This window comes from Novosphingobium sp. (assembly GCF_019748365.1).
Classification (GTDB): Bacteria; Pseudomonadota; Alphaproteobacteria; order Sphingomonadales; family Sphingomonadaceae; genus Novosphingobium.
This window is the reverse complement of record NZ_JAIEPN010000180.1, coordinates 1-41,755: the sequence shown is the minus strand read 5'-3', so window position 1 is coordinate 41,755 and position 41,755 is coordinate 1. Positions and strand designations below refer to the sequence as shown.

The 41,755-nt window shown below is 65.7% G+C and carries 40 protein-coding genes; 21 read left to right on the top strand and 19 right to left on the bottom strand.

Going from position 1 to position 41,755, the window contains the following annotated elements:
* A partial coding sequence (gene arsH / locus K5Q19_RS19680) for an arsenical resistance protein ArsH (protein ID WP_292948665.1) occupies positions 1 to 604 on the top strand: 604 nt, incomplete at its 5' end.
* Here arsH and K5Q19_RS19675 read toward each other — a convergent pair.
* From K5Q19_RS19675 to K5Q19_RS19660, 4 genes are read right to left on the bottom strand one after another with little or no spacing between them, the layout of a single operon-like run.
* A complete protein-coding gene (locus K5Q19_RS19675) occupies positions 588 to 1,469 on the bottom strand; it encodes a LysR substrate-binding domain-containing protein (protein WP_292948664.1) in 882 nt (293 codons plus the stop codon). The two genes, arsH and K5Q19_RS19675, sit on opposite strands and share 17 nt — an antisense overlap.
* Before the next feature lie 12 nt (positions 1,470 to 1,481).
* A complete protein-coding gene (locus K5Q19_RS19670; RefSeq protein WP_292948663.1) occupies positions 1,482 to 2,420 on the bottom strand; it encodes a hemolysin family protein in 939 nt (312 codons plus the stop codon).
* Between the two features lie 20 nt (positions 2,421 to 2,440).
* On the bottom strand, positions 2,441 to 2,941 hold the full coding sequence (gene ybeY, locus K5Q19_RS19665) for an rRNA maturation RNase YbeY (protein WP_292948662.1): 501 nt from the start codon (positions 2,939 to 2,941) through the stop codon (positions 2,441 to 2,443).
* Between the two features lie 49 nt (positions 2,942 to 2,990).
* Complete coding sequence (locus K5Q19_RS19660) at positions 2,991 to 4,067, bottom strand: PhoH family protein (RefSeq protein ID WP_292948661.1); 1,077 nt, start codon at positions 4,065 to 4,067, stop codon at positions 2,991 to 2,993.
* 233 nt (positions 4,068 to 4,300) lie between these two features.
* Between K5Q19_RS19660 and K5Q19_RS19655 the strand changes: the two genes are divergently transcribed.
* Entirely contained in the window at positions 4,301 to 4,570 is a 270-nt protein-coding gene (locus tag K5Q19_RS19655; protein WP_292948660.1) for a hypothetical protein, read from the top strand.
* Positions 4,571 to 4,591: 21 nt separating this feature from the next.
* Here K5Q19_RS19655 and miaB read toward each other — a convergent pair whose 3' ends face one another.
* Both miaB and K5Q19_RS19645 read right to left on the bottom strand, forming a co-directional pair.
* Positions 4,592 to 5,935 carry a tRNA (N6-isopentenyl adenosine(37)-C2)-methylthiotransferase MiaB gene (gene miaB / locus K5Q19_RS19650; RefSeq protein ID WP_292948659.1) on the bottom strand — a complete coding sequence of 448 codons (1,344 nt, stop codon included), beginning with the start codon at positions 5,933 to 5,935 and terminating at the stop codon, positions 4,592 to 4,594.
* A 49-nt stretch (positions 5,936 to 5,984) separates the two neighbouring features.
* Entirely contained in the window at positions 5,985 to 6,563 is a 579-nt protein-coding gene (locus K5Q19_RS19645) for a TetR/AcrR family transcriptional regulator (RefSeq protein WP_292948658.1), read from the bottom strand.
* Between the two features lie 52 nt (positions 6,564 to 6,615).
* On the opposite strand from K5Q19_RS19645, the gene K5Q19_RS19640 reads away from it, so the two are divergent.
* Together K5Q19_RS19640 and K5Q19_RS19635 are read left to right on the top strand one after the other, a co-directional pair.
* Positions 6,616 to 7,764 carry an L-dopachrome tautomerase-related protein gene (locus tag K5Q19_RS19640; protein ID WP_292948657.1) on the top strand — a complete coding sequence of 383 codons (1,149 nt, stop codon included), beginning with the start codon at positions 6,616 to 6,618 and terminating at the stop codon, positions 7,762 to 7,764.
* A 154-nt stretch (positions 7,765 to 7,918) separates the two neighbouring features.
* Complete coding sequence (locus tag K5Q19_RS19635) at positions 7,919 to 9,358, top strand: vWA domain-containing protein (protein ID WP_292948656.1); 1,440 nt, start codon at positions 7,919 to 7,921, stop codon at positions 9,356 to 9,358.
* 8 nt (positions 9,359 to 9,366) lie between these two features.
* Here K5Q19_RS19635 and K5Q19_RS19630 read toward each other — a convergent pair whose 3' ends face one another.
* The 9 genes from K5Q19_RS19630 to K5Q19_RS19590 all read right to left on the bottom strand — a co-directional run bounded on the left by K5Q19_RS19630 (position 9,367) and on the right by K5Q19_RS19590 (position 14,888).
* The gene (locus K5Q19_RS19630) at positions 9,367 to 10,056 is read right to left on the bottom strand and encodes an rRNA adenine N-6-methyltransferase family protein (RefSeq protein WP_292948655.1); all 690 of its coding nucleotides are present in this window, start codon (positions 10,054 to 10,056) and stop codon (positions 9,367 to 9,369) included.
* Positions 10,053 to 10,925 (bottom strand): lysophospholipid acyltransferase family protein, encoded by an 873-nt coding sequence (locus K5Q19_RS19625; protein WP_292948654.1) that lies wholly within the window; start codon positions 10,923 to 10,925, stop codon positions 10,053 to 10,055. Before K5Q19_RS19625 ends, K5Q19_RS19630 begins: the two co-directional genes overlap by 4 nt.
* A complete protein-coding gene (locus K5Q19_RS19620; protein WP_054122249.1) occupies positions 10,897 to 11,319 on the bottom strand; it encodes a Fur family transcriptional regulator in 423 nt (140 codons plus the stop codon). Before K5Q19_RS19620 ends, K5Q19_RS19625 begins: the two co-directional genes overlap by 29 nt.
* 211 nt (positions 11,320 to 11,530) lie before the next feature.
* The gene (locus tag K5Q19_RS19615) at positions 11,531 to 11,974 is read right to left on the bottom strand and encodes a MucR family transcriptional regulator (protein ID WP_292948653.1); all 444 of its coding nucleotides are present in this window, start codon (positions 11,972 to 11,974) and stop codon (positions 11,531 to 11,533) included.
* Positions 11,975 to 12,156: 182 nt separating this feature from the next.
* Positions 12,157 to 12,639 carry a GNAT family N-acetyltransferase gene (locus K5Q19_RS19610; RefSeq protein WP_292948652.1) on the bottom strand — a complete coding sequence of 161 codons (483 nt, stop codon included), beginning with the start codon at positions 12,637 to 12,639 and terminating at the stop codon, positions 12,157 to 12,159.
* A 27-nt stretch (positions 12,640 to 12,666) separates the two neighbouring features.
* The gene (tsaB, locus tag K5Q19_RS19605) at positions 12,667 to 13,284 is read right to left on the bottom strand and encodes a tRNA (adenosine(37)-N6)-threonylcarbamoyltransferase complex dimerization subunit type 1 TsaB (protein WP_292948651.1); all 618 of its coding nucleotides are present in this window, start codon (positions 13,282 to 13,284) and stop codon (positions 12,667 to 12,669) included.
* Between the two features lie 14 nt (positions 13,285 to 13,298).
* Positions 13,299 to 13,889: a malonic semialdehyde reductase gene (locus K5Q19_RS19600; protein WP_292948650.1), complete on the bottom strand. Its 591-nt coding sequence runs from the start codon at positions 13,887 to 13,889 to the stop codon at positions 13,299 to 13,301.
* Positions 13,890 to 13,915: 26 nt separating this feature from the next.
* Positions 13,916 to 14,497 (bottom strand): NifU family protein, encoded by a 582-nt coding sequence (locus K5Q19_RS19595; protein WP_292948649.1) that lies wholly within the window; start codon positions 14,495 to 14,497, stop codon positions 13,916 to 13,918.
* A 55-nt stretch (positions 14,498 to 14,552) separates the two neighbouring features.
* Positions 14,553 to 14,888, bottom strand: a complete 336-nt coding sequence (locus K5Q19_RS19590; RefSeq protein ID WP_292948648.1) for a hypothetical protein — start codon at positions 14,886 to 14,888, stop codon at positions 14,553 to 14,555.
* A 107-nt stretch (positions 14,889 to 14,995) separates the two neighbouring features.
* Here K5Q19_RS19590 and K5Q19_RS19585 point away from each other — a divergent pair, with 107 nt between their 5' ends.
* The 10 genes from K5Q19_RS19585 to K5Q19_RS19540 all read left to right on the top strand — a co-directional run bounded on the left by K5Q19_RS19585 (position 14,996) and on the right by K5Q19_RS19540 (position 31,245).
* Positions 14,996 to 15,598: an FKBP-type peptidyl-prolyl cis-trans isomerase gene (locus K5Q19_RS19585; RefSeq protein ID WP_292948647.1), complete on the top strand. Its 603-nt coding sequence runs from the start codon at positions 14,996 to 14,998 to the stop codon at positions 15,596 to 15,598.
* 70 nt (positions 15,599 to 15,668) lie between these two features.
* A complete protein-coding gene (locus K5Q19_RS19580; RefSeq protein ID WP_292948646.1) occupies positions 15,669 to 18,605 on the top strand; it encodes a M16 family metallopeptidase in 2,937 nt (978 codons plus the stop codon).
* A gap of 136 nt (positions 18,606 to 18,741) precedes the next feature.
* Complete coding sequence (locus K5Q19_RS19575; protein WP_292948645.1) at positions 18,742 to 20,841, top strand: prolyl oligopeptidase family serine peptidase; 2,100 nt, start codon at positions 18,742 to 18,744, stop codon at positions 20,839 to 20,841.
* Positions 20,842 to 20,914: 73 nt separating this feature from the next.
* Positions 20,915 to 22,288 carry a class II 3-deoxy-7-phosphoheptulonate synthase gene (locus K5Q19_RS19570; protein ID WP_292948644.1) on the top strand — a complete coding sequence of 458 codons (1,374 nt, stop codon included), beginning with the start codon at positions 20,915 to 20,917 and terminating at the stop codon, positions 22,286 to 22,288.
* 241 nt (positions 22,289 to 22,529) lie between these two features.
* Positions 22,530 to 24,548 carry a prolyl oligopeptidase family serine peptidase gene (locus K5Q19_RS19565; RefSeq protein ID WP_292948643.1) on the top strand — a complete coding sequence of 673 codons (2,019 nt, stop codon included), beginning with the start codon at positions 22,530 to 22,532 and terminating at the stop codon, positions 24,546 to 24,548.
* A gap of 39 nt (positions 24,549 to 24,587) precedes the next feature.
* Positions 24,588 to 25,862, top strand: coding sequence for an amidohydrolase family protein (locus K5Q19_RS19560; protein WP_292948642.1), 1,275 nt, complete (start codon positions 24,588 to 24,590; stop codon positions 25,860 to 25,862).
* 226 nt (positions 25,863 to 26,088) lie between these two features.
* Positions 26,089 to 27,579, top strand: coding sequence for a hypothetical protein (locus K5Q19_RS19555; protein WP_292948641.1), 1,491 nt, complete (start codon positions 26,089 to 26,091; stop codon positions 27,577 to 27,579).
* 156 nt (positions 27,580 to 27,735) lie between these two features.
* Positions 27,736 to 29,493, top strand: a complete 1,758-nt coding sequence (locus K5Q19_RS19550; RefSeq protein WP_292948639.1) for an amidohydrolase family protein — start codon at positions 27,736 to 27,738, stop codon at positions 29,491 to 29,493.
* Positions 29,494 to 30,132: 639 nt separating this feature from the next.
* The gene (locus tag K5Q19_RS19545) at positions 30,133 to 30,726 is read left to right on the top strand and encodes a TIGR02594 family protein (protein ID WP_292948637.1); all 594 of its coding nucleotides are present in this window, start codon (positions 30,133 to 30,135) and stop codon (positions 30,724 to 30,726) included.
* Between the two features lie 39 nt (positions 30,727 to 30,765).
* On the top strand, positions 30,766 to 31,245 hold the full coding sequence (locus tag K5Q19_RS19540; protein ID WP_292948635.1) for a DUF2314 domain-containing protein: 480 nt from the start codon (positions 30,766 to 30,768) through the stop codon (positions 31,243 to 31,245).
* Here the strand turns inward: K5Q19_RS19540 and K5Q19_RS19535 are convergent.
* Positions 31,242 to 32,132, bottom strand: a complete 891-nt coding sequence (locus K5Q19_RS19535; protein ID WP_292948633.1) for a DUF808 domain-containing protein — start codon at positions 32,130 to 32,132, stop codon at positions 31,242 to 31,244. The genes K5Q19_RS19540 and K5Q19_RS19535 overlap by 4 nt on opposite strands.
* 115 nt (positions 32,133 to 32,247) lie before the next feature.
* Here K5Q19_RS19535 and K5Q19_RS19530 point away from each other — a divergent pair, with 115 nt between their 5' ends.
* A complete protein-coding gene (locus K5Q19_RS19530; protein ID WP_292948631.1) occupies positions 32,248 to 33,774 on the top strand; it encodes an amidase in 1,527 nt (508 codons plus the stop codon).
* Here K5Q19_RS19530 and K5Q19_RS19525 read toward each other — a convergent pair whose 3' ends face one another.
* From K5Q19_RS19525 to ligK, 3 genes are all read right to left on the bottom strand, one after another.
* Positions 33,775 to 34,659 carry an amidohydrolase family protein gene (locus K5Q19_RS19525; protein ID WP_292948629.1) on the bottom strand — a complete coding sequence of 295 codons (885 nt, stop codon included), beginning with the start codon at positions 34,657 to 34,659 and terminating at the stop codon, positions 33,775 to 33,777.
* Positions 34,660 to 34,884: 225 nt separating this feature from the next.
* Positions 34,885 to 35,943: a 4-oxalomesaconate tautomerase gene (locus tag K5Q19_RS19520; protein WP_292948628.1), complete on the bottom strand. Its 1,059-nt coding sequence runs from the start codon at positions 35,941 to 35,943 to the stop codon at positions 34,885 to 34,887.
* On the bottom strand, positions 35,936 to 36,610 hold the full coding sequence (ligK, locus tag K5Q19_RS19515; protein ID WP_292948626.1) for a 4-carboxy-4-hydroxy-2-oxoadipate aldolase/oxaloacetate decarboxylase: 675 nt from the start codon (positions 36,608 to 36,610) through the stop codon (positions 35,936 to 35,938). Before ligK ends, K5Q19_RS19520 begins: the two co-directional genes overlap by 8 nt.
* 106 nt (positions 36,611 to 36,716) lie before the next feature.
* On the opposite strand from ligK, the gene K5Q19_RS19510 reads away from it, so the two are divergent.
* The 6 genes from K5Q19_RS19510 to K5Q19_RS19485 all read left to right on the top strand — a co-directional run.
* The gene (locus K5Q19_RS19510) at positions 36,717 to 37,871 is read left to right on the top strand and encodes a LysR family transcriptional regulator (RefSeq protein ID WP_292948624.1); all 1,155 of its coding nucleotides are present in this window, start codon (positions 36,717 to 36,719) and stop codon (positions 37,869 to 37,871) included.
* 62 nt (positions 37,872 to 37,933) lie between these two features.
* Positions 37,934 to 38,755 (top strand): NAD(P)-dependent oxidoreductase, encoded by an 822-nt coding sequence (locus tag K5Q19_RS19505; RefSeq protein ID WP_292948622.1) that lies wholly within the window; start codon positions 37,934 to 37,936, stop codon positions 38,753 to 38,755.
* Positions 38,752 to 39,777 (top strand): amidohydrolase family protein, encoded by a 1,026-nt coding sequence (locus K5Q19_RS19500; protein ID WP_292948620.1) that lies wholly within the window; start codon positions 38,752 to 38,754, stop codon positions 39,775 to 39,777. Before K5Q19_RS19505 ends, K5Q19_RS19500 begins: the two co-directional genes overlap by 4 nt.
* Positions 39,774 to 40,808, top strand: coding sequence for an aromatic ring-hydroxylating dioxygenase subunit alpha (locus K5Q19_RS19495; RefSeq protein WP_292948618.1), 1,035 nt, complete (start codon positions 39,774 to 39,776; stop codon positions 40,806 to 40,808). The genes K5Q19_RS19500 and K5Q19_RS19495 overlap by 4 nt, the downstream gene beginning before the upstream one ends.
* Positions 40,805 to 41,215 (top strand): protocatechuate 4,5-dioxygenase subunit alpha, encoded by a 411-nt coding sequence (gene ligA, locus K5Q19_RS19490; protein ID WP_292948616.1) that lies wholly within the window; start codon positions 40,805 to 40,807, stop codon positions 41,213 to 41,215. The genes K5Q19_RS19495 and ligA overlap by 4 nt, the downstream gene beginning before the upstream one ends.
* A gap of 1 nt (position 41,216) precedes the next feature.
* A partial coding sequence (locus K5Q19_RS19485; protein WP_292948614.1) for a class III extradiol dioxygenase subunit beta occupies positions 41,217 to 41,755 on the top strand: 539 nt, incomplete at its 3' end.

Below are 41,755 nucleotides of genomic sequence, written 5' to 3'. Positions count from 1 at the left end.
CATCCTGCTGCTCTATGGCAGCCTGCGCGAGCGCTCGTTCTCGCGCCATGCTGTGGAAGAAGCCGCGCGGCTACTGCAGTTCTTCGGCTGCGAGACGCGGATCTTTGATCCTTCCGATCTGCCGCTGCCCGATCAGGTGGCGGGCGATGATCATCCGGCGGTGCATGAGCTGCGCGAGCATGCGCTGTGGTCGGAAGGCCAGGTCTGGTGCAGCCCGGAGCGGCATGGCCAGATCACCGGGATCATGAAAACCCAGATCGATCACCTTCCGCTCGCCTATCAGGGCCTCAGGCCAACGCAAGGGCGCACGCTGGCGGTCATGCAAGTCAGCGCCGGATCGCAATCCTTCAACAGCGTCAACACCTTGCGTATCCTCGGGCGCTGGATGCGCATGTTCGTCATCCCCAACCAATCGAGCGTCGCCAAGGCTTATATGGAGTTCGACGCCGAGGGGCGGATGAAGCCCTCGAGCTACTACGATCGCATCGTCGATGTGATGGAAGAGCTCGTCCGCTTCACCGTCCTGCTGCGCCCGCATGCGGAGCAGCTGGTGGACCGGTACTCGGAGCGCGTTGAAGCCGGGCGCCCTACAAGCCCGCCTTGATCATCCAGTCGTGGAACAGCCGCACCGGGCGCGATTGCAGGGCGCGGGGGCGGCAGACGAACCAGTAGGAATAGGGGCTGTCGACCTCGATGTCGTAAAGCCGGGCCACGCGCGGATCGTGGCTGCGCTTGTAGTGGTCATCGTGCATGATCGCGATGCCGAGGCCCTGCGCGGCGGCCTCGAGGATCAGCTGGCCCGAATCGAAGTGGTCGATCGCCGCGGGCTGCAGCGCTTCCAGATGCAGCGTGCGCTTCCACGCCTCGAAGCTCATCGGCAGATCGTTGTGCACGAGGAACGTCTGCTTGTTGAGCTTGGCAAGATCGGGGCGAGGGCCAACCTCCGCCACGATCTCGGGCGTCGCGATGGCATAGACGCGGTTGTGATCGAGCCGCACCGAATGGAGCGAGCCATCCGGCCCTTCGGAGAGGATGATCGCGGCATCGATCGTGTCGCCCAGCTTGGTCTCGGCGGCGGCTGAACTGTCGATATCGATGTGGAGCTGCGGGTGCAGCTTGCGCAGTTCGCCAAGCCGCGGGAACAGGCGCTGGCTGCCGAACAGCGGCAACACGCCAAGCCTGAGGCGCAGGACCTGCCCGGTATCGATCAGGCGGTCGATCCGGTCGGCCATTTCATCGATCAGCGGCGCGACGGCATCGTAGAGCTGCTGGCCCTCCTCGGTCAGCTTCAAAAGCTGGTGCTTGCGCTCGAACACCGGCTTGCCGATGAACTCTTCCAGCGCGCCAAGCCGGCGCGAGAGCGCCGAGGGGCTGAGTGCAAGCTCCGCCGCTGCGGTCTTGGCCGAGCCCGCGCGCACAACGCGGATGAACGCTTCGAGCGAGCGCAAAGGGGGCAGTCGGCGGATCATAGGGCTCTAAACTCAGTCGTCCTCAGGCGTCGCGGATACAGGCGCGTGGAGCCGCAGCCGGGTAAGCCTGCGCTCGTCCCCTGCCGTCACCTCGATCCGCCACCCGCTGTCATGTTCCAGCACGCGGCCAACGGGCGGGACTTCCCCCGCCAGCACGACCGCGAGCCCACCCAGAGTATCCACGTCCTCGTCCACCAGCGCAAGCCGGGGATCGATACGTTCGCCCACATCATCAAGCTCGGCGCGCGCGTCCGCTTCCCAGGTCAGTTCGTCGATCTGCCGCATGAGCTCCTGCGGCGCATCGTCGTGCTCGTCCTCGATCTCTCCGACGATTTCCTCGACGAGGTCCTCAATGGTGATGATCCCGTCGGTGCCGGAATACTCGTCGATCACAATGGCAAGGTGCGTGCGGCTGGAGCGCATGTCGGCCAGCACATCGAGCGCGCCGCGCGCCTGCGGCACGAACAACGGCTGGCGCATCAGGCCGGTCCAGTCCTTGGGCGCGGCCTTGCCGGAGAGCGCCATGCCCGCGACGATCGGGAACAGGTCCTTCACGTGGAGCATGCCGACCACTTCGTCGAGCGAATCGCCATAGACCGGCAGGCGGCTGTGGCCATGCTCGGCAAAGGCGCTCACGACTTCATCGAACGTCGCGGCAGCGGGGATAGCCACGATCTCGCCGCGCGGGATGGCAACATCGTCCGCGTCGTTCTCGCTGAAATGGAGCAGGTTCTTGAGCATCTGGCGCTCAAGGGGCAAGAGATCGCCGTCCGCGCCGTTCCTGCCGCCGCTCTCGCCTTCGTGCTCCTCGATCGCTTCCTCGATCTGTGCACGCAAGGATTGGTCGTGTTCCGGTCCCCGGAAAAATGCCTTGAGCGCGCGCCACAGCGCGCCGCTACTGTCCCCGTCGCCCGAACGGCTCTCGCCGCCGGACCCATTGCCCTCAGGCACGGCCCATCACTCCTTTTACGCTAATGCGTCGCATATGGGTCGGCGAGGCCCATATGCGCAAGCGCCTTTGTTTCCAAAGCCTCCATTTCCGCAGCGTCATCCTCGCCCGTCTCGTGGTCGTAGCCGGCGAGATGGAGCAGGCCGTGGACGATGAGGTGCGCAGCATGAGCCTCGACCGCGATGCCCTTGTCCGCGGCCTCGCGCGTGCAGACGCCGTGGGCGAGGATCAGATCGCCGAGCATGCCCGGCGCTCCCGGTGCGGCGGCGGCGGCGAGCACTTCCTCGCGGCTGAGCATGGGGAAGGACAGCACGTTGGTCGGCTTGTCCTTGGCGCGCCACTGCCTGTTGAGCGCGTGGACTTCCTCGTCGTCCGCCATGACGAGGCTGACGAGCAGGTGTTCGTGCGCCAGTTCGGGCGCGACGACGCCCGCCGCCTCCGCCGCGCGCGCGGCAAGCTCTTCCCAGTCGGTCGAGCCGGGCCAGACGGGGTCGATATCGAGTTCGAGGGTGGGAGCGGTCATCTGATTGCTCCCTTCCTTTTCACAAGAGGGGGATAAGCGGTTGCAGCGCTCACCCGTCCTTGCCCTCATAAGCCTCGACAATCCGGCCGACGATCGGATGGCGCACCACATCGGCCACGCCGAACCTCACCATGCCGATGCCCTCCACGCCTGAAAGCCGGTTCACCGCGTCGTTCAGCCCGCTCGCCGCCGTGCCACCGGGCAAGTCGGTCTGCTTGGGATCGCCGCAGATCACCATGCGGCTGTTCTGGCCGAAGCGGGTGAGGAACATCTTCATCTGCATCGGCGTGGTGTTCTGCGCCTCGTCGAGGATGACGAAAGCGTCCGCCAGCGTCCGCCCGCGCATGAAAGCGATTGGCGCGATCTCGATCTCGCCCGAGGCCAGCCTGCGCTCGACCTGCTCGGGCGGCATGCAATCGTAGAGCGCGTCGTAAAGCGGACGGAGATAGGGATCGACCTTCTCCTTCATGTCGCCGGGGAGGAAGCCGAGCCGCTCGCCCGCCTCCACCGCCGGGCGCGAGAGGATCAGGCGCTGCACGCTGCCGCTGATCAGCTGCGCCACAGCCTGCGCCACCGCGAGATAGGTCTTGCCGGTGCCCGCCGGTCCGAGCGCGAAGATCACATCGTCGCGCACCAGCGCGCGCATGTATTCGATCTGGGTGGCCGAGCGCGGGACGATCGTCTTCTTGCGCGTGCGGATCATGATCGGCGGTGCGCCATCGGGGGCGCCGGTGATGATGCCCTCCAGCGTCGGCTCGTTCGACATCATGATCAGCGACTCGACGGCCCCTGCATCGACTTCATGACCTGCCAGCAGGCGCTGGTGCATGCCCTTCAGCACATCGCGGGCACGGGCAACGGAATCGGCCGGCCCTTCGATCACGGCCTTGTTGCCGCGCGCGGAGATATAGACCCCCATGCGGTTCTCGATCTGCACGAGGTTCTGATCGAACTGGCCAAACAGCGCGCCGAGTACCGTCTGCTCCTCGAACGCGATTTCGATCCTGGCGCGTCGCTGGTTGTCGCTGCTGCGGGCGCTATCGCCGCGAGGCGGATCGTTGCGGAAGGCACCCGGCCAATCGCTGCGGGTTGCCTCTTCATGCGAACGGGAGAACTTGCGGGCCATGCGCTCCTTTCACGTTGGATGGCCCCAGCTTAGGCACCGATGCGACAGGCGCAAGACCGCCCGGCCGGAAATCGCATCATTTGCACTGCCTTGTGGCGGGCGGGGCCGATCTTGCGACAAACTGCGACCAAAATGTCGCGCGCCTTAAGCTGCTGTTCCCGGGTGGTTCAGTCTGGGCAAGGCATTCTTCATCTGTGGTCGCAGGCAAGCGATCCCGTCTGAAGGAGAATCCGATGCGCAAGTTTCTGCTGGCCGCCGCGTTCCTCGCGCTGACCCCCGCTGTTGCCCCCGCGATTGCCCAGGCCCACGCCGGCCCGGCTGCGGCGAATGCCCGTGTTCACGCTATTCACCGTGAAGTCGTGCAGGATCGCCGCGAAGTGCGTGAAGAGCGGCGCGATCTGCACCGCGCGCGCCATGAGCTGCGGCATGACCGGCGCCAGTTGCACCGCGCCCGTGTCGCCCGTGCCCGCGCATGGCATCGCCACCACCACAATCACGGCTGAACGCAAAGGCCGCGTCGCTGCTCAGGCGGCGGCGCGCGCCACCAGCTGGCCGCCGATCGAATTGGGCCCCGCCTCGACAAGTTCCACTTCGACCAGATCGCCGAGCGCTGCATCCCCGGTGAAATACACCGATTGCAGCCAGGGCGATTTGCCCAGCCATTGCCCGGCGTGGCGGCCCTTGCGCTCGACCAGCACTTCGCAGCGCTTGCCCACGCTCGCCTTGTTGAAGGCAAGGCTGTCACGCTGGAGCGCGGCTTGCAGACGCTGCAAGCGCTCGTCCATCACCTCAGGCGCGATCTGGCCTTCCATCGTCGCGGCGGGTGTGCCGGGGCGGGCGGAGAATTTGAAGCTGAACGCCTGCGCATAGCGGGCCTCGGCGATGATCTGCAGCGTTTCCTCGAACTCGGCTTCGGTCTCGCCGGGGAAGCCGACGATGAAATCGCCCGAAAGCGCGATGTCCGGCCGCGCCGCGCGCACGCGCTCCAGAATGCGCAAGTAGCTTTCCGCGGTGTGGCTGCGGTTCATCGCTTTCAGCACGCGGTCGCTGCCCGATTGTACTGGCAGGTGCAGGAACGGCATGAGCTTAGGGTTGAGCCCGTGCGCCTCGATCAGCGCATCATCCATGTCCGCCGGATGGCTGGTGGTATAGCGGATGCGCGCCAGTTCCTCGATCTTCCCGAGCTCCTCCGCAAGCCCTGCGAGCCCGACCAGGCGGCCCTTGTCATCCTCACCCGCCCAGGCATTCACGTTCTGGCCCAGCAGCGTGATCTCGCGCGCACCGCCTTCGACGAGCAGGCGCGCTTCGCTGACAAGATCGGCGTAGGGGCGCGAAAGCTCGGCGCCGCGCGTATAAGGCACCACGCAATAGGTGCAGAACTTGTCGCAGCCTTCCTGAATGGTCAGGAAGGCGCTCGCTCCCACCTTGCGGCGCTTTGGTAGCGCGGCGAACTTGGCCTCGGCGGGCATGTCCGTCTCGGTCGCGCGGCCACCGGCAGCGGCTTCGGCCACCATCGCCGGCAGGCGGTGATAAGCCTGCGGGCCAACGACCACGCGCACCGAAGGCGCCCGCGTCATGATCTCCTCACCCTCGGCCTGCGCCACGCAGCCGGCCACTGCGATCAGCGGCACCGCGCCCGCCTCGCGCCCGTCCTTCACGATGCGGCCAATATCGGAATAGACCTTCTCGGTCGCCTTCTCGCGAATATGGCAGGTGTTGAGCACGACGAGATCCGCCGCCGCGCCGTCGTCTGCCGCGCGCATGCCTTCGGCGGTTAGCAGCTCGGCCATGCGCTCGCCGTCATAGACGTTCATCTGGCAGCCGAAGCTCTTTACTTGGAATGTGCGAGGGGGCGGGGTGGCAGACATGGCAGCGGCGCTTACGCGATTATGCCGCGCGATAGAAGGGGGCGCGGGGTCAGCCAAGCACTGCACGCACCAGCCGCTCAATCCTCACCGTCAGCAAGTCGGAGTCGCCCGCACGGTTTGCGATGCCGTTGGCAGCGGAGAACAGGAGTTGCGCCGTCTCGGCTGACGCTGCGGGCGTTTGCCCTTCGCGCTCCAGCGCTGCGGTGAGGCCACCGATGATCGCCTCATCCAGAGCAGCGAAGCGGCGGGCGACATGCGCGGCTTTGGCCTGAAACAGCTCGCTGGCGAAGGTCGAGCGCTGCACGCGTGCCTGCACGATAAGGTGCTTGGCCGTCAGCGCCATGGCGAGCGGCGCGGGGAAGGGGGCGTCTGCGGCGAGCGCGGCCTCCACCGCCGCTTCCATCGCATCGGCGATCCGTTCGGCCACGGCAGCAAACACCGCCTCCTTGTCGCGGAAATAGCCATAGAGCGTCACCTTCGACATGCCCGCCGCTTCGGCGATCCCCTCGATCGACGTCGCGCGGAAACCTTGCTGCACGAACAGTGCCTCGGCAGCATCAAGCAGACGCTCGCGCCGCGCCGCGCGGACGGGGCTGAGCTCGGCTTGCGCATCTGAACGAATAGGCATAGAAACGTTCATATCGTAAGAATCACATCGCTGCAAACAGGATTGCTGCCCCATGGTCCGGATTCTCCTGCGCCTCGCTGCCGTGATCGGCGTTCTGCTCGCCGCGTTCGTGGTGTGGTTCCATGCGAACTACGGCGGCACCGGGCAGCCGTTCCCGCGCATCGGCGATCCCAAGCCGCGCCTGCGGGCCGAAGTGATCGCCACCCTGCCAGAACCGCCCGGCAACATCGCCGTTTCCGCGAGCGGGCGTGTGTTTTTCACTTACCACGCCGAGGGACGCCCTGCGATCAAGGTGCTCGAACTGGTGAACGGAAAGCCGGTCCCCTATCCCAACATGGAAATGCAGCAGGGCGACCGCAGCAAGCCCTCCTACGGGGCCGTGTTCAATATCCGCATCGACAGCCGGAACCGCCTGTGGAGCATCGATCACGGCGAACACGGAGTCTTCGGCGCGCGGCTTGTTGCGGTCGACCTCGATACCAACACGCCGATCAAGCAGATCTGGCTGCCGCGTTCGGTCGCGGGGGTCGGTTCCTATGTGCAGGACATGCAGATCGATGCTGCGGGCCGGATGATCTACATCGCCGATATCGGCGTGTTCAGCGGCCATCCGGGGCTGATCGTGGTCGATAGCGAGACCGGCAAGGCCCGCCGCCTGCTCGATAGCCATCCAGCGATCATGCCCGGGCCCTTTGCCGTGCGTGCGCAGGGACGGCTGATGCAGCCGCTCGGCAACAGCCTGTTCTGGTTCCACCCGGGCTTCGATCCCATCGCGCTCGATCGGCAGGGCACCTGGCTCTACATCGGCCCGATGTCGGGCAAGATGCTCTCGCGTGTGCGGGTGGCGGACCTCACCAACGAGAGCCTCTCGCCCGCCGAACTCGCCGCCCGCGTCGAGCCTTATGCCGAGCGCCCGCAGGCCGATGGCCTCACCATCGACAACGAGGGCAACATCTACCTCACCGGTATCGAGGACGGGATCGTGTGGAAGCTCGGGCCCGACCGCAAGCTTACCGCGCTGGCGGGGCACCCGAAGATGCGCTGGCCCGATGGGCTGAGCTTTGGTCCGGGCAACATGATCTATGTGGCAGACAGCGACATCCCCGATGTGATGATGCAATCGAAGGCCCACATGCGCGAAAGGGCGCCGTACTACCTGTTCCGCTTTCCTGCCGATGGGACAGCGCCTGCCGGACAGTGAGCTGGACATGGTACTGCGATAAAAGCATTTTTGTGGCTCAGAGAGCAATTGCAGCAACCGGAGTGGACGCGAAAGTAGGAGCGCTCGCGGAATCTGGCTTGTAATCCAAATCAAATAAGTAGAGATTTAACGGACCCCATAGGGAGGTCTGCCCATGCCTCGTCGCGTTGTTGTTCGCAGCGTTTCAACGGTCATTCTCGGGGGCAGCCTGCTGGCGCTTGCCGCCTGCAGCGAGAAGGCGCCGGAGTCTGCCTCCGCCCCACAAAACAAGTATGCCATAGCAGCCGAAGAGCCCGCCGCCGATGTTGCAGCGGCGCCACCGCCTCCGGCCTTCATCCCCCCAGCGCGCTCGGTCACGAAGAAGACCGAATGGAATGTTGGCGGTGTCGTTTCGGGCAAGACCGAGACGACGATGCTCGAACCAGTCGCGCCGCCGCCGGTGATCATCGAACCACCCGCCATGCCGAGCAATCCGGTGCCCCCGCAATCGGGCCTGCTGACCGCTGGCGATATCGATGATCTGCTCAATCCTGGGCAATATGCCGCCTATGCCGGACGTTTCCTGCAGGCGAGCGGGCAATCGCTGCCGTTCTACGATACGCGCAGCCGGGTGGTGATCCGCGTGGTCGATGCGCGCGGGCGGCCGGTGCCCTTTGCGCAGACCGATGTCGGCCGCCCCGGCGCGCCGCTGCACCTCGTCACAGCGGCGGATGGGACGGCCTCGTTCTACCCGCGGGCGGATCGCATCCCGCAGAAAACCACCGTGGCCGTCTCCGGGACCGCCGGTTCGGTGCGGAAGTCTGTCGCGCTTTCCGCAAGCCGCCTGATCGAGATCACGCTTCCCGGCGTGGCCGCCGCGCCGCGCGCCATGGACCTGGCGCTGGTGATCGACACGACCGGCAGCATGGGCGACGAAATGGAGTATATCCAGGCCGAACTCGATACGATCGTTGCGCGGCTGAAGCGCAATGCGGGTCAGCTCGACTTGCGCATCGGCGTCGTGCTCTACCGCGATGAGGGCGATGACTACGTCGTCCAGTCGGCACCGCTCACCGCGAACATCGGTTCGATCCGCACGCTGCTGGCCCGTCAGGATGCCAACGGCGGTGGCGATACGCCCGAGGCTATGGATCGCGCCGTTGCCGAGGCCGGGCGCCTGCAATGGCGCTCCGATGCCGCCAAGGCTGTGCTGCTGGTCACCGACGCACCGCCGCACGAGGACGCGATCGGCGCCACGCTCGATGCCACGCAGCGGCTGCGCAGCCGGGGCGTCCAGATCGTGCCCGTCGCCGCAAGCGGGGTGGAAGACAGCGCGCAATATGTCCTGCGTTCGATGGCGGCGCTGACCCAGGGGCGATACATCTTCCTCACCGACGACAGCGGCGTAGGCAACAGCCATGCCGAACCCGACGTGGCCTGCTACCTCGTCACCCGGCTTGATACGCTGGTCGCGCGGGTGCTTGCCGGCATTGCCACGGGGCGGCGGGTCGAACCGCGGCAGGGCGATGTCATCCGCACCGTTGGCGCCTATGACCGCGGCCGCTGCAGCATCGCCCAGCAGCGCAGGCAGGACCCGCAGCGCGAGCAGGGCTGATCGCTACGTCAGGAGCGGGTGATGCGGTAGACCGAAGCAGGCGGTACGTTGCGCCAGACGCGCGCGCTGCGCTGGGCGGAAAGACCGAGGCGCGCCCTGATGTCCTTGTGGACCGGGCATTTGGGGCCGTAGGTGAACTGGTAAAGCGCAGCATCCGAAGCGCTGACCGCAAAGGTCGCGGCAATGATGCGCTCCACCGCATCGTCCGGGAAATTGAGCAGCGGCAATCCGCTGACAATGGCAGCCGGGCAGCGGCCTTCGAGCAGGTCGGGCGTCACGCTTTCTGCCCTGCAGCACAGGACGAGGGCTTGCGGGAAGGCGATCCGCAGCCGTGCGGCGAGCTTCGGATCGAGTTCGACGAGGATCAGGTTGCGCTCCGCCACGCCCCGTGTGAGCAGTGCGCGGGTGAACACGCCGGTGCCGGGGCCGAGCTCCAGCACGGGACCGGCTGCGGGATCGATTTCCGCGGTGATCGCGGCAGCTAGCGCAGGGCCACTGACGAAGCCGCCAAAGCGGCGCGGATTGGCTACGAAGCGGCCAAAACCGAGCAGGGCCTCGGGCGGGCCCTTGCGCAGCGGAACCGGTTTGCCGCGAAGGTCAAGCTTCTTGAGCCCGATCTTGCGCCGCATCGCGCTGGCCAGCCTGTCCACCACTTGGCGGGGACGGCTCGCCATACCCGGCTTCAGCTTCAGCTTCACGCGGCGTTCTTCGCCGCCTCGTAGCGCACCGGCGCAACATCGAATGCGAAGGGCCGCAGCGGTTCGCCAAGCGCGGCTTCGAGCGCAGGTTCAATGCGGCGGCGCGCTTCGGCGGCGATGGCCTTGCGCCCGGCAAGGCCCTGCGGATCGAAGGGCTCGAGGAAATGCACCTCGAGCCGGAATGATCCCCGGCGCGACATGATGCGCTTGCCGTTGGACACGCCGTCTTCCGTGCCGATCCAGCCGATCCATTCGGCGACGCGGCCATAATCGAGCACCACCGGCTGCACCATCACCCCCGGCGGCGGCGGCTCCAGCACGCGAAGCATCGAGGTCTTGAACGGGAGCAGCGACTTGCCATCGGTGCAGGTGCCTTCGGGGAACACGGTGATAGACCAGTTGTCGGCCAGCGCTTCCTTGAGGCGGTTGATCTGATCGGCCACACCCATGCGGTCCTCGCGGCTCACGAACACGGTGCGGTTGATCCGCGCCAGCCAGCCGACAATCGGCGCCTGCGACAGTTCGGCCTTGGCAACAAATGCAGTGCCGCTGGCGCCGCCGAGGGCAAGGATATCAACCCACGAAAGGTGGTTCGAAATATAGAACACGTCGCGCTTCAGCGGCACGCCGTGGACGCGCACGCGCGCGCCAATGATGCGGGCCGCGAAGAACAGGAACAACTTCGGAAACGGCGAGCCATAATGCACGATGCGGTAGAGATAGTGCAGCGGCACGCAGATCAGCATCAGCAGCACGAGCGCGACGCCGCGCAGGCAAATCCGCATCCAGCCCATCCAGGTGACGGGTTCGCCGCGCTCCGGCCCTACCTTGCGGCGGGCCTTACGCCTCGCGATCAGACTTGACACCATAGAGCTCCATGCGGTGGTCGACGAGGCGGTAGCCGAGCCGTTCGGCGATCTGGCGCTGCAGCGCCTCAAGCTCGGGATCGACGAATTCGATGACCTTCCCGGTCTCGACGTCGATCAGATGGTCGTGGTGCGCCTCGGGCGTCGCCTCATAACGGGCGCGGCCATCGCCGAAATCGTGGCGATCGAGGATCCCGGCTTCTTCGAACAGGCGAACCGTGCGGTAGACCGTGGCGATGGAAATGCGCGGATCACGCGCGGAAGCACGCTCGTGCAGCTTCTCTACGTCCGGGTGGTCATCGCTCTCCGACAGCACCTGCGCGATCACGCGGCGTTGCTCGGTGATCCTGAGACCCCGTTCCGCGCAGAGCGCTTCGATGTCGATTGCCTGGTGCAAGCTTGCGGCCCATCCGGTTAGGTTGCGCGCAGCATAGTTTGCTGCGCCAATTCTTCAACCGGGCGCTGTCGATTTGCGGGCAGTATCAAGCCCGGATCGGGGAAAACCGAAAGCGGCGAGGCCCCGCGCAACTGACTGGGTGCCTCGCCGGTTCTCGGGCCGGTTTCATGTTCGGCTCCGGGGCCGGTTTTGGGCCCCGGTTCCGGGCTGTTCAGCCAGCAACCTTGGCGCCGCGGCTGCGCTTGGGAGCAGGCTTGCGGCCGAGGCCGATCTTCTTGGCCAGTTCGCGGCGCTTTTCGGCATAGGCCGGGGCGACCATCGGATAGTCGGCCGGCAGATTCCAGCGGGCGCGGTACTGTTCCGGAGTCATGTTGTAGCGCGTCATCAGATGGCGCTTGAGCATCTTGAGCTTCTTGCCGTCTTCAAGGCAGACAATGTGATCGTTCTTGACCGAAGCGCGGATCGAAACCGCAGGTTCAGGAGCCGGTTCTGCTGCCGGTTGCGCGGGATTGAGGCCAGCCAGCGCCGCATAGACATTGCCGATCAGTAGCGGCAGGTCGTTGACCGCGACGCTGTTGTTGCTCACGTGAGCGGCGACGATGTCTGATGTGAGCGTGATCAGCGTTTCCCGCATATCGTTTTCGATTTCACTCATTGTACCCATACCTTTTGCGGTTGTTATCTTCTTTTTGCCCAGTCAAGGCTCGGTGAGTCTAGAGTAGACTGGTCCGCATATACGCCTGCACAACAGAGTTACAACCATTGCGGAGCAAATGCGACCATTTTCTTTCCAAATTTTCCGAAAGCACAGGCGTGTACAGGTAAATATGCCTAATTCTAGGCAATATGCAGTTCCTGACTGAGCGCATCGAGGCGTTCTCCGCTTGCAGTGCGGTAGTATCCGGGGCGCACGCCGACAGTCCGGAAGCCAAAACCTGTGTATAACTTGCCAGCCGGATTGTTCCGTCGCATTTCGAGAAAGAGCCGCCGGATACCCCGCAGTCGCGCCCGGACGATCACTTCGGTCAGAAGTGCAGCACCCAGACCTTTGCCGCGATACTTTGGCAGTACGGCGAACAGCAGCAGCTCTTCTTCGTCGAAAATCGACCGCGTCAGTGCAAAGCCGGCGACGGGTTCTGCAAGGTCCGGATCAAACGATCCGTCGGCACCGATCAGGCAGTAACCTGTCCCGGCGAGCAGCAGCGAGTCTGAAACCTGCCGTCGGTTCCACGCCTCGCCATACTCGGGGGCAAAGGCGCCGATCATGACCTCCATGATCCGGTCGATGTCGTCGCTGCAGTCGGATGGATTCTGGCTCATGACACAGCTGCCCTTATGCAGCCGCCATCACGCGGTCGGAAGCCGCGCATCGGGTGCACGGCCATAGCGGGGCGTGGGATCGGGGTGCAGGGCCGTGCGGCCGAGCAGCGCAAAGGCGCGCGCATCGGGCCAGAGCGGATAGGCGGCAGGCGCGCCGCCGCGCCGCGCGCAAAGCGCGTCAGCCTGGCTGCCGACCACGATCGCCGCCTGCGAGCGTTCTGCCGCTGCTTCCGGCAGCAATGAGGCCGCTTGCGCGAGCGGGGTTCCGTCTGCCGCAAAGGGCTGGAAAAACCACTCGCCATGCCCGCCGCTCATCACCGCGTCGATCGCTTCGCCACCATGTACGGCGCGCGCCATGGCGCCGACGAGGGCGAGGCAGGCATAGCCTTCTATCGGTACCTGCCACGCCAGCGCCAGCGCGCGCGCGGCGGCAAGGCCCACGCGAATGCCGGTGAAGCTGCCCGGGCCGGTATTCACGGCAACGCAGTCGGCGCGGCCTTTTCCGGGCAGAGCGGCGATCATCGGCACGAGTTGTTCGGCATGGCCGCGTCCCAGCATGGCGTGGGAACCGGCGATCATCTCGTCGTCATCAAACAAGGCCACCGAACAGGCTTCGGTCGCGCTGTCGATCACCAGCCGGCGCAAGGCGCGTCCCGCCTTCAGGCCAGCGTGTTGAAACGCGCGAAATCGGGCCGGGGGCTGCGCGGGAAGATCGTGGCCGGATCGCCATAGCCCAGCGTCGAGATGAAGTTCGATTTCACGCGCGTACCGGCGAAAAACGCCTCGTCCACCGCCGCATTGCTGAAGCCCGACATCGGCCCGGTATCGAGCCCGACCATCCGCGCGGCGATGATGAAATAGGCGCCCTGCAGCGTCGAGTTACGCATGGCCGAGACCTCGCGCAGCGCTTCGTTGCCTTCGAACCAGCTTTTCGCATCGGCATGGGGGAACAGCCAAGGCAGCTGCTCGTGGAAATCGATGTCCATCCCGATGATCACGCTGACAGGGGCCTTGCGGATCTTGTCGGGGTTTGTGCCCCCGGCGCAGACCGCCAGCTTTTCCTTGGCTTCGTCGCTTACACACCAGACCAGCCGCGCGGGCATCTGGTTGGCAGACGTCGGCCCCATCTTCATGAGGTCCCAGATCGCGTGCAGCTGTTCCTCGCTCACCGGCTTGTCGAGATAGCCGTTGTAGGTCCGGGCGGTGCGGAACACCTGATCAAGCGCGGCATCGTCAAGCGGCTGGGACATCTCGCAAAAACCTTCAGGCGATCGGATCAGGCAGCGCGGACTTCGCTGACTTCGGGCACATAGTGCTTGAGCAGCGATTCGATGCCGTGCTTGAGCGTGGCGGTGGATGAGGGGCAGCCCGAGCAGGCGCCCTGCATCTTCAGATAGACCACGCCTTCACGGAATCCGCGGTAGATGATGTCGCCGCCATCGTTCGCTACGGCTGGGCGCACGCGGGTCTCGATCAGGTCCTTGATCTGCTCGACGATCTCGGCGTCGGCCGGATCGTCGCCATAGTCCGTGTCGTCATCCGCCTCGCCGGGGACCGCGAAGTCAGCCGCGCCCGTGGTGAACAGCGGGGCCTGCGCCACGAAGTGATCGAGCAGCAGCGCCAGCACTTGCGGCTTGAGCGGTGCCCATTCCGCGCCCGGCGCGATCGTCACCGCGATGAAGTCGCGCCCGTAGAGCACGCCCGTCACATCGCCCAGCGAGAACAGCGCCTCGGCGAGCGGAGAAGCTGCCGCCGCCTCGGGCGAGGTGAATTCGCGCGTGCCGCTGGCCATGACGATCTCGCCCGGAAGAAACTTCAGCGTGGCAGGGTTCGGAGTGGTTTCGGTTTCTATGAACATACCCCAGCATGTAGGCCGCGCCAGCGAGGGGTCAAGGGGCCAATCGGCCCGTATTTCAGGCGCTGCGCGAGACGAGCGAACCACCCGGCACAAGCGTGGCCCCGGCATAGGCGGCGGCAACCGGACTGGCAGGTGCGGCCCGGCGCTCGCGATAAAGCGCTTCGAGCCGTTCCGCATCGCGCGCTTCGGCTGAGAAGTGATTGGCAGGCGCGGCCGCCTTGCCCGGCTTGTGGCTGCCATTGACGCCGAAGGGGCCGGCCGCCGGATCGGCCGGATCGATATGCCGTTTGGCGCGGTCCACGTCGCTGCAATTGCGGCAGACGAAGCCGTTGACGGTAACCGGAGAGGAATAGTCGCCACTGATCGCCATGACGCAGACCATAACGTTCATGGGCTGCCAGTCCGGTTGCGGGGGCCTAGGCGCAAATGCGTAAGGCAAGGGGCGTGGGCATCGTTCTGTGCTGGAAGGTGTAACAACGCTGGTTTATGGGGCCGCGGATGATCACCACGCTCCGCGGCTCTTGCCGAATCGCCCTTTCCCTCTCCCTCGTGGCCCTCGTCGTCACGCCTGCGCTGGCCGCCGCGCAGCCCGCGCCCGTTCCTGCGCCGGCAGCCGCCGCGGCGCCTGCGGCGGAAATTCTGCCGGTGCCGCTGAACCCGGTGGTGCCCGCCGCCCAGCGGGTGTGCAGCGCCAGGACCGCCTCGGGCCTCGGCACCCGCGTGCTCAAGGAAGCGGCCGGCGCGAAGCCCGGCGCTTCAGACTACGTCCTCGTCAATTACATCGGCTACCTCGCTGCCGATGGCACCGTGTTCGATCAGAACACCTCGCAGGCCTTTCCCGCCAGCGGCGTGATCAAGGGCTTCTCCGAGGGCCTCCAGCTGATGAGCAAGGGCAGCGTCTGGCGTTTCTGCATCCCCGCAGGGCTGGGCTATGGCGAGAAGGGGGCAGGGCCGATCCCGGCGAATTCGGACCTCGTCTTCCAGGTCGAACTCGTTGATTTCAAGACCGAATCCGAGGTCGAGGCGATGCGCGCGCAGGTGCAAAGGCAGGCAGCTCAGCAGCCGGGTGCGGCTCCGGCCGCGCAGAAGCCGAAAAACTGATCTTCGCTATGGCAAGGGATGGGGGACCAATTCACTGGTCCTTCATTTCTTGCCGCCCTATACAGCGTACATGGCTTTTCTGTCCCGGTTCGCCCTCCGTACGCCCCGCGCTCTCGCTCCCGTACTTTCCGCCGTTCTTGTCGGTCTGCTCGGGGTCTCCTCGCCAGTCCTCGCCAAGGCGCCGGCCAAACCGCCGGCCAAGGCGCCCGCTGTCCACGCGGCAGCGGCCAAGCCGGCAGTCAGTGCCGTTCCGTGGCTCTACCGCGGGAGTGACGTACCGCAGGACAAGGCGTGGATCTTCGGCGTGCTGCCCAATGGCCTGCGCTATGCCGTGCGCCACAATGGCGTGCCGCCGGGGCAGGTTTCGGTGCGTATGCTCATCGATGCCGGTTCGCTTTACGAAACCGATCCGCAGCGCGGCTATGCGCACCTGATCGAGCATCTCACGTTCCGCGATTCGAAGTACCTCAAATCGGGCGAGGCGATCCCGGCGTGGCAGCGGCTCGGCGCCACCTTCGGCAGCGATACCAATGCCGAGACGAGCCCGACCCAGACCGTCTACAAGCTCGACATTCCCGATGTTTCGCCCGCCAAGCTGGATGAGACGTTCCGCCTGCTTTCAGGCATGATCACCGCGCCGATCTTCACCGACGCGGGCGTGAAGACCGAAGTGCCGATCGTGCTTGCCGAAATGCGCGAACGCTCAGGCCCGCAGACGCGCATTCTCGATGGCACGCGTGCGGTGTTCTTCGCCGGGCAGCCACTCGGCAGCCGTTCCCCCATCGGCACCGAGGAAACGCTGAACGCGGCCACCCCCGCCAAGGTCAAGGCGTTCCACGATGCGTGGTACCGGCCGGACAACGCGGTGATCGTGGTGGCCGGCGATGCCGATCCGCAGGCGCTGATCACACGCATCAAGCAGTGGTTCGGCAGCTGGAAGGGCAGTGGCAAGCGCCCGCCACTGCCCGATTTCGGCGCACCCAAGCCCCCCGTCGGCGGTGATCCCGCCAATCCGGTGGGCGATGCCAAAGTCATGGTCGAACCCGATCTGCCGCGCGTGTTCAACTATGCCGTGCTGCGACCCTGGCGCAAGGTGCAGGATACGATCGTCTACAATCAGGGCCTGATGATCGACCGGCTCGGCCTTGCGATCATCAATCGCCGGCTTGAAGGCCGCGCGCGCGGCGGCGGCAGCTTCCTTGCCGCTTCGGTCGAGCAGCAGCGCATCAGCCGCTCCGCCGATGCGACACTGGTGACCGTGACCCCGCTGACCGACGACTGGAAGTCTGCGGTCAAGGATGTCCGCGCGGTGATCGCCGATGCGCTCGCCACGCCGCCGACCGAGGAGGAAATCGCGCGCGAGGTGGCCGAGTTCGACGTCGCCTTCAAGGTGCCGGTCGAAACGCAGGAAACGCTCGCCGGCTCGAAGCTGGCGGACGACATCACCGACGCCGTCGATATCCGCGAGACGGTGGCCAATCCCGATACGGTCTACAGCATTTTCCGCTCGTCGATCCCGCTGTTCACGCCTGCTGCCGTGCTCGATCACACCCGCGCGCTGTTCAAGGGCACGGTGATCCGCCCCGTGCTGATCACGCCGAATGCATCCGACGGCACCGAGGCGGACTTGCGCACCGCGCTGCTGGCCCCGGTCGCGCCGTCTTCGGGCAGCCGCCTTGCCGCCAGTACCTTGAGCTTCAAGGACCTGCCGGCGATCGGCGCTCCCGGCAAGCTCGCCAATGCTGAAGGCACGGGCCTCCTTGGCATCGAGCGGATCGAGCTTTCGAACGGGGTGAAGGCGCTGCTCTGGTCGAACGAGGCCGAACCGGGCCGGGTGATCGTGCGCGTCCATTTCGGTGGCGGCTATGCGGTGATCGATCCCAAGGACGCGGTCTATGCTTCGCTGGGCGAGACGGCGCTGATGGACAGCGGCTTCGGCAACATCGGGCGCGAGGACCTCGACCGGCTGGCGACGGGCCGCAAGCTCAGCCTCGATTTCGATATCGACGATACCACCTTCAAGTTCTCGGCCGATACGCGGCCCGCGGACTTGCCGGACCAGCTCTATCTCTTCGCCGCCAAGCTGGCGATGCCGCGCTGGGATGCTAATCCGGTGGTGCGCGCGCAGGCGGCGGCGCGGCTCGCCTATGAATCGACCAACGCCTCGGCCGCTTCGGTGCTGCAGCGTGATGTGGGCTGGCTGCTCAAGGATGGCGATCCGCGCTATGCCGTGCCCAACCCGGCCGAAATCGGCAAGGCGAACCCCGAAGGCTTCCGCCGCGTGTGGTCGGCGCTGCTCAAGCAAGGGCCGATCGAGGTCGATATCTTCGGCGATTTCAACCGCGACGAGACGGTCGCCGCGCTCGAGCGCACCTTCGGCGCCTTGCCGCCGCGCGATCCGTTGCCGGCGACCGGCTTTGCACCCAAGCTGCCCGAACCGGTCGGCGACCCGCTGACATTGAACCACCACGGCGATGCCAATACGGCAGCCGCGCTGGTCGCCTGGCCTACGGGCGGCGGCAGCGCGGGCGTCCACGAAGCGCGCCAGCTCGAACTCCTCTCGCAGGTGTTCAACAACCGCCTGTTCGATGCGATGCGCGAGAAGATCGGCGCGAGCTACGCGCCGCAGGTTTCATCCAGCTGGCCGCTCGATCTGCCCTCGGGCGGCTATCTCGCCGCCACCAGCCAGTTGCGACCGGGCGATCTCACCGCCTTCTTCGCCGCCAGCGACAAGATCGCCGCCGATCTCGCCAGCGCCCCGGCCACGCCCGACGAGATCGCCCGCGTGACCGAACCGATGAAACAGCTGATCACCCGCGCCAGCACCGGCAACGGCTTCTACATGTACCAGCTCGAAGGCGGCGCGCTCGATCCGGACAAGTTCACCCAGATCCGCTCGATCCTCTCGGACTACAGCGCAATCACGCCCGAACGTCTGCAGGCGCTGGCCAAGCGCTATCTGGTACCGGGCAGGGCGTGGCGACTGGAGGTCGTGCCGGGGAAGTGACGGGACGCCATCCCTGGGGCGGCCCATCGGGTGCGGACATGGAGCACTGGGACTAGCCGATCTTGCCCCAAGGCGGCCTTGAACCGCTCGGGGCCCGCCGGTAGGCTCAACCTAATGATCTTCAGGGAGCATCTTCATGCGGCGTCTCGCTCTTGTTGCGGCCTTGGCCTTGTCTGCCAACGCATATCCGGCGCAGGCGCAAGCCGTGGCTGAGACGGCCGATCCCTATATCTGGCTCGAGGACATCTACTCCCCGCGCGCTATGGCCTGGGTCGAGGCGGAGAATGCGCGCTCGCTCGCCGTGCTCAAGGCTGATCCGCAGTTCGCCGGCTTCTATGCCGATGCCCTCAAGATCGCCGAGGCGACCGACCGCATTGCGATGCCGCGCCAGATCGGCGGGCAGATCGCCAATCTCTGGCAGGATGGCACCCACGTCCACGGCCTCTGGCGCATCACGAGCCCCGCCGAGTACGAAAAGGCGGAGCCGGCCTGGCAGACATTGCTTGATCTCGATGCGCTTTCGGCGGCGGAGAAGGCCAACTGGGTCTGGGCGGGCGCGGACTGCGAGCCGACAGCGGAAAGGCGCTGCCTCGTCGCGCTCTCCGATGGCGGCGAGGATGCCAATATCCAGCGCGAGTTCGATCTTGCCACCCGCAGCTTCGTCTCCGGCGGTTTCACGCTGCCCAAATCGAAGCAGTGGGTCAGCTGGGAAACGCCGGACAGCCTCATTGCCGCGCGCGATTGGGGGGCAGGCACGATGACGGCCAGCGGCTATCCCTTCGTCGTCAAGCGCGTCAAACGCGGCGCGCCGCTCGAGGCCGCCAGCGAGGTGTTTCGCGGCAAGCCCGATGATGTCTTCGTCATCCCGCGCACTTTCACCGATGGCGCAGGCCACAGCGAAGTCGTGATCATGCGCGGGATCACCTTCTTCGAGGCCGAGTTTGTCCGCGTCACACCGCAGGGCACCACCCCCATCGCGGTGCCGCGCAAGAGCACGGTGACGGGCCTGACGCAGGGCCGCCTCATCTTTCAGGTCAACGAGGACTGGACCCCGGCGGGCGGCCAGCCGATTTCGGCGGGATCGCTCGTTGCCGTCGATCCCGCTGGCAAGGCCGCGCCGGAAGTGATCTTCGCACCGGGGCCGCGCCAGTCGGTCGATGCCGACGAAGTTGCGGTGACGCAGGGCCATGTGCTCGCGGCGGTCTATGACAACGTGCGCGGGCGGGCGATGCGCTTCACCCGCACGGCGAGCGGCTGGCAGCAGAGCGTGCTGCCGCTGCCTGACAACGCCGCGATCAGCATGGTGTCCAGCGACCGGGCCTCCAACACCGCCTATGTCTCGGTGCAGAGCTACCTTCTGCCGACAGCCTTGTGGAAGGTCGACGCCGCCGCCGGCACCGCGATCCAGATCAAGCAGACGCCGGCGCGTTTTGCTGCTGATGGGCTGGTGACCGAGCAGTTCATGGCAACCTCGAAGGACGGGACGAAGGTGCCCTACTTCATCACCCACCGCGCCGACATGCCGCTGACGGGCACCACGCCCACGCTGATGACGGCCTACGGCGGGTTCCAGATTTCCTACACCCCGGCCTACAGCGGGGTGACCGGCAAGCTGTGGCTCGAACGTGGCGGTGCCTATGTCGTTGCCAATATCCGTGGCGGCGGCGAATTCGGCCCGGCGTGGCACGAGGCGGGGCTGAAGACGAAGCGCCAGGTGATCTACGACGACTTCGCCGCAGTCGCCGAAGACCTGATGGCGCGCAAGATCACCAGCCCGCAAAAGCTCGGCATCTATGGCGGTTCGAACGGCGGGCTGCTCATGGGCGTGGAGCTGATCCAGCGGCCCGAGCTGTTCGGCGCGGTCAGCATCCAGATCCCGCTGCTCGACATGCTGCGCTATGAAAAGCTCTCTGCCGGTGCCTCATGGGTCGGCGAATATGGCACGATGGCGAACCCGGACGAGAAGGCGTTCTGGCTCAAGACCTCGCCTTATTCGAACCTCAAGCCTGGCGCGCCTTATCCCGAGACGCTGATCTGGACGACGACCAAGGACGACCGCGTCGGCCCGGTGCAGGCGCGCAAGTTTGCCGCGCGGATGAAGGAGTATGGGCTGCCCTATCTCTACTATGAAAGCACCGCCGGCGGGCACGGGGCCGGGGCCAATCTCAAGGAGAAGGCGATGACGATCGCGCTCGAGATGGTCTACTTCCAGCGCCGCCTGATGGACACGAAATAGGCGGCCGCCGCCAAACCTTTGCATTTCCGCTACGGTACCGCTAAACGCGCGCGTCCTTAGGAAAGCGAGTACCGTGGCAACGAACTGGAATGCAAGCAGCTGGCGCGCGGCAGAGGCCAAGCACCTGCCCACTTATCCCGATGCGGCAAAGCTCGCCGCGGTCGAGGAAACGCTGACCCGGTTTCCCCCGCTGGTCTTCGCCGGTGAGGCGCGCGCGCTGAAGGCTGATCTCGCCGAAGTGGCGGCCGGCAAGGGTTTCCTGCTCCAGGGCGGGGACTGCGCCGAGAGCTTCGCCGAGTTCCACCCGAACAACATCCGCGATACGTTCCGCGTGCTGCTGCAGATGGCGGTCGTGCTGACCTTCGCGGGCAAGCAGCCGGTGGTGAAAGTGGGCCGCATGGCCGGCCAGTTCGCCAAGCCGCGCTCCTCGCCGGTCGAGAAGATCGGCGATGTCGAGCTGCCGAGCTATCTGGGCGACAACATCAACGGCATCGAGTTCACCTCGGAAAGCCGCGTGCCCGATCCCGAGCGCATGCTGCGCGCCTATTCGCAGGCCGCGGCCACGCTCAATCTGCTGCGCGCCTTCTCCACCGGCGGCTATGCCAATCTGCGGCAGGTCCACCAGTGGACGCTGGATCATATCGGCAAGAGCCCGTGGGCGGCCAAGTTCAGCGAAACGGCGGACAAGATCGGCGAAGCGCTCGATTTCATGGAGGCCTGCGGGGTCAACCCCAGCACCGTGCCGCAGCTCCAGGGCACCACGTTCTACACCAGCCACGAAGCGCTGCTGCTCCAGTATGAGCAGGCGATGACGCGGCAGGATTCGCTCACCGGCCAGTGGTACGACACCAGCGCGCACATGCTGTGGATCGGCGATCGCACCCGCTTCGAAGGCTCGGCGCATGTCGAGTTCCTGCGCGGCGTGGGCAATCCCATCGGCATGAAGTGCGGGCCGAGCCTGACGCCGGACGCGCTGCTGCGCATGCTCGATACACTGAACCCGGCGCGCGAGCCGGGCCGGATGACGCTGATCAGCCGGTTCGGCGATGACAAGGTAGAGGCTGGCCTGCCGCCGCTGGTGCGCGCTGTGGCGCGCGAAGGCCATCCGGTGGTGTGGTCCTGCGATCCGATGCACGGCAACGTGATCAAGGCGAACAGCGGCTACAAGACCCGTCCGTTCGACCGTATCCTGAACGAGGTGAAGGGCTTCTTCGCCGTCCACCGCGCCGAGGGGAGCCATGCGGGCGGCATCCACATCGAAATGACCGGGCAGGATGTGACCGAATGCGTCGGCGGCGCTGTTGCCATCACGCATGAAGCGCTGGCGGACCGCTATCACACGCACTGCGACCCGCGGCTCAATGCAGCGCAGTCGATCGAGCTGGCCTTCCTGCTGGCCGAGGCGATCAACCTCGAGCGCGCTGAACGCAAGGCCGAAGCGGCCTGAGCCGCCCCCCCCCCTCGAGCTTGCTCGGGGGGGGCTACTGGGCTGAAGGACGCCTCCCGGCAAACGCTGGGCCCGCCAATCAGGTGGACGTGCAGCGGTCCCCCGCTGTTCGGCTACCTGGCTTGTTTCCTGGGGCAATCTGACCCCCGGTCGATCCGGCCAAAGTAGAGCAAGTCGAGGCTTGAGCGGCTTGGGTCTGTGACATAGTCTGTCTGTTTCTGATGGGTAGCGCGGGGGCGTGATGACCATAGGTCTGAATTGCCGCAGCAGGATGCGGACGGCGCTGCGCATGCTGACTGCTTTCCTCCTTGCGCTGGTGCCTGTTGCTGTTCTTGCAGCCGATCCGCCGGCACCTGTTGCGGCAACGCCGACCGCTGCGCTCAAAGCGGATGGTTCCCCGGCGCTGATCCCCACCACTGTTCTGGGCAAGCTGCCATTCATCAGCGGGCCAAAGCTTTCGCCCGACGGGCTGCATCTGGCCGCATTCGTGACAGTTGCCAATCGCACCGTTGTCGGGATTTTCGATCTGGCCACCGGGTCGAATAAGCTGCTCAACGCGGGCGAGAAGCTCGATATGCGGTGGTTCCGCTGGGCCGGGAATGACCGGCTGCTGGTCAGCATCGGCAAGATGGTGCCGTGGTTCGGTGAAGATGCGCTGCAGACCCGCCTGGTCGTGCACCAGATCTCGACCGATACGATGCGATTCATCGGCGGCAAGGAAGAAGGTCTCGATGGCGACGACATTCTCTGGGTCGACCCCGAAGGCAAATCGATCCTCCTGTCCTACCAGAAAACGATCTACGATTATCCCAGCGTCTCCTCGATCGATCTGGCCAACAATCGCTCGAAGACGGTGGTAACGCCGCGGGCCGACCTCTGGGACTGGTACGCCGATGAAAAGGGCGTGGTCCGTGCCGGCCTGATCTTCAGCGACAACACCTGGAAGATGATCTACCGCGAGAAGGACGGCGACAGCTTCCGCACGGTGATGAAGGCGGACATCAAGGATCGCGAAGCTGGCTGCATCTTCTATCGCATCTATCAGGCGACCGACGAGGGCTATTGTATCATGCGCAATGATACGACAGGCCGAGATGCGCTGTACCGCTACAACTTCGCCACAAGGCAACGCGGCAACCTCGTGTTCGAGGTGCCGGACGTCAATGTCGACGATTTCGACACCAAGTTCGACAGCCCCGAGCTTCTTGCCGCCTGGTACACCGACAATCGGCCCCGTGCGCACTGGTTCGATCCGGGAATCGCCGAAATCCAGTTGAACATCGACAAGGCCGTTACCAGCGCAATGGGCGATCGTTCCGCCGAAATCGTGAGCTATTCGCGCGATCGCTCTCGCATGCTGGTTCATGTCGGGGGATCGGGCGATCCGGGCCGGTACTATGTGTTCGACTTGTCGGACAGCACGATGAAGCTGTTCGCCCAGTCGAACGAGAAGCTCAAGCCTGCCCAGCTCGTGACCACCACCTACACGCGCTACAAGGCGCGCGACGGACTTGAGCTGCCGGCCTATATCACCATGCCACCGGGCCGCGCCGCCAAGAACCTGCCGCTGGTGATCCTGCCGCATGGCGGTCCTTACGATGTCCGCGATGAAGGCACTTATGATGCCGAAGTGCAGTTCCTCGCCAATCGGGGCTATGTCGTGCTGCAGCCACAGTATCGCGGCTCGGGCGGCTATGGCGAAGCCTTTGACAACAAAGGTGCCGGCCAGTGGGGCCGGGCTATGCAGGACGATCTCGACGACGGGATGGACTGGCTGGCGAAGCAAGGCACGATCGACTCCAAGCGCGTCTGCATCATTGGCAGCTCTTACGGTGGCTATGCGGCGATGTGGGGGGCTATCCGCAATCCTGAGCGTTATCGCTGCGCGGCAAGCTTTGCCGGGGTATCCGATCTCAAGCGCCAGTTGAAGTATTCGAACAAGTTCTTCCGTTCGCAGCGCTACAAGGATGATTGGCGCCGGACCGTACAGGGTGAAGACACTTTCGATCTCGCCACGGTTTCGCCGCTGCTCACAGTGGACAAGCTCCAGGTGCCGTTGCTGCTTGTCCATGGGGATGACGACCAGCGCGTGCCCTACAAGCAGTCCAAGTTGATGGCGGATGCGCTGACCAAAGCGGGGAAGAACTTCGAGTTCATCACGCTGAAGGGCGAAGGGCACGGGTTCTCGAGCGATGCCAATATGCAGCTCTGGCTCGACAAGCTCGATGCTTTTCTGGCGAAGTACAACCCGGCGCCCTGAGTACTCGCCAATCCGGTGCGGATGGGGCAGGATAGCCTCATGATCCGCGCTCTCTTCGCCGCTGCCCTCGGGCTGGCCGCCACCCTGCCTGCCCATGCAGAAACGCTCTATGTCCGCGCCGGGCACCTCGTTGATCCTGAAGCGGGGGCGGTGCTGGGGCCGCGGTTGCTGAAGGTCGAGGATGGCCGGGTAGCGGCAGTCCTGCCCGATGGCCCGGTGCCGGCCGGTGCGAAGCTGGTTGATTGGTCGGCCTTCACGGTCCTGCCGGGCCTGATCGATTGCCACGTCCACCTCGCCGATACCGGGCAGACCGCCAACGTGGCCGAGCCGCTGCTCCATTCGCCGATGGAAATCGCTTACATCGGCGCGCGCAACGCCCGCACCACGTTGCTGGCAGGCTTCACCACGGTGCACGATGTCGGCTCGTTCCGCGCCTTTGCCGATGTCGAACTGCGCAATGCGATCGACCGCGGCGATGTGATCGGGCCGCGCATGCAGGCTGTCGGCGCCTATGTCACGGTGCCGGGCGGGGGCGGCGAGGTCACCGGCTTTTCGCCCGAGGTCCGCATTCCCGAGGATATGCGCGCGGGCGTCATCACCGATGCGGCGGATGCGCGGGCCAAGGTCAACTACCTGTTCCAGCACGGCGCGGACTCGATCAAGCTGATCGCCACTGGCGCGGTGCTGGCGAGCGGGACCGAAGCGGGCCAGCAGGAACTCACGGAAGACGAAATGCGCGCTGCCGTCGAAGTTGCCGCCGCGCGCAAATCCTGGGTCACGGCCCATGCCCACGGCGCCGCCGGGATCAAGGCCGCGATCCGCGCCGGGGTCCGCGCGATCGAGCATGCCAGCCTGATCGACGATGAAGGCATCGCGCTCGCCAAGGCCAAGGGCGTCTGGCTCGACATGGATATCTACAACGGTGACTACATCGCCGATGTCGGCCGGCGCGAGAAGTGGCCCGAGAACTACCTGCGCAAGAACGACGAGACGACCGAGGCGCAGCGCGCGGGCTTCCGCAAGGCCGTGAAGGCAGGTGTGCGGCTCTCGTTCGGGACCGATGCCGGGGTCTATCCGCATGGCGAGAACGCGCGGCAGTTCGCCTATATGGTGCGCTACGGGATGACGCCGATGCAGGCGATACAGTCCGCCACGACTAGCGCGGCGGAACTGATGGGCTGGAGCAAGGACGTCGGCGCGCTCTCGCCCGGCCACTTTGCCGACATGATCGCGGTGCCCGGCGATCCCACTGCCGACATCACCGTGCTGACCCGCGTCGCCCACGTGATGAAGGGCGGCGAAGTGGTGCGCTGAGCAGGGGAAGCTTCATCCACGACGCCCCGATTTGCGGTTAACGCAGCTCTCAGGGTAATTCTATACAAGCCAGTTACCGGCCCACCCGTAACCCGTTTCTGCGGCGTGGATAACTACATTGCCGATGCGCTTGTCGTTGGGTCGTGAGCCTTTTCTGTCAAATTCATGACATATCCGGCTTGAATTACTCGATAATGGTGTGATCGGCATTATGGGACGGTCTCTCATGAAACGGACATATTTCAGCGATCATTCTTTTGGCGTGATGGCGGCTGCCATTACTTCGCTCGCATTGGCAGGTATTGTCACTATCAGCCCCGCGCGGGTTGAAGCGCAGGCTGTTCCGGGCGCCAATCCTGTCGCCGCCACCGGCTATTGCGACACGGTCGGCACCCGCACCGGCACGAGCAGCAGTTCGACGAACGTGACTTATGCGGCCTATGTCGGCGGCGGCTCCAATGATGCGTTGAATGTTGCGCAAGTGGCCGCGAATTGCCTCGTCTATACGGGCGGGCGGATCACTGGTTCGGTGCCTGTCGCCGCGCGCAGGATCGGTGCGGCCACCACCGACAAGTCGACCGGCGTCCTCACCCTCGCCACCCCGAAAACCGGGCAGGTTCTGGCGGCAGTCCGCTTCGGCAATGTCATCAATGATGCGCAGCTGCAGGTGGGCACCGGCGATCTCGTCGTGGCCTCGGACACCGGTCTTGCCGTGCTCTCGCCCGATCTTGCCACCACACGCTGGCAGCAGAGCGGCGCGTTCACCCGCGCCTCGGTCGGGCCGGACGGCACCGTCGCCGCGCTGACGGGGGCGAGCGGCAAGCAGCTCACGGTCTATTCGGCGACCGGCGCAGTCCTCTTCACCCGCACTTTCACCGATTCCCAGGTGAACGACGTTGCTGTTTTCACCGGCGTGACCCCGGAGGATACGCGCTTTGTCGTGACCGGCTTCGCCCAGCGCGACGGTGGCGGCTGCACCAAGCTGCAGGTCGCGTGGATCCGCACCTACAATCTGCAGAACGAGCTGGTCTGGAAGAGCTATGACTGGACTCACGCGCAGGCGTTCGGGCGGTCGTCGTCGTGTGCCGATACGCGCGGCTATCGGGTCGAGATCGGGCTCGACAAGAAGCTCTACTTTGCGGGTGAAGCGGCGGGCGGCAACAGCATCTACCGCTACCTCAGCACCAACCTCCAGACCAACGCGCCCAACGCGCCGAGCGATGCCTACAACAATCCCTACAACACCGGATCCAATCACATAACCTATGTCGCCCGGCTTGATCCGCTGACGGGCGCGCAAAGTGCAGGCTCGTTCCTGCTCTCGCGGCTGACCAGCGGCAGGGGCAACACCATCCGCCCGCGAGCGATCACGGCGGACCAGAACGGTGCGGTCTATGTCGGCGGGATTTCCGCGGCGCATATCCAGAACCGCGCCAACATCGTGCTCAATGGCAAGAAGCTGCAGGTCTATACCGGGGGCGATCCGTGGCTGCTGATCCTCGCGCCCGACATGCGCCAGCGCCGCCTGTGGATCGCGCTGGCTGATGGCGGGCAGGGCGAGGTGCAGTCTATCGGCGTGGGTTCGGGCACTATTGCGGTGGCAACCCGCGCGGACCGCAAGAGCACGGACGGCTTTGCGCTCTACACGACGCCCGGCGTGCCGGCGACTTACACCGGGACCAAGGCCGGACACTTGACGGTGATCCCGGGCCAGTAAGCCCCCCATCGGCGCGAGCTGGCCGGACATCGCATCCGGCCAGGTCGAGCGCCGAAGGGAATCGAGCCCGCCGCGCCCTCCCGAAATTGCGGGGGGCGCGCGGCGGTGCGATGGCCTAATGTCCGGCTTTCGCCGCAGGGAAAGCAGGAGCGTGCCATGTTCGATACCATCATCCGCGGCGGAACGATCGTCGATGGATCGGGCGCCGCGCCGTTCATCGGCGATATCGCGTTCAAGGACGGGGTGATCACCGAAGTCGGCCCGAAGATTTCCGGCACGGCCGCGCGCGAGATCGATGCGGACGGCCATGTGGTCACGCCCGGCTGGATCGACATTCACACGCATTACGACGGCCAGGTCAGCTGGGACGACGAGCTCGCGCCGTCCTCGCACAACGGGGTCACCACGGTCGTCATGGGCAACTGCGGTGTCGGCTTTGCGCCTGTCCGGCCCGGGCAGGAGAAGGAGCTGATCGAGCTGATGGAGGGGGTGGAGGACATCCCCGGCACCGCGCTCTACGAGGGGATCGAGTGGGGCCGCTGGGAGAGCTTCCCCGAATACATGGACTACATCGCCTCGCGCCACTACGCGATCGATGTGGGCGCGCAGATCGCGCATGGCGCGGTGCGCTATTACGCGATGGGTGAGCGCGGGCGGACCAACGAGGACGCCAGCCCCGAAGAGATCGAGCGGATCGCCGATCTCGTCGAGGAAGCGGTGGCGGCGGGCGCGGTGGGCTTCTCCACCTCGCGCACCATCGGCCACCGCGCGCTGTGGGGCGAGCCGGTGCCGGGCACGTTCGCGCCGGAGGAGGAATTGCTCGCCATCGCCCGCCGCTTCAGGAAGCTCGGCAAGGGGGTGATTGAGGCGATCCCGGCGGGGACGGTCGGCAAGCTCGAAGCCTTGGGCGGCGAACGCAGCGAGCCGCTGGCGGAGCTGGAACTGTTCCGCAAGATTTCCGAGGAAAGCGGGCGCCCGCTGACCTTCACGCTTGTCGAAATCCGCGAATATGCGCCCGACTTGTGGCGCCAGATGCTGGACCGTTGCCGCGAGGCCAATGCAGGCGGGGCGCATCTCTTCCCGCAGGTCCCTTCGCGGATCATCGGGTTCATCCACGGCCTCAGCAGCTACCACGTCTTCATGCGCCGCCCGACCTACCTTGAGAAACTGGCGTACCTGCCGCTGGCCGAGCGCGTGGAGGCGATGCGCGATCCCGAGATCAAGCGGCAGATCCTTTCCGAACGCGATGTGCCGCATGAGGCGCCGGGTTCGATGCAGAACGTCTACGGCCTGTTCCGCCGGGGCGCTGCCAGTCTCTACCCCCTGACCGAGCCGATCAACCTCGAGGCCGACAAGTCCGCCTCGATCGGCGCGAAGGCCAAGGCGGAGGGGCGCGACGCGCTGGAATACCTCTATGACGCGATGCTGGAGGACGAGGGCCGCAGTTTTCAGGCGCTGACGCGCGACAACCAGCCCAAGAGCCTTGCCGTGCTGGAAGAGATGCTGCGCCATCCCGATACGGTGACCGGCCTCAGCGATGCGGGCGCCCATGTGACGCTGATCTGCGACGCCACGATGCCCACCACGCAGCTCAGCTACTGGACCCGCGACCGCAAGAGCGGGCCGACCCTGCCGCTCGAATTCCTCGTCCACAAGCAGACCGCGCGCAATGCCGCGCTCTATGGTTTCGCGGATCGCGGCCTGCTGCAAGTGGGCAAGCGCGCGGATATCAACGTGATCGACTATGCGGGGCTCACCGTCTCGCCGCACGTCGCGCACCACGATCTGCCAGCGGGCGGCACGCGGCTGATGCAGCCGGTGAAGGGCTACCGCGCGACCTTCTGCAACGGCGTGATGATCCGCGAGAACGATGCCGACACCGGCGCGCGGCCGGGGCGGCTGGTGCGCAGCTAGGCGTCCCGGCGGGGGACAAGTTGACACGGTTGACACAGTCCTGAGCGAAAAGTCCGGCCCCGGTACAACCGCCCTGCGCTGTGCCGGTGGGGCAGAAAAACGGCGGTTGCGCGTTGGATTCGCGAGGCATCCCCAGCTTTTGCCGCAAACCGGCCGTTGTAGGACAGCGCTTAATAGATAACAGACGCGTCTGTTATTTATGGGGCTTCGATGGGGCGGGGCAGTCGCCTGAGGCCGGCATGACGGGGGCAAGGTCGTGAGAGAACTGGCCCCGGGCTCCGATAGCTTCGCGTTGATCTGTTGTCCGCCATCTCGTGTGCTCGGTACAGGGCCCGGCTTTTCTTCCGGCGTGGCGCTGGAATAGGAAAGCCAGGGCCCGAACCCGCCAGTATCCTGATCCTGATAGTCATTGAGCGCCTTGCACGGCAGAAATCATCAATATGAAATAGCCGTGAAATCAGGGCGATGCAGAACGTATTTCATGGAGCGGCATGACGGTATGCATGCTTAACGGTCTGTTTACGAACTGCGATTGTAAAAAGAGGCCTCAATATGCCTATATTCTACGGAAATTGTGATTGACACTCCTCTGGTGCTGAATGATCATCACTCGCGCAAATAGAGTGGGAGGGACGTGTCATGTTTCCGCCAAATTTTCCGGCTGAATACTCCTGGCTCAAGGACATCGGCCTGTTGCCAAAGGTTCTGCAGGAAGCCATTCCGCTTTACGGAACGGCCGAAGTCATCGGCACGGGCAGCAGCAAGACCATTCTTTCCTGGCGTGACATGCTGAATCAGAACGGGGTCAAGATTTCCGGCTATTCGGACGACAGCGTTCCGTGGTGTGGACTTTTCGCAGCCTACGTTACCTTCAAGGCCGGCAAGACGGTCGTCGCAGATCCGCTCTGGGCGCTCAACTGGGGCAAGTTCGGGGATCCGGTCGCGCGGCGCGGCAATGATGGCAAGCTTGCGAGCGTGGAGGGCCGCAAGGCTTCGCTGGGCGATGTGCTGGTCTACAAGCGGACGGGCGGCGGCCACGTGAATTTCTACATCGGCGAGACCGCGACCCACTTTGTCGGCCTTGGCGGCAATCAGGGCGATCAGGTCAACATCAAGGCCATTGCGAAAGCGCAGTGCGTGGCCGTGCGGCGGCCGCAGATGACGACGCCGCCCTCGTCGATGAAGCCGATCCAGCTTGCCAGGTCGGGTGAGATCGCGGGCAGTCTGGCCTGACGGACACCCGCGCGGTCTTGACGCGCAGCGGAGCGGATCATGTCTGCCATCTTCAGCGGCGCCATTGCCGCGCTGGTTGTCTTCTGTCTGTACCGGTTTTGGGTGCCGACCGCCGGTGTCGCGTTTGACCGCAATGATCCGCGCCTGCTTGCCGCCAAGCAGGAGGCACGCGCGGCCCTGCCATCGTTCTGGACGGCGCTGGAGGCGCGCGATCCGGCGGACGAGGACTTTTCGCTGAAGTTCAATCTGCTCCACGGCACCGGCAGCGCGAACAACGAATCGATCTGGGCGGGCGATATCGTGCGGCGCGATGGCCAGATCTTCGGCCGCCTGCTCAATCGTCCGGTCAGCCCCGGCTTTGCCGAAGGCGATGAGGTCGAGATTGCGCCGGCGGCAATCGACGACTGGAGCTTCTATCGCGGCGGCGTGGCGCAGGGCCACTTCGTGACGCGGGTGATGATCGAGAGCGCGCCGACGCGCATCGCGCGGCAGCAGAAGAAGGCGCTGGGCTGGGCCTAGTGAGCCTTGGTGCCCTGCACCAGATGCACCGCGCCGGCGATCACGCTGCCCAGAACCAGCCCGATCGAGCCGCAGATAGCGACATCGGCCAGCCAGGCCGCCGCGCCTTCGTGCAGGCCGACCCATTCGGCGGGGTGCATACCGGCGGAATGGACGATGATCTGCCCGCCGACCCAGAGCATGGCAGCGGTGCCGATGATGGTGAGTGCGGAAAGCACCTTCGGCATGGCCTGCACGAGCGCGCGGCCCAGCGCGCGGGTTGCCCCGAGCCTGCGCTTGGCGAGATGGAGGCCGATATCGTCCATCTTCACGATCAGGCCGACGACGCCATAGACCAGCACGGTGATCGCGATGGCCACGACCACGAGCGCGGCGGTGCGCATGGCGAGGCCCTCGGCAGCCACTTCATTCAGCGCGATGACCATGATCTCGCCAGACAGGATGAAATCGGTGCGGATCGCGCCCTTGACCATGGTTTCCTCATGGCCGGGCTCGACGAGTTCCTCGGCCTCCGCGGCGAGGTCTTCCTTGTGGGTGAGCGCGTGAATCACCTTTTCGGCGCCCTCGAAGCAGAGGAACGCGCCGCCCGCCATCAGGATGGGGGTGATCGCCCAAGGCAGCAGCACCGAGAGCACGAGAATGACCGGCGTGATGACCACCAGCTTGTTGAACAGCGATCCGCGCGCGATGCGCCAGATGATCGGCAGTTCGCGGTCCGCCGTAAAGCCGGTGACATAGCGCGGCGTGACTGCCGTATCGTCGACCACCACGCCGACCGACTTGATCCCGGCCTTGCCGGCCGCCCCGCCCACCTCATCGAGCGAGGCGGCGGCGATCTTTGCGATGGTGGCGATATCGTCGAGAAGGGCAGCTAGTCCGCCGGGCATGGGAATTCCTGTTGGTGCGTTGCAGCAAGGGTAGCGGGCAGGCGGGGGCGAGAGCAAGCGAAGAAGGGGGCATCAACCGCTTGCCACGCATCCCCTGCCGCGCTTTGATGGCGGGATGATCGAAACTCCGCGCCTGACACGGCGGTCCGCACTGGCGCTTGGCGCCGCTTCCGCTGCCATTCTGGCGGAGGCGCGGGCAGCGCCGGCGGCATCGGGGCCGCTCACCGCGCTGCCGGCGCACCGGCTGGCGGCGATGATCGCGGCGCGGCAGGTTTCCTCGGCGGAAGTGACCGGTGCGTTTCTGGACCGGATCGAGCGGCTCAATCCGGCGGTGAATGCGGTTGTCGGCATGCCGGACCGGGCGGGCCTGATGGCCGGGGCAGCTGCGGCGGATGCGGCGGTCAAGGCGGGCGGCGCGCTTGGTGCGCTGCATGGCCTGCCGCATGCGGTGAAGGACTTGTCGGCGGTCGCGGGGCTGTCGTGGACGATGGGCTCGCCGATCTTCAAGGATCAGGTCGCCAAAGCCGACGGGCTGATGGTGGAGCGGCTGCGGCGGGCCGGTGTGGTCTTTGTCGGCAAGACCAATTCGCCCGAGTTCGGACTTGGCAGCCACACCTTCAATCCGGTGTGGGGGACGACGCGCAATCCGTGGGACCTGACGCGGTCTGCCGGTGGCAGCACCGGCGGCGGCGCGGTGGCGCTGGCGCTCGATCTGCTGCCGCTTGCCGATGGCAGCGATTATGGCGGATCGCTGCGCAATCCGGCGGGGTGGAACAATGTGTTCGGCATGCGCCCCAGCATCGGCCGGGTGCCCAATGACAATGCCGACGACTGGCTGGTTTCGATGGGCGTGGCGGGGCCGATGGCGCGCTCGGTCGCGGACCTTGCGCTGCTGTTCTCGGTGCAGGCGGGGTATGATCTGCGCAAGCCCATGTTGCTGGAAGGGGATGGCGCGGCGTTTCGAGCCGTCCGGCCGGAGGGGATGAAGGGCAAGCGCATCGGCTGGGCGGGCGATCTGGGCGGCGCGGTGCCTTATGAGCCGGGCGTGCTGGAGACCTGCCGCAAGGCGCTCGCGCGGTTCGAGGCGATGGGCGCGGTGGTGGAAGATGCCGTGCCCGATTTCCCGGTGGAGCAGGCGTGGCAGGCTTTCGTGAAGCTGCGGCACTGGCAGCAGGGCGGCAACCTGCTGGCCTACTACCGCGATCCGGCAAAGCGCGCGCTGCTGAAGGAGGCCGCGGTGTGGGAAGTGGAAGGCGGCCTTGGCCTTTCCGCCTTCGACGTGAATGCGTGGAGCGTGGTGCGCAGCCAGTGGAGCCGCTCGGTGCACAAGCTGCTGCAGCACTATGATTACTGGGTCATGCCGACCTCGCAGCTGTTCCCGTTTCCGGCGGACTGGGTCTACCCCAAGGCGATCGCGGGGCGGGAGATGCGCACCTATCACGAGTGGCAGATGGCGACCTGCCTCGTGACTCTGGCCGGGTGCCCGGCGGTGGCGGTGCCGGCGGGGTTTGGCGCGGCGGGGCTTCCGATGGGCCTTCAGATCGTCGCGCCGGTGCACGGGGACGCGGCCTGCCTTGCGGCGGCGGCGGCTTGGGAGGCGGTGAGCGGCGACATCCTTACCCGGAAGCCGCCGCTCGCCTGATCAGTCCGCCCAGTAGAGCCGCATCGGGTTATCGACGAGGAGCTTCTGCTGAAGTTCCGGGGTCGGGGCGATGCGCGGGATCATGTCGACGAGGTGGCCGTCGTCGGGGATCTCGGTGTCCATGTTGGGGTGCGGCCAATCGGTGCCCCAGAGGCAGCGGTCCGGATAATCCGCGACGAGGGGCGCGACGGCGGCGGCAAAGGCATCCCAAGGATCGCCCGCGCCGCCTTCCTTGATCGCGTCGAGCCGGTCAGGGCAGGTGGCCTTGAACCAGATATCCTCGCGCGCATCGAGAAGGGCGCGGAAGGCGCGCATGTCCGGGCCATCGGGGCCCTGGCGGACGTCCGGGCGGCCCATGTGGTCGATGACGAGGGGCACGGGGATTGCGTCCATGAAGGGTCGCAGTTCCTCGAGGATATCGGCTTCGAAGTAGATCACCACGTGCCAGCCTGCGGGCAGGCGATTGGCAACTTCGAGGAACTTGTCCTTGGGCGCATCATCGACAAGGCGCTTGAGGAAATTGAAGCGGATGCCGCGGATGCCGCCGGCGTGGAGCGCGTGGAGATCGGCTTCCGAAATGGCGGGATCGACCACCGCGACGCCGCGCGCAAGGCCATTGGACTTGGCAATGGCGTGGAGCGTGGCGGCGTTGTCGGTGCCGTGGCAGCTGGCTTGCACGATCACGTTGCGCGCGAAGCCGAGGTGATCGCGCAGGGCAAACAGCATGTCCGGCCCAGCGTCTTCCGGCAGGTACTTGGCCTTCGCGCTGAACGGGAACTGCGCCATCGGGCCGAAGACGTGGCAGTGCGCGTCCACGGCGCCGGGGGGCGGGGTGTAGCGCGGCTTGCTGGGGCTGGCGTGCCAGCTGGTGATGCGGTTGGTCATGTCTCTGCCTCTCTAGCCTTCGTCATCCCCGCGAAGGCGGGGATCCAGTGTTCCATGCGCTGCACCTTGCCGCTCTGGATTCCCGCCTTCGCGGGAATGACGAAGGAGAGTGAGCAGGGAATTGACGCCGCGCATGCCCACCCCGCTGCGACTAGGCTCACTGCGTTCGCCAAGTCTCGCTCCCCTCCCGCATGCGGGAGGGGGTGGGGGTGGGTTTTCCCGGCCTTATCCAAAGACCACCCCGTCCATCAGCTTGCGCGCGGTGCGCAGGAGGGCAGCGCTAACCACTGCGCCGGCTTCATCGGTTTCGAGGACGCAGCTCATTTCGCCGGTGGGGTGCTCGACCGAGAGGAGCTTGCGGCTGCCCTCGGGGATTGCAGCGACTTCGGCGGCGGGGGAGCCGGGGATGAGGCACGCGGTGGCCACGCTGACTGCGCCGAGCACGCCGATGGTGGCATGGGCGCGGTGCGGGATGAAGCTGCGCACAGTGACCGCGCCGCCGTTTCGTGGCGGGGCGACGAGCATCATCTTGGGGACCGATTTGGCCGCCACATCGCCAAGGTTCATCATCGGGCCGACAATCAGGCGGATGGCTTCGATCTTCGCCTTGAGGTCGGTCGCATTGTCCAGCCAGTCGCGGTCCTCGTAGCCGGTGATCCCGACATCTTCGGCCTTCATCACCACGCAGGGCATGCCGTTGTCGATGAGCGTGACGGCGACGCCGTTGACGACATCGACCGCATTGCCGGTGGGCAGCAGAGCGCCGCAGGAGGACCCGGCGGTGTCGCGGAATTCGAGAGGTACGGGCGCGTGGCTGCCGGGGACGCCGTCGATCTTCGCGTCGCCCTGATAGGTCACCGTCCCCCCGGGGGTGCAGACGGTGGCGACGGCGACTTGCCCGGTGTTTTCCATGTAGATCGCGACGCGGGTTTCATCGCCGGTGGGGGCGACAAGGCCGCGTTCGATCGCGAAGGGGCCGATCCCGGCGAGGATATTGCCGCAGTTCTGCGCGTCGGTCACGATGGCCTGATCAACGAAGACCTGCAGGAACAGGTAATCGACGTCGATCCCCTCGCGGGTGGACTTGCTGACCACGGCTACCTTGCTGGTGAGCGGATCGGCGCCGCCCATGCCGTCGATCTGCACGGGATCGGGGCTGCCCATCATGGCGAGAAGGAAGGCATCGCGCGCGGCGGTGTCTTGCGGGAGGTCGTCCTTCAGGAAATAGCCGCCCTTGGATGTGCCGCCGCGCATCCACATGCAGCGTATGCCTGTATCAGACATACTTCAGCCCTTCCTTCTCCAGCCGTTCGCGCATCTTGTACATGTCGAGGCCGAGGACGCCGGCAGCGAGCTTTTCGCGCTTTTCGCCTTCGTTCGCCTCGCGGGCCTGCGCGGCCTTGAGCACCGCTTCGGCGTTCGCGCGGGGGACGATGCAGACGCCGTCATCATCGGCGACGATCACATCGCCGGGGTTCACGAACTGGTTGGCGCAGACGACGGGGACGTTGACGCTGCCAAGCGTGTTCTTGACCGTGCCCTGCGCATAGATCGCCTTCGACCAGACGGGGAACTGCATCTCGGTCAGGTCGCGCACATCGCGCACGCCCGCATCGATGATGAGGCCGCGGCAGCCACGCGCGATGGCCGAGGTGGCGAGGAGATCGCCGAAATAGCCGTCTTCGCAAGGGCTGGTGGGGGCGAGCAGCATGATGTCGCCGGCCTTGAGCTGCTCGATGGCGACATGGACCATCCAGTTGTCCCCCGGAGGTGAACTGATCGTCACCGCGCTGCCCGCGATGCGGGCGCCGCGATAGATCGGCCGCATGTAGCTGGCGAGGAGCCCGGTGCGCCCTTGCGCTTCGTGGACGGTGGCGACACCGCAGGCGGCGAGGCCGTCGATCACCGCCGGATCGGCGCGTTCGATGTTCTGGACGACGATACCCGACATGGCTTGGCTCCCGTTCAAATCTTTGCGCGTCTCCCATCGGCGCGGCGCGCGTGCGGGGCCAATGCAATGTTTGGCGCAGGGCATAAGGAAATGCTAAGGGATGGGAATGGCCGAGCCTGCTTACAATATCCGCCACTTCGCTGCGTTGGCTGCCACGGTGCGGCATGGCAGCGTGACACGGGCGGCCCGGGCGGTGAACCTCACCCAACCCGCGCTGACCCAGGCCATCGCGCGACTTGAGGCGGATCTGGGCTGCGCCTTGTTCGAGCGCGGGGCGAGCGGGATGACGCCGACCGAGCCGGCGCATCTGCTGGCACCGCGCGCGGAGGCGGCGATTGCGCAGATCGGTTCGCCGCGCGTGACGGGCACGCAGGTCCGCGCGTTTCTGGCATTGGCGCGGGCCGGTTCCTATGCCGGGGCGGCAGAGGCGACAGGGCTTTCGGCGGCCTCGCTCCACCGCGCGGTGGCCGATCTGGCGGTGGCGCTGGGGCAGCGTCTGGTCGACCGGCGGGGGCGCTCGATCCTGCTGACGCCGCAAGGCGAGCGGCGCGCGCGCGGGTTTGGCCTTGCCATGGCGGAATTGCGCAGTGGCCTCGCCGAAGTGGCGGCGTGGCAGGGCAAGGCAGCCGGGCGGATCGTGGTGGGAGCCATGCCGCTCTCCCGCGCGCGCTGGCTGCCCGAGACGATCCTGCGCTTTCATGCCGCGCATCCGGGTGTGGGAATCGCGGTGGTCGAGGGGAGCCATGCCGAACTGGCAGGCCCGCTGCGCGACGGCGAGATTGATCTGATGCTGGGCGCCTTGCGTGAGGCGGCGCTGCTGGAGGACTTGCACCAGGAGCCGGTGTTCGAGGACAGCCCGCAGCTGGTGATGCGCGCCGGGCATCCCCTGCTCGCCGAAGCGCAGCCGATGGGGCAGCGGCTGGCGGATTTCCCATGGATCCTGCCCGCGCGCGATACGCCGCTGCGGCGCTATTGGGAGGCGATGATGCGCGCGGCGGGGGCCGAGCCGCCCGAGGTGGGGATCGAGTGCGGTTCGGTGCTGACGGTGCGGCAATTGCTGCTGGGATCGGACGCGCTGACCCTGCTGAGCCCGGCACAGCTGGCGGTGGAACTGGAAGCGGGGGTGCTGGCGATCCTGCCAACACCAGCGCCGGTGCTGCGGCGCATTGGCATCACCACGCGCGAAGGCTGGCGACCGACCGCACCGCAGGCGGCCTTCGCGGCGCTGCTGCGTGAAGTGGCAGGTGCAGGTTTCGCATAATCTTATGGGATTGGCGCGAATTGCATTTGTTTGGCCCGGCTGCGCGCCGCAGGAGGGCGCGCATGGAAAGCATCATCGCCTTGATCGGCTTCGGTGAGGCCGGATCGACCTTTGCCGAGGCGGCCGGCTGGGAAGCCGGTGCGTCGGCCTATGACGTGCTGCCTGGGCGCCGCGCGGCGATGGAAGCGGCGGGTGTGCTGGTTTGCGCCACGGCGGACGATGCGCTTGCCGATGCCGGTCTGGTGCTCTCGCTGGTAACGGCGGATGCGGCGCTGGCGGCTGCAAAGGACTATGCCGCGCTGCTGAAGCCGGGCGCGCTGTGGTGCGACATGAACTCGGTGGCACCCGATACCAAGCGCGCGGCGGCGCGGGCGGTGGAGGCGGCGGGCGGGCGCTATCTGGATGTGGCGGTGCTGGCACCGGTGAACCCCGCGCGGATGAATGTGCCGCTGCTGGTTTCCGGTGCGGCGGCGGACGCGGCGGCAGAGGCGCTGCGCGGCGCGGGATTCGCCAATGTGCGCGTCGTCGGCGCCGAAGTTGGCCGGGCCAGCGCGATCAAGATGATCCGCTCGGTGATGGTCAAGGGCATCGAGGCGCTGACGGCGGAGATGATGCTGGCGGCGGATGCGGCGGGTGTCACGGATGAGGTTCTGGCCTCGCTCGATGCGAGCGAGAAGGCGCAAGGCTGGGCGGCACGTGCGGCCTACAATCTCGAGCGCATGACGACGCACGGGGCCCGCCGCGCGGCCGAGATGGAAGAGAGCGCCAAGACGCTGATCGGGCTCGGCGTGGAGCCGGTGATGACCAGCGGCACCGTGCGCCGCCAGCGCGAACTGGCCGGACGGGCCGACCTGTTTTCGGATGAAAGGGAAGCCGCGCAATGACGATGATCATCGACTGCCACGGCCACTACACCGTGCTGCCACGCGCGCACGACGAATGGCGCGAGGCGCAGAAGGCGGCCTTCAAGGCGGGGACGCCGTGCCCGCCTTATCCGGATATCTCCGACGACGAGATCCGCGCCACGATCGAGGCGAACCAGCTGCGCCTGATCAAGGAACGCGGGGCGGACATGACGATCTTCTCCCCCCGCGCCAGCGCGATGGCGCCGCATGTGGGGGACCAGTCGGTCGCCGTGCCCTGGGCGCAGGCGTGCAACAACCTGATCGCGCGGGTGGTGGGGCTCTATCCGGAGACCTTTGCGGGCGTATGCATGCTGCCGCAGTCGCCCGAAGCGGACCTGACCTCCTCGATCGCCGAGCTGGAGCGCTGCGTGACGCAGCTCGGCTTCATCGGCTGCAATCTCAATCCCGATCCGGGCGGCGGCTTCTTCAAGCATCCGCCGCTGACCGATCCGTACTGGTTCCCGCTCTACGAGAAGATGGTCGAGCTGGATGTGCCCGCGATGATCCACGTTTCGGGATCGTGCAATCCGGCGCAACACGCGACGGGGGCCTATTACATCGCGGCCGATACCATCGCGTTCATGCAGCTGCTGGAAGGCGATCTGTTCAGCAAGTTTCCGACCTTGCGCTTCATCATTCCGCATGGCGGCGGCGCGGTGCCCTATCACTGGGGGCGCTATCGGGGCCTTGCGGACATGCTCAAGAAGCCGGACCTGCAGAGCCATCTGATGAACAACGTGTTCTTCGATACCTGCGTCTATCATCAGCCGGGGATCAACCTGCTGGCCGACGTGATCGAGACCAAGAACATCCTGTTCGGCAGCGAGATGGTCGGCGCGGTGCGCGGCATTGACCCCACCACCGGGCACTATTTCGACGACACCAAGCGTTATGTCGATGCGCTCGATATCACCGACGAAGCGCGCCACGCGATCTTTGAGGGCAACGCCCGGCGCGTCTATCCGCGCCTTGATGCCAATTTGAAGGCCCGGGGGCTGTGAGCACCTGGCTTCAGAACGCCTGGTACGTCGCGGCGTGGGATGCCGAGGTGGAGAGCGCTCCACTGGCGCGCACGATCTGCGGCACGCCGATGATGTTCTACCGCAAGCTCGACCGGACCGTGGTGGCGCTGCGCGATGCCTGCCCGCACCGCCTGCTGCCGCTTTCGATGGGGCTGCGCGAAGGCGATGCGATCCGCTGCAAGTATCATGGGCTGAAGCTGGGGCCGGACGGCGTGGCCATCGAAATGCCCATGCGCAACGATGCCCCGAACAAGCGGATTTGCGCAGAGTCCTTCGTCACGCACGAGCGGCATCGCTATGTCTGGGTGTGGATCGGTGATCGCGAGAAGGCCGATCCGGCGCTGATCCCCGATCTCTGGCCCTGTTCGACCGAGGGCTGGGTATTCGATGGCGATTACTACCATGTCGCCTGCGACTACCGGCTGATGATCGACAACCTGATGGACCTCACGCACGAGACGCATGTCCATTCGGGCTCGATCGGGCAGCCGGAGATCATGGAAGCGCCGATCCGGACGCGGGTCGACGGGCAGGACGTCATCGTCGAGCGCTGGATTCCGGGCATCGATGCGCCGCCGTTCTGGCGCACGGCGCTGAAGCAGCCGGGGCAGGTCGATCGCTGGCAGATATGCCGTTTTGTGATGCCCGCAGCGGTCATGATCGACGTCGGCGTCGCGCCGGTTGACGCCGGGGCCACGCTCGAAAAGCACGATCAGGGGGTGCGCGGCATGGTGGTCGATTTCATGACGCCCGAAACCGAGACCAGCCACCACTATTTCTGGGGGATGGCGCGCAATTTCGATACATCCGATCCCAGCATCACCGCGCAATTGAAGCGGCAGCAAGGGGTGGTGTTTGCCGAGGACAAGGAGATCCTCGAAGCCCAGCAGCGTGCGCTGGCGGCGAACCCCGACCTGAAGCTTGCTGCCTATAACATCGACGAGGGCGGCACTCGCTCGCGCCATATCATCGCCCGCGCGATCCGCGCAGCCGAAGAGGTAACCGTATGACCAGCCCAACCGACATTCACGCCTATCTGGCCGAGCTCGAGGATATTCCGGGCACGCGCGTCTATACGGCGGCGCGCGCGCGCAAGGGGTATCATATCAACCAGTTCGCGATGAGCCTGATGAAGGGCGACAACCGCGAGCGCTTCAAGGCGGATGAGCGGGCCTATCTCGATGAATGGCCGATCTCCGAAGAGGCGAAGGAGGCGCTGCTCAAGCGGGACTACAACACGCTGCTCGACCTTGGCGGGAACGTCTATTTCCTCTCCAAGCTGTTCTCGACCGATGGCCTCAGCTTTGCCGAGGCGGTGAGCACGATGACCGACATGACCTTCCCGGAATACCGGGACATGATGCTGAAGGGCGGACGCTCCCCCATCGGCAACCGCTCGATCAAGGGGGGCTACTGAAATGGCGCGTTTGACTGCAGGCGTGGGTTCGAGCCACGTGCCCCTGCTGGGCGTCGCGGTGGATCAGGGCAAGACCGGGGACGACTATTTCGGCCCGATCTTTGCCGGGTATGAATGGACCCGCGAGTGGGAGAAGGCCGAGAAGCCGGATGTCGTGATCCTGGTCTACAATGACCACGCCAGCGCTTTCGACATGAAGATCGTGCCGACCTTCGCGATCGGCTGCGGCGAGCTTTACAAGCCGGCGGACGAGGGCTGGGGCCCGCGCAAGGTGCCCGATGTGGAAGGCCATGCGGATCTGGCCTGGCACATCGCGCAGAGCCTGATCCTCGATGATTTCGACATGACGATCATCAACGAGATGGACGTCGATCATGGCCTGACGGTGCCGCTTTCGATGATGTTCGGCCAGCCGGAGAAGTGGCCGTGCAAGGTCGTGCCGCTGGCGGTCAATGTCGTGACTTACCCGGTGCCTTCGGGCAACCGCTGCTGGGCGCTGGGCGAGGCGATTGCCCGCGCGGTGGCGAGCTTCCCCGAGGA

Bases quoted from the DNA above. Each gene is read 5' to 3' on its own strand.
- K5Q19_RS19545 (WP_292948637.1), top strand. From the start codon at position 30,133: ATGTTTCCGCCAAATTTTCCGGCTGAATACTCCTGGCTCAAGGACATC.
- K5Q19_RS19540 (WP_292948635.1), top strand. From the start codon at position 30,766: ATGTCTGCCATCTTCAGCGGCGCCATTGCCGCGCTGGTTGTCTTCTGT.
- ybeY (WP_292948662.1), bottom strand. From the start codon at position 2,941: ATGACCGCTCCCACCCTCGAACTCGATATCGACCCCGTCTGGCCCGGC.
- K5Q19_RS19520 (WP_292948628.1), bottom strand. From the start codon at position 35,943: ATGTCTGATACAGGCATACGCTGCATGTGGATGCGCGGCGGCACATCC.
- K5Q19_RS19635 (WP_292948656.1), top strand. From the start codon at position 7,919: ATGCCTCGTCGCGTTGTTGTTCGCAGCGTTTCAACGGTCATTCTCGGG.
- K5Q19_RS19505 (WP_292948622.1), top strand. From the start codon at position 37,934: ATGGAAAGCATCATCGCCTTGATCGGCTTCGGTGAGGCCGGATCGACC.
- K5Q19_RS19500 (WP_292948620.1), top strand. From the start codon at position 38,752: ATGACGATGATCATCGACTGCCACGGCCACTACACCGTGCTGCCACGC.
- K5Q19_RS19560 (WP_292948642.1), top strand. From the start codon at position 24,588: ATGATCCGCGCTCTCTTCGCCGCTGCCCTCGGGCTGGCCGCCACCCTG.
- K5Q19_RS19550 (WP_292948639.1), top strand. From the start codon at position 27,736: ATGTTCGATACCATCATCCGCGGCGGAACGATCGTCGATGGATCGGGC.
- K5Q19_RS19590 (WP_292948648.1), bottom strand. From the start codon at position 14,888: ATGAACGTTATGGTCTGCGTCATGGCGATCAGTGGCGACTATTCCTCT.
- K5Q19_RS19645 (WP_292948658.1), bottom strand. From the start codon at position 6,563: ATGCCTATTCGTTCAGATGCGCAAGCCGAGCTCAGCCCCGTCCGCGCG.
- K5Q19_RS19565 (WP_292948643.1), top strand. From the start codon at position 22,530: ATGACCATAGGTCTGAATTGCCGCAGCAGGATGCGGACGGCGCTGCGC.
- K5Q19_RS19530 (WP_292948631.1), top strand. From the start codon at position 32,248: ATGATCGAAACTCCGCGCCTGACACGGCGGTCCGCACTGGCGCTTGGC.
- ligK (WP_292948626.1), bottom strand. From the start codon at position 36,610: ATGTCGGGTATCGTCGTCCAGAACATCGAACGCGCCGATCCGGCGGTG.
- ligA (WP_292948616.1), top strand. From the start codon at position 40,805: ATGACCAGCCCAACCGACATTCACGCCTATCTGGCCGAGCTCGAGGAT.
- K5Q19_RS19600 (WP_292948650.1), bottom strand. From the start codon at position 13,889: ATGTCCCAGCCGCTTGACGATGCCGCGCTTGATCAGGTGTTCCGCACC.
- K5Q19_RS19585 (WP_292948647.1), top strand. From the start codon at position 14,996: ATGATCACCACGCTCCGCGGCTCTTGCCGAATCGCCCTTTCCCTCTCC.
- K5Q19_RS19655 (WP_292948660.1), top strand. From the start codon at position 4,301: ATGCGCAAGTTTCTGCTGGCCGCCGCGTTCCTCGCGCTGACCCCCGCT.
- K5Q19_RS19535 (WP_292948633.1), bottom strand. From the start codon at position 32,132: ATGCCCGGCGGACTAGCTGCCCTTCTCGACGATATCGCCACCATCGCA.
- K5Q19_RS19580 (WP_292948646.1), top strand. From the start codon at position 15,669: ATGGCTTTTCTGTCCCGGTTCGCCCTCCGTACGCCCCGCGCTCTCGCT.
- K5Q19_RS19575 (WP_292948645.1), top strand. From the start codon at position 18,742: ATGCGGCGTCTCGCTCTTGTTGCGGCCTTGGCCTTGTCTGCCAACGCA.
- K5Q19_RS19675 (WP_292948664.1), bottom strand. From the start codon at position 1,469: ATGATCCGCCGACTGCCCCCTTTGCGCTCGCTCGAAGCGTTCATCCGC.
- K5Q19_RS19555 (WP_292948641.1), top strand. From the start codon at position 26,089: ATGAAACGGACATATTTCAGCGATCATTCTTTTGGCGTGATGGCGGCT.
- K5Q19_RS19525 (WP_292948629.1), bottom strand. From the start codon at position 34,659: ATGACCAACCGCATCACCAGCTGGCACGCCAGCCCCAGCAAGCCGCGC.
- K5Q19_RS19660 (WP_292948661.1), bottom strand. From the start codon at position 4,067: ATGGCCCGCAAGTTCTCCCGTTCGCATGAAGAGGCAACCCGCAGCGAT.
- K5Q19_RS19610 (WP_292948652.1), bottom strand. From the start codon at position 12,639: ATGAGCCAGAATCCATCCGACTGCAGCGACGACATCGACCGGATCATG.
- K5Q19_RS19615 (WP_292948653.1), bottom strand. From the start codon at position 11,974: ATGAGTGAAATCGAAAACGATATGCGGGAAACGCTGATCACGCTCACA.
- K5Q19_RS19625 (WP_292948654.1), bottom strand. From the start codon at position 10,925: ATGGTGTCAAGTCTGATCGCGAGGCGTAAGGCCCGCCGCAAGGTAGGG.
- K5Q19_RS19640 (WP_292948657.1), top strand. From the start codon at position 6,616: ATGGTCCGGATTCTCCTGCGCCTCGCTGCCGTGATCGGCGTTCTGCTC.
- miaB (WP_292948659.1), bottom strand. From the start codon at position 5,935: ATGTCTGCCACCCCGCCCCCTCGCACATTCCAAGTAAAGAGCTTCGGC.
- K5Q19_RS19510 (WP_292948624.1), top strand. From the start codon at position 36,717: ATGGCCGAGCCTGCTTACAATATCCGCCACTTCGCTGCGTTGGCTGCC.
- K5Q19_RS19595 (WP_292948649.1), bottom strand. From the start codon at position 14,497: ATGTTCATAGAAACCGAAACCACTCCGAACCCTGCCACGCTGAAGTTT.